The organism is uncultured Microbulbifer sp. (genome assembly GCF_947489355.1).
GTDB lineage: Bacteria > Pseudomonadota > Gammaproteobacteria > Pseudomonadales > Cellvibrionaceae > Microbulbifer.
The window spans coordinates 1-40,394 of the sequence record NZ_CANLDD010000043.1; the positions used below are offsets into that span (position 1 = coordinate 1).

The window sequence follows — 40,394 nt, forward strand, 5'->3', positions numbered from 1 at the left end:
TTGTGTTAGAACCTCAACAATGCGAGCTTGCTCTTACAAATCAATAGGCTACATCCAAACGGGAACAGCCCCTAGTAAGACCACAAAGATAGCCAATTATAGTGCCAGGAGGCCACCCCGACTTGTATTATTTTTGTTCCGCTATCGCGCCTCGATCAGCGAGGGCTCTGCAGTGTGCAACTCCTTGAGCTGGGTATGGACAAGGCTTGCCGCAACGAGGTCTTCGAATCCGTCGCCGATAGATTTGAAGCAGATTACGCCCTCCTGAGCAATGCGAGCTTGTGGTTGGCACAGGGAAAGCAGGCGCCCGGGTATTGAAGCTTCATTAATCACGCCACTTTTGATCGGTGGGCTGAGATCACCGGTTTCTGACAGTGCGTGTGAAATTACGTCAACAGACAAAGCAGCACGCTTTATCAGCAACCAATACAAGGTTGATAAAGAACCCGAAAACAATTTCTCGTTTTCTGCTGAATTGATTGGGCTGCGCAAAGCAAGAGTGATTGCGCATGCTGTTCGTGCACGATGAAGGGAGCCGCCACTGGGGTTTCCCGGAACCGGAGCGTAGTATAACGTTTCGACTATCATCCTTCTGGATGTGCTTACCGACCTGATCCGGTTTAGTGGGGGTAATTCCTCCTGTATGGAGCACATCAGTTGTTTGGGGGCCGTGTTATTGCACCAACGAGAATTTGATCAATTTATTTTTCTGCTTTCAGATGTTGTTATCGACCAGATCGTCGGCTAAACAACGGGGTTAAGTGATCGCAGTATGCACAGGCATCCATCAATTTTTTTAGAACGACAGATAGAGCAGCATCTCACAACAAGAGGGGTTGATCAAACTATCATGAGAGGCAAAGGGCAGGCTTCTCGGTCTGGCCAGCCGCCAGTCAACTCTCCTGAGACTGCCGTGGACATTAAGATCTGCTTGGCTATTTTCAATCTGTGCGCCCAAGTCATAAGTCGGATTGGGCGACTGACATATGAGAGAAAAAACGTTGACTGCAGTATCTTTTTAATCAGTCCCGCCTGCTGATGATAGTGCGCTTTTAGATTCAACGATCACTTTGTGAAGCTGTTCATTTTCAAGAAGTGCTTTGATCTGGTATCTTTTTCCTTGGATCAACTGCTTGTGTTGTCAGGTTTGCGGTTTTATTCCTGACTGCTGTTTCTAGGTGTGAGAGCTGAGAAATGTGCCGGCAGTTGGTTCACCTCTGAAATTTTAACCGAATGCAGTTTTGTATTAATTCAGCAATAGGTGGTAGACAAAAGAGAGTGGGGCAAGCGCTTCTGAGTGAGGTTTGCACCGCAAGCTGTAAGCAACTTTTTATACTCAAAGGGTTACATAACACCAGTCCCTTGCTGGTGTGATATTTTCTTTTGGGCATTATTAACCTTCAAGGTTCAAACATATGTTCAAGCATACATTTTTACAAATTGCCACTTCTGCAGCAGCAATTGCGATAGGCGCTATGGCACAGGCCAACAGTGCCGCCATGGTCAACCCAGCCAGCAGTGTTGTGGTGGGTTATTGGCACAACTGGTGTGATGGCGGAGGATACAAAGGCGGAAACGCACCTTGTGTCACACTGGATGAAATCGATCCGATGTACAATGTGGTGAATGTTTCTTTCATGAAGGTTTTCAATACCTCTGCTGGGCGTATTCCTACCTTTCAATTAGACCTGGGTATTGGTCTTTCAGAACAACAGTTTATTGATCAGATTGGTGCGTTGAACAGCCAGGGGCGTTCGGTCCTGATTGCTCTGGGCGGAGCGGATGCTCATATTGAGTTAAGCGCAGGTGACGAGCAGCCTTTCGCAGATGAAATCATCCGCCTGACCGATCGCTACGGTTTTGATGGTCTGGACATCGACCTGGAGCAGGCAGCTATCACCGCTGCGGATAATCAGACAGTGATTCCTGCCGCATTACGCCTTGTTAAAGACCACTACAGGGCGCAAGGTAAAAACTTTCTGATCACTATGGCCCCGGAATTTCCTTATCTGACCAACAGTGGCAGGTACGTTCCCTATATTGAACATCTTGAAGGTTACTACGACTGGATCAATCCCCAGTTTTACAACCAGGGTGGCGATGGTATCTGGGTTGAAGGTGTTGGCTGGATTGCCCAGAATAACGATGCTCTGAAAGAAGAATTCATTTACTACATTTCAGACGCTCTGGTAAACGGCACTCGAGGCTTCCACAAAATTCCTCACGACAAGCTGGTATTCGGCATCCCTTCCAATAATGATGCGGCAGCTACCGGTTTTGTTCAAGATCCCCAAAAACTGTACAACGCTTTTGAGCGCCTAGATTCACAAGGTCAGGGCCTTCGTGGTGTCATGACCTGGTCTATCAATTGGGACATGGGCACCGATGCATCGGGCAATCTCTATAACGAACAGTTTATCAAAGATTACGGTCCATTTATCCTCAGTAACTCACCAACTCCGCCACCACCAGTGGAAGGCAAACCTGTTTTTAAAGGAATTCAGGATGTCCGTACTTTGCAGGGGCGTTTATTTGATGCCCTGGCTGGCGTGAGCGTCAGGGATTCTGAAGACGGTGATCTCACTGGCGCTATTCGGGTTGATGGCTATGTGGATACCCATACCATTGGTACCTATGCACTCACATATCATGCAGCAGATAGTGACAAAAACACGACTTCTGTTGTTCGCTCTGTCGAAGTGTACAGTCTGAAACCTGTGCTTTCCGGTGTTGTCAGCACTATTATCCTGTTAAACACGTCGTTTGATGCAATGAGTGGTATTACTGCCAGTGATGCTGAAGACGGCAACCTGACAGCTGCTGTGCGAGTGTCTGGTTTTGTAAATACCGCAATCGCTGGTGTATACACACTCACCTATTCCGTTACCGACAGTGCGGGCCAAACCGTAACCGCTGAGCGGAAAGTGACTGTGTCCGACGGCTCTAGCTGTGCCAACCCCTGGGACTCCAATGCCACTTATTTACAAGGCGACGAAGTCTCTCACAACGGCATTCAGTGGATGGCTGGTTGGTGGACCAGGGGTGAGGAGCCTGGAACCACCGGAGAATGGGGTGTATGGCGTGAAGTGCCCGACAGCTCTTGCGGCAGCGGTAGTGAACCAACGCCTGATGCAAAGATAACCGTTTCCGCTGTTGCTGCTGAGTACACTGCGGACAATGGTGAGGTAAACCTGTCTCTGCATGTTGCTGTAAACGAAGCGATGGATCTTGTGGTCAGAATTACTGATCAGAATGGAACTGCTGTCAGCAATCACAACCTATCGGTTGCCAGCACCGCGAACCTACCACTGGTCATCAATAATGCAGAGGCCGGTCTCTATACACTGGAGGTGACAGGTACAACTGCAACTGGCGAAATGACAAACTACAATACCAGTTTTGTTGTTAAAGCTGGCGGCGATACCATTCCTCCGGGCGAGTATCCACTGTACGACAGCAATGCCAATTACAATGCGGGCGAAATCGTGATCGGCAGCGACAGTGCTTTGTATGAGTGCAAGCCATGGCCTTATTCTGGCTGGTGCTCAAACGCCTTGTATGCACCAGGCAGCAGTATGCACTGGCAGGATGCCTGGACCAAGCTTTAACGAAAACACCCAGAGGTGAAACTGCGGCGGCAGCACCTAAAGGGGACCATACCGCCAAAGTCGCCGCGAAGCGGCGACTTTGGTCGTACCAACGCAAATAGGGTGCTTTGAGAAGATGTATGCCGAAGAGCGCCGTACCGGTTAAAATTCCTCTGGCGATATGCTTTCGCGCCCTGCGAGCAGTTGCCGCACCGTAGTGAAATCCACAACGCCGCTATCCACGTAAGTGGACTTGCCCAATAGCGGCGGATATCCGTCACCGCCTGCTGCCAGGAAACTGTTGGTGGCCAGCCGGTAGACCCGGTCGGGATCAAGGGGTCGCTTGTCCTCGCCGAGGGTAAGATTGCCATCACCTGTCAGAGAGATACCGCTAAACTGAATTCCGCGTTCATTGCGGGGCAACAGCGCTATCGCCTCCAAATACTGGCGCAGCTCCCTGCCATTGAATTCCACATAGCCCACGGTATTGGCAAAGGGCATCACCTGCATCAGCGATTTGACGGTGACATCACCTTTATACAGGTTATCGCGAATGCCGCCACCATTGGTGATGGCGATATCCGCGCGGGTAAACTGCCTGAAAGCCTGGGTAATCAGCCTGCCCAGTGGGCTGACGTTAGGGAAATCGCGCTTGTCGCGACGGTCAAAGGTCTGCTCGGCGCGAGTAATGACCTCGCGCAGGGCAGCTCCTCCTTTGTCCTGGAATTCATGCAGGAAAGCCTGCAGATCCTCGTCGGGCTTGATCCTGGATTGTACGAACGCCTGTTTATCGCTTTGAGGTGTTTTCAGGTTGACCGGTATCAGGCGGTAGTCAACCAATTGAACGGTGTCCTTGCCGACAATAAAGTCTGCCCGGCCGACATATTTGCCCCATTCATGCGCCTGCATTATCCAGCTATTATTTTCAAAATCGGGTTTGCAGGGGGCGCCTGGTTGGTAATCTGCAACCAGTTCCCCCCGGGTGTCGGTGCATACCGGCTGCTGGGAATGGCCGCCCACGATAATGTCGATACCATCCACCGCCCTGGCGAGGGCGACGTCGGTACCGACTGAGTCTATATCGTGACCCATATGGGTAAGTGCAATGACCAGGTCGGCCTCTTCTTGCAGCCCTGGCATCAGCCGTCTCATCTCTTTCTCCGGCAGGACAAAACTGAAATCTTTCACATACTGCGGGTTGCCAATTTTTTCAGTGGACCGGGTGATCAGGCCAACAACGGCGACACGCATCCCACCCTTGTCAAAAATCTTGTAGGGCTTGAACAAGCGCTCACCAGCGCTATCATAGATGTTCGCCGAGAGGAAATCGAAGCTCGACCAGTTTTGCTGTTTTCTGATGACCTCAAGCGGGTTGTCAAATTCGTGATTGCCAACCGCCATGGCGTCGTAGCCCATGCGGCTCATGCCTTTGAAATCCGGTTCGGCATCCTGCATATCGGATTCCGGTACGCCGGTATTCACATCGCCGCCGGAGAGCAGCAATGTGTGACAGCCCTCGGCCGCGACCTCCGAGCGGATCCGCTCAACCAGCGTTTTGCGCGCGGCCATGCCGTACTCGCCGTGCTGGTTGTGCCAGAAGCGGCCGTGGTTGTCGTTGGTATGCAACAGGGTCAGGCAGACGGTTGGATTGTCCTGCGCTGAATGTACCTTGTGCGCAAAACCAAACCACAGCAACTGTGCCATTACAAATAGTGTTGCCAAGAGTGTTGTGCAAAAGTGCATACCTTGTCGATATTGTTTCTGGGTGGTCATAGCTGCTCCCGTCTAATTAGATGAATGCGCCTTCTGCAAAGCTGGAATTCCACTGTCCGCGATGCCTGTAGGTGAAAAAGCCGGCGTTAAGCACCGGCGCTGAATACTTCCGATACGCAATCAAAAGGTGTATTTCAGCCCCAGCTTCACACGCCAGGTGGATTGCTCAACCTGAAAGCGTTCGTAATTGTCGGTATTCAGACCGCCGAAGGGCTCATAGTAGATATACTGGCCGCTTTCATTCACGTCGTAATCGAACAGTATCTGCTGCGGGAATTCCAGGTCGTACACCTTACCCCAGTCGTCATTCAACAGGTTGGCGAAGTTATCTATGGTGAGGTAGATCACACTGCGGTGCTCCGACAGGAAGCCGGGCATTTCCTGGGTAATGGCCAGATCCATGGTGGTTACCCAAGGCATGGTGTCGGAATACTTGTCCACCTGCCCCCCGGCATAACCGGCCACGCCCGCCAGCCGTGCAATCTCCATAATCTCTGCATAACTCAGGCCGCTTTCGAAGTCCATTATGGAATCGCCTTCGCCGGAGGGAATATAGGGGAGGTAGATGTCAGAGTCATCGAAGCTCGGCTGGTCACCGAGGTCATCGTCCCTGAAAGCACCCAGTGTCCAGGAGAAGGGCCGACCGGAGCGGCGCTCCAGGAAAAGATTAAAGTTGGTGGCATAACCTGGCACAAACTCCTGGCGATAACCCAGGTTCAGTACGAAGCGGTGTTCAATCTCGTAATAGGCGGTACCTTCCAGCGGCAGGCCACGATTCTCCACCACTTCGTATTGAAAGTTGGACTCCGCAGTGGAGCTGGTGCCCGGATTGGCCTCGGTGATGTCCTGGTGGGTATAGGACAGATTCAAGGAGAGGCCGCTGTCAAACGTCTTGTTCAGGGCGTTGGTCCAGATGATGCTGCGACCACCGTTGTCCACATTGGTCAGCTCCAGGTCGTAGTTGTCCTCAAACTCGGTACCGGCGTAAATATTGTCCCAGATGATGCGATCGCCAACGCGCTTGTCATTGTCCACCCGTGACAGGTCGCGCCAGTAAACGGCATTTTCCCGCTCCACATAGGTCAACTCGGTGGTCCAGTTGAAGTCTTCGCCCAGGCCGGGAATATCAAAGGTGTAGTCGGCGGCCAACTGGTAGCGCCAGTCAGACGGTAGTTTGAAATCCGGATCTATGCTGTTGGTACTACCGGCGCCTGGCGCCAGTGCGTCCCTGGCTACCTGGGGTACTCCGGTAAAGTCCACAACGACCGGGTCCAGGCTGGTAAGGTAGACGGAATCCTTGGTGGTGCCGTCATTGGTATAGGCATTGGACACCCACACCAGGGGCATGCCGCCGCTGTAACGGCCGGCGCCACCGCGTAGGGTCAGGTCGTCACGCAATTCCCAGGTAAAGCCGATCCGCGGCAACCAGATATCATGGCCATCCAGGTTTTCCGTATTGGAGTAACCGTAGGTTGCCTCGAAATTGCTGTTGCGATTGGGCGCTCTGTCAATACTGAGAGTTTCGTAACGGAGGCCGGCAACCAGCTCGAAGCCGGCAAAGAGCTCCAGAGTGGCATCGCCGTAGAGTGCATAGGTGGTGCCGTTTACGTCGTAGGCGATGTCCTGGATATTGTTGGTATAGGCATTGCTGTATTCCAGGCTGGCCACACGGCGGTTTTCGAAGTCGTCGATACTGTCGAAACTCCAGGTACCGGCGGCGTCGCGGCCGTAGAGGTTATAGTTCCAGGTATCTTCAATTTCCGCACCAAAACGGTACTGGACGTCGCCGGCCATGTAGATGCCGTGCACACCGAAATTCCACACTTCATTGGCGAGTTCGTTGGCGTGACGGTTTTCATCCTGGCCGGCAACGATGGTGCCACTGGCTGTTCTGATATTGATCTCGCCCCAGTTGGAGTTGGTCAGGGAGGCCTGTTCAAACTCCTTGTAGGACAAGTTCACTTCTGTGCTGAAGGCATCGCTCCAGTCGGAGAAGAGGTGTGCAGTGTAGAAGGTATTGTCCTGGGCCTGGTTCCAGAGGTTGGACGACAGGTTAAGCGTATCATCGCTGTCGGTATAATTGCGAGCAGCGCGACTTTCCTGACTGCTATAGGTGAAGTCAGCCCGGTGATTGTCACTGATATTCCAGTCCAGTTTTACCAGCAGCTTTTTATCGCTGTCCGGGCTCGGCGCCGAGCCCGCTGAATCACTCGCGCCGTAGACATCCTGCATAATGTTCAGCACACGTGACAGCTCATCCAGATCCACATCGTGACCTTCCAATGTGTCCAGATGGTAGTTGAATACGACATCCTCTTCCCATTTTTCATAGGACGTGAAGAAGAACAACTTGTCCTGACTCAGTGCGCCATTAAAAGAAGCCCCATAGGTTTCCTCCTCGCTATCGATATCGTACTCGGTTACTGAGCCGTCATCAGACAACCTGTCGTCTTGTGCAGTTCCTGCCCAGGGGACGGACTCGAAGAAGGCGCTGCCATGGAATTCGTTGGTGCCGGATTTGGTCACGGCATTGATGTTGCCACCGCTGAATTTTCCTTTGCGAACATCAAAGGGCATATAGGAAATGGAAATCTGCCCCACCGCATCCAGGGAAATGGGTGGGCGGTTGGTCGGGTAGCCATTGGACTGAAGACCGAAAGTATCGTTAATACCCACACTGTCGATGGTGAGTGAGTTGTACTTGGGATTGGTGCCGGCAATGCTCAGTTCTACACCGTCCGGGCTGACAACCGCCAGTGGGTTGGAACGGAGCACATCCTTGAGGTCGCGGTTGAACGTGGCCGAATTCGTGATCTGGTCTTCGCCGAATACACTGCTGTAACCGCGGTTGGTGTAGACCTCGGCATCGGCGAATACTACCACCTCCTCGAGGTCGATTAGCGGAAGGTCTGCACTGCCCAGATTGATAGGCAGAGTGAGAGGAGCACCCAGAGTCAGGTAGAGGTCATTCAGGACTTGTTCGCCCTTATCGGATTCCACACGGATGCTGTAGGGACCACCCACACGCAGGCCGTTGAGGCTGAAGCGGCCGGATTCACTGGAAAGAATTTCACGACGGCTGTTGGACGGGGTATGAATAACAGTGATCCTGGCATTATCCACGGGTTGGCCATCGCCACCGGTCACGCTACCGCGGATGGCAGTGCTGGTTTCCTGGGCAAAGGTCACAGGTGCGGCGGCCATCGCCGAGATCACTGCGGCAGATAAAAGCCTGCAAGGAAAAGAGCACGGTTTCATCTAATTATCCTCATTGTGAAGCGGCCTGAGAAAACGACTCTGGGTGTGGTTTATCGCTTTCCGCTGCGTTTTTGTGGTGAAAGTGAAAGCGGCGCTATTCTCTGGGAGAAAAATGACAATTAAGTTAAAATTTTATGAATCTTGCGATGTAGTAATTTCGAGTGTTGAGCCGAACGGCTTTCTGTAATGTCAATTGTGAATTGAATCTGCGCAATTTGCTTTTCCTGTGTTTTGAGAAAACAGGCAGGGAAGGGGGGGTTGTGCATAATGGCACATTTGTTGCCCAGCCGAAGTGCTGAAAATTCTAGTGCGGATAATCAGTATTCAGCGCACAGTCAAGACAGGCTCTTCCTGCGCCGGAGAAAATTCCAACATAATTTAAAGACATACTACCGGGTCGGAAGGAAAGAATACTCCTCTCCCAGGATACGCTGTGAATACATTCTTGTGCGCTCGTAATCGGCATCCATGCCTCATACGATCCTGGCAGAGGGGTATTCTTCCCTCCTGCTTTACTAGTAAAAAGCGCCGCAGAGCAGCGCAATGGGCAGAAGGTTTCAATATTTCCAACGGGCCGTTTGTAATGGTCTTGAAGCGACTGTAATGACCCTGGAGCGAAGGGGCAGTGTCATTCGACAGGAACAAGAGAGCATTGAGGGCGCGTTTATGTCAACTTTTCATCAGTGGCGAGTCCGGCAATATTGATGTACCAAACTGACCATCGGCAAGGACGGTATAGAGCGGGTCATCCACTCTTCCACGCTGAGCAGGGAGAGCTGGCTCTTTGCCGGCAGCCCGTTCAATGCGATAAACGATCATGACGCTACTTTAATGATCATAACTGTTGATTGCCAGACATACCTGATTAGCTGAGCAAATTATCGCCATTGACGCTTTATTTTGACTGTTAACGCCAGATATGAACCATTCATCGCAAGCGACAGCAGCATCTCCAACCGCCCGTTAATCTTCGAATATCAGTTAGGAATAAGGAATAACGAGATGAAGACTACTCACTATTTAAGCCTGTGCCTACTTACAGGGGCACAAGCTATCGCTGTTCCCAGCGATGCCTTAATTGAACAGTACAATCAGGCTGCTCAGGGTGATAAAGACAAAGTAGACATCGTTTATAACCAGTTGCAAAATCAGATCGAGCATCAAGGTTCCGATGCGCTCACATTAGTTTATCTTGGCAGCACGCAAACCTTGATAGGGCGAGATGCATTTTTGCCATGGAACAAGATGAAACATGTCGAGCAAGGGCTAGGTACTATCGCCGAGGGTCTGGGCCTGTTGTCTGATAAAACCACACCTCTGCCATTGCAGGAGATCCGTCAGGGCTTGCCAGAGGCAGTGTTAGCCAAGGCGATTGCTGCGAACACATACACCTCACTACCGGATATGTTTAATCATTTCGAACGCGGTTATGACCTATATCTGGATCTCCTATCTGATGTGGATTTTATCGCTCAACCATTTGATGCGATTTCCTGGGTGTTTATCTATGCAATTCAGGCAGCGATACGCGCAGAAGATCCAAAACAGGCGCAGCTTTGGGCAAATCAAATGGCGGCGATCAACCCCAGTCATCCAATGACTTTGCAAGCGCTGGCTATGGCTAATAACGCAGCGTAAGGGGATGAGATGTTGCAGTTTCAACAGTTAAGAAAACAATACCATTTAGGCCAGCAGCCGGTAGTGGCACTTAGCGATGTGGAGGGAACAATCAGTGGCGGAGAGATGGTTGCCTTATGTGGCCCTTCAGGATCGGGCAAAAGTACGTTGCTTAACCTCCTTGGCTTGCTGGACATGGACTATCAGGGACAAGTTACTTTTGGAGGCGCACTCTATCCCAAAGGAGCACAACAGGCAGCGGAGCTGAGGCGTTCTAAGATGGGTTTTGTGTTTCAGAGATTCAATCTGGTGCCGGTTATGAGTGCCTGAGAAAACATTGCTTATCCACTCTTGCTCAATGGTTTTTCTGCGCAACAACAAAAGCAAAGAGCGATTGAGATACTCGACAAAGTGGAGTTGGCAAAGTTTGCTTATCATCGCCCAGGCCATCTTTCTGGTGGTCAACAGCAGCGTGTTGCCATTGCAAGGGCATTGGTCCATAAGCCGAAGCTTGTCATCGCAGATGAACCAACTGCCAGTCTCGACAGTAAAACCGCTCAACGAGTGATTGAAATAATGAAAGCGCTGGGCCATGAAATGGGAACTACGTTTGTGGTGGCGACACATGATCAGAAGATGGCGATGCAGTGTGATCGAATCATTTCAATGACCGACGGTAAGGTCAGCAAGGAGTGAAAAATGAGCCAGCTAGTTCCACAATCTGTGCGCTTTGCGTTCTTCAATCTGCTTCGCAACCGCCGTCGCAGCCTGCTTTCCGTTTTGATCATCACGATCGCTGTTTTTGCTCTGACGTCTGCTGGTGGGTTTGGGTTGTATACCTATGAATCACTGAAAGAGTCGATTGCGCGTGATACCGGCCATCTGACTATCAGCATGCCCGGCTTTTTTGAAAAGGACGAAGAGATGCCACTGGCAAATGGTTTAGAGGACAGCCAGTTGATGATTCAGCACCTGATATCGAATCCCGATATTCGTGGCATTCAACCAAGAATTGAGTTTACCGGATTAGTTTCCAACGGTAACAAATCCACTATTTTCGTTGGCACAGGGGTTAATGAGCGAGAGTTCGACATGAAGGGCCCATTTCTGAATGTACGTGAAGGTAAAACGCTGTCAAATGTCCGCTCATCACGCTATGACCCTGCAGAGCCAGAAGTCATGCTTGCCGTGGACTTAGCCCGCAACCTGAATGTGTCCGTCGATGATTGGGTCACGGTATTAGTAACGACCAGTGATGGGGCGTTAAATGCACTGGATTTCAAAGTGCAAGCTATCTATTCAACAGGTATCCCTGAATGGGATAAACGCCAGTTGTATCTCCATATCAGCTCTGTAAAAGAACTGCTGGTCAATGAAAAAGTTAGTATTTTGTCGGTGTTTCTTTATGAGACGCAAAAAACAATGGAGTTGAAAGCTTGGGTTGAAGATGCATTAACACCGCTCTCCCGTAATCAGGACCTGGAAGTATCGCCATGGCAGGAACATGCATTTTTCTATAGCAAGGTCAAAGGCTTGTACGACCGAATCTTCGGCATCATGGGGGGGGTGATGGCACTGGTAGTTTTCGTTGCGCTATTCAACACCATGACAATGTCAGTAACCGAGAGAACCAGAGAAATCGGCACCTTATCAGCGCTGGGAACTTATCCTGCGGAAATAGCGGCTGGCTTTATCCGAGAAGCCGCACTCTTAGCTGGAATAGGAGCGGTATTGGGTGGTGTACTGACGATTGTGACCAGTGGAGTCCTGATACTTGTCGATGTCCAGATGCCACCTCCGCCGGGGAGGACAGAGAGCTACCCGCTCAATATCTATTTTTCTACAACGCTTTTCATGTACAGCATTGCAGGCGTTATGGCGATTTGTGTTCTTGCCGCCTGGCTGTCTGCACGCAAAGGTGTTAACAAACCAATTACGGAGGCATTGGTTTATGCATAAGTTTATTTTATTAACGCTCTGCCTGTATGTTTTCAGTCTGCATTCGCTGGCCAATGATGTCAGTCAGATGATCAAAAATGCCGATGCTTACCGCCTGGATACGGACTTTTCCAAAGTGGTTGCCCTGGTCAAACTTTATCGGAATGAAGTGCTGGATAAAACACGTCAGTACAATGTCTATACCCGCCCTGAACGGGAATCGCTGGTGGTGTTCAAATCACCCGTTGAAGCCGGGCAGAAGATGTTGATGCTGGATAATAACTACTGGTTAGTGATGCCTAAGAGCCGCCGCCCAATCCGGATCACACCCATGCAAAAACTACTCGGAGAAGCTTCAGTTGGAGACATCTCTACGCTTACCTGGAGTGAGGACTATTCTGCGACACTGACGGGACATGAAGCCTTGACTATCAATGGTCAATCAGTGCAAACCAATCTTCTGTCACTCAAATCGGTAACCCAAGGTGCCAGCTATGGTCGTATTGAACTATGGTTGGCTGCAAAAACAGACTTCCCGCTTAAAGCCGAGTTGTACCTAAGGTCTGGGAAGTTAGCCAAGCAGGCACTATTTGAACAAGGTGAGCGAGAAGGGCGTCTCAGAGTGGTGAGTATGACATTGCTGGACAAAATACAGCCGACCAAAAAGACCGTGATTGAATATCAGCAGATTACGCCACATCAACTGGCAGACAAGTTCTATATTCCAGCGTTTCTGACTCGCAATGCGCTATCGGAGTTATGAAATGAAAGGTGGTGTGACAATATTTTTACTTTTTATGACTTCAACGATTTGTATTGCTGAGCCAAATCTTGACTGGGACTGGATGGTAACTGTCAGCAATACACAGCATCGTGATTCGGTCTGGTTTGAACCACATAGTGAGTCGCAAACGCAGCAGCTCGAAGGACTGATAAGTGTGCAGGCAAACTGGCAGGACTGGAGTGGTCTGCTGGCAGTTAAGGGAAACCAGATTGCACCGAGTGAACAAGTCCAGACCTTCGACGCTGACTTTATTGTGCAGGAATTATTCTGGCAAGGTGAATGGAATATGGGGGCATCTCCTGTTGATTTGACACTAGGTAAACTCCGGCTCGACTGGGGTGTTGGCTACGGCTATCGACCTTTGAATTTCTTTAATCCATACCGCCGCAATCCGGTGGGCATACAGGTCGAAGAAGGGGTAGGGGTTGCAATGGCTTCTTACTTTGATCGCTCTGGAGAATGGAGCCTGATATACAGCGACTCAAACTGGATGGTACTGGATTCTACTGAGCCGAAACAAGGCTCTGAGCAACAAGGAGTCGGCATTCGGCGATACAGCTTGCGGGGAGATACAGAGTGGCAGGGTATTGTGTATTACGATACTGTCCGTCATGGCTTAATTGCGGGCTCAATGGTGTCGGTGATTAATGCCTTCTGGGAGGTGCACGCTTCTTCACTTTATCAGCAAGATTATCGCGCTTATCAGCAGCAAGCGTTTTTTACACCCGTTGCGGTTGAGACGCAACGCGATGGTTTTCAGGGGCTCATTGGGCTGAATTGGGCCAATGAAGCAGGCAACCAGGTCATTGTTGAATACTGGTACGACAACCGGGCATGGAGCAAGGACGAATGGATTCAGGCTTTAGAGAGAGCGAATATATTGTCACAGCAAACTACAACTGTTAGCCTGGCACATTCCTATGCGCAGGGACTCAACCAGGTCAATCTGGTGCAGCATAATGTCATGCTGCACTGGAATCTAAATTCGACAAGCTGGCGCCACTGGCAGTGGAGCAAAGACATTTTGTGGGTAGGAAACCTCGAACCGAAATTTGATTTACTTTACTCGCCTGAAGATGGTGGCATTATTGCGACGCAGTGGCTCAACTACAGTACATACGATTCAGGAACGGTTTCGATGGACATTGAACTTGCCGTTCGCTTTATGACGGGTAGCCATGCGTCCGTATATGCAAATCTCGCAGATACGCGTATGATTTTTATAAATTTAAAAGGAAAGTTTTGAAGTTTTGATGACAAACTTTGCAACGCATCTTTCCGAGGGATTGAAGAGTCTCGCTTTCACATCCTTGTTTTGTCTTGTGATAGCCTTTGCGACGCACACGATTTGGCTCAGCCCGCTCTGGGAGCATATTTTGATCAGTTTTGGTTACGGGTACAGCGCTATCTTCATCGCTTATCTGTTGCAATGGTCGAGCAGGCAATGGACGAAGCGCCAGATCAGCGTGATATCAATTGGCAGCTCAATGGCTTTGGGTACAGCTAATGCGTACTACTGGCTAAGTAAATACGAAAAATTTTCTAATTTTAGCCAGATGAAGCCTGTTATCATTCTTGGATTTATTTTTCTAGCGGCATGCTTTCTGTATTTTTACACATATAAGCAAAAACTGTTGACTCAGAAAGAGTTAGAGCGAGCCAAACGCATTCAGGCTGAGCAGGAAAAAGCGCTATTGTTTAGTCAGTTGAAACAGCTTCAAAGCCAGATTGAGCCTCACTTCTTATTTAATACACTGGCCAACATCAATGCGCTGATCGACAGCGATGCGAAAAATGCCAAGCTGATGCTGGGAAAACTTACAGAACTTTTACGTGAGAGGTTGAAGCAGAGTCGTCAGCACAACTCCACTTTAGAGGGCGAATTGGAGTTGGTGGATGCGTATCTCGCCATACAGAAAATTCGATTAGGTGAGCGACTGAAATATGAAATCATTAATCATTGCTCAGAAAACTTTAATATTCCACCATTGTTGGTTCAGCCTCTGGTCGAAAATGCGGTACAGCATGGAATCGAACCCAGCTCCGCCGGTGGATGGATCAGGGTTGAAGCTTCTGAGGCTAAGGAACAGGTGAGCATTAAAGTATTGGATGACGGTATTGGTTTTGGACATGCTGATGCTCATCCCGGCCAGGGAATCGGGCTGGAGAATATTCGTCAACGGTTGAACACCTTGTTTGGCGGTAATGCTTTGATGAGCCTAAAGAAAAGCCTAACGGGCGGTGTGGTCGCACAGGTTACGATTTTACGCACGTCACTGGAAAGTCTTGAGGTCAAAATGGATGCAAACTAAGCCTCACACCGCCGTCATTGCGGATGACGAACCTCTGCTTCGTCATCACCTCAACAACGCTCTGGCCGAGGATTGGCCGGAGCTTGACGTTGTTGCATTAGCGAGCAATGGCCAGCAGGCGTTGGAGATGGTCGAACAGCATCAGCCTGATGTGGTGTTTCTCGATATAAAAATGCCTGAGTTGGATGGGATGTCTGTAGCGAAAAGGCTCACCAAAGAAGACCATAACCCTCACATTGTATTTGTCACCGCTTTCGATGAATATGCAGTTCAGGCATTTGAGGCTAGCGCCGTAGATTACCTGCTTAAGCCAGTCTCCGAGTCACGTCTGGCACAATGCGTAGAAAAGCTTAAAACGAAGCTTAGCAGCGCAGAACCTCCCGCCAATTTGGGGGCGCTCATTAATCAAATCCAGCAGCTAAATACGCCTCAATTGCCCAAATATCTGAGTTGGATAAGAGCAAGTAAAGGGGAGGAAATTCACCTGATTGCTCTTTCAGATGTTCTCTATTTCAAAGCAGAGGATAAGTACGTCTCTTTGTACAAACAGGAGCAGGGGAAAAAGGTCGAGTACATTCTTCGGACATCGCTAAAAAAGTTGCTGGCACAGTTAGAACCGGACACATTCTGGCAGGTGCATCGCTCCAGCGTCGTGAATGTCTCGGCGATAGACAAAGTTAAGAAAGACTTTACGGGTAAGATGGTTGCTGTCATTGGGGAAGATTCGATACCCGTGAGCCGGGCAATGCAAGGCAAGTTTACCAATATGTGGTGAGACAAGGAAGGTAACAGGGCGACCAGCCGGCAATTTTAATGCCATCTGGGGGCTTGCTCTAGCCAATGTGAATAAGAGGGTCTGGAATGCGAGCTACAGAAAAGTAGTCGGAATAAATCCTGACGATACTGAACATGGCTTTATGCATGTGGACAGCTCCGAGCCTCAAGGCGATATGTTTTAAGAAGAGGAGTGGCATTTGAAAAATACCATCCTTTATTTCCAATAGTGTTTACTATTGGAAATAAAGGATGGTATGATTTCTGCCACTAAATCACTATCCGATGCTCTTGCCCTATGTCCCAGTGTTTTAAAGCGGTTCCGCTATTTGACTCCCACCGCCCATTCTATGCTCTAAAGCGCAGTACTCTGTTTCCAGAAGACATTTCCACCGTTAAGACATTTGTTGATTTGATAGCCGATGGTCCTGTTCCGGAAGCTACTGACGATTACTGGCATGTAAAGGATTTTCTGTGGAGCAAATGTCGGCGATCTGAAGCAACCTACAATGCGTTTAGGAGTGAAGCTGAACGTTTTTTACTGTGGGCTTGGTGTATTCACGGTAAATCTATAGCCTTGATGAAAAAGCGGGACATCGAGGCGTACATTGATTTCGTTGTCAACCCGCCAAAAAGCTGGATTGCAACTCAAGTTTGCAGGAGATTTGAGTCTAAGGACGGCCAGAAAAAACCCAATAAGAACTGGCGACCCTTTGTTGTCAAATTAAGTAAGGCTGAACGTAAGGAATTACTTAGAGGCACCCCAGGCACAGATATCAAACCAGACTCTGGCAATTACGTGCTTGCGCAGAAATCTCTTCGGGAGGTGTTTTCAAACCTGAGTGTTTTATACAACCATCTGGTCGAGGAAGATTACGCTTTTGGGAACGTAATTGCAGCTGTCAAAAAGGCTTCCCCCCACTTAATCGTTGATGTGTCCAATGATTCGGTTAAGCGCCTGTCGGCACTACAGTGGGAGTACGTTTTAGAAAGCACCAGAACCAGGGCCGATGAAGACCCGGTTTGGGAGCGGCACCTTTTTATCATTGCAGGTATGAAGAGCCTTTATTTGCGTGTCAGTGAATTGTCATGTCGGTCAAACTGGAGCCCTAAAATGGGGGATTTTTACAGGGAGGAAGATGACTGGTGGTTTATCGTGTTTGGAAAAGGCAATAAAAAGAGAAAAGTGAGCGTACCAGTCGACTTTCTTGAGTATTTAAGACGGTATCGTCTAAGCCGTGGCTTGGACGGATTGCCTGCAGTTGGCGAGTCCTCTCCCCTACTCCACTCAATGCGAAAACAGAACCCAGGGCTGCGAGCGCGAACAATCGCGATGCTGGCCCAGGAGGCATTTGATTTGGCAAGTGAAAATATGGCTCAAGATGGCTTTGAAGATGATGCGAAGGTCCTCTTGGCCACTTCAACTCATTGGCTTCGTCACACCGGTGCTTCAATGGATGTAGAAAGTAGAGCGCTTAAAGATCTATCAGCAGACCTGGGGCATGGAAAACTAAGCACGACAGACAAAGAATATGTCCATGCAGACGACAGAGAGCGTGCAGCTTCTGGGAGAAAAAGGCGCGTTTGAAATTTTTCTCAATCGCTCAGGTGGATTCATATTCTCCATATCTGTCGTAGTTCAGACCTGATCTGACAGTTACCGGTTTATCAGTAGACTGACAAGGGCAGTTACACAGAACTATTTACACTCTCCCTTCCCAACACAGAAACCCAAGTTAAACACTGTGCGCACCAATAGCTTTAGAACATAGCAGTTACTACTACCTAGCGAAATGGACAGGCAGGTTTAACTCCGCTCCACACGGGTAGGCTCTGATCTTCTTTGTTGTCAGTAGGTGCTCCGCTCCGGCTTTTAAAAGAACCCTCTTCTATGGTTAATCGCATCAGCGCTGTGCCCTTGCGCTCCTGGGTATTGGGGGCGCGTACTTGCTCCCAGCGGTCGGGCTCAATATCGTTAATAATAGTTTTAAAAACCTCATCAAACTCCCAGGTATCCTGCACGCGTTCCCCGCGACAAAATAACACCGCCGAGCGGTAGTTGGCACTGTGGTGAAACGCAGATTTTGCCAACACCCATTCATCATATTGTGCAAATGAAATACAGATTGTTTCCCCTGCATCTACCAGCTTCTGCAAGCGGCTTTTATTCGCCACGTGGAAATACAGGCAGTCTCCCTTGCGCCATATGGTCAGTGGAATAATGATCACCTGCCCACTCTGAACAAACCCAACGTGACCGAGCTTCAGTTCATCAACCAGTTGATATACATCTCTACGTTGGTAGCTGGCTCGTTTTGCCGCCCTGCGCACCTTGCTTTTCGCAGTGGTGGATAATTCTTGAGTGCAATTAATGGCTGTATCCATAAAAACCTCCTGATAACGGCAGATAGCTGATCGATATCGCCAATATAGAAAGTTACTGGTATCCTGATAAGATCCAGTTTTAACCACTGCATGGTACCAGTTTTGAGCGCACCAGACCTAGCCGACCTGACCCTGGACCCAAATCAACCCTTGCAAACCCAGCTCTACCACAGACTCGTACAGAGCATTTGCAATGGTCGATTGACCGCCGGCAGCAAATTGCCATCTTCCCGCAGACTGTCGGAAACCCTTGGCGTCAGTCGCAATACCGTTATTCAGGTACTAGAGCAACTCAAAGCCGAAGGCTTTCTCGGCAGTAAACCAAGGCAAGGGGTATTTATTTCCACGTCACTACCCTCTCACGTAGCGGCCATAAAAGAACCGGACTGGCAGACGAGCCCTCGTACAAGCGCAGACGATCTGCCACGCCTATCCACCCAGGGTGAATCCCTGCGAAACCCCCGTCTTGCCAGGGAGAAGTCCCAACCTTTTACGCCTGGATTACCGGATTTGGAAGCATTTCCATTCCACATCTGGAACCGCCTCTACCGACGCCATCAAAGTAGATTGCCATTGATTGGCTATGGGCCCAGCCAGGGGTATCTGCCTCTGCGTCAGGCGCTTGCAGAATACCTGCGTAGTTCCCGAGGGGTTCGTTGCTGCCCGGATCAAATCATCATTACTAACGGAGCCCAGGAGTCCCTGAGCTTGTGCGCACAAGTGGTATTGAATCCAGGTGATACCGTAGTAATGGAAAACCCCGGCTACCGCCGAGCACATATTGCCTTCGAGGCCAACAGGGCATCCCTGAAAATGGTGGGTCTAAAGAATAATTACCTGGATGTGAATGCCCTGATAAAAAGCTCCATGCGGGGAAAGCTCCTCTTTACCACTCCAACTCACCAGTACCCTATGGGCGGAGTTATGCCTGCTGGTGACCGCCTGAAACTGCTCGACTGGGCCGCACAATCTGGTTGCTGGATATTAGAGGATGACTACGACAGTGAATTTTCGTTCAAACACAGACCCGTAGCCGCTCTTCAAGGTATGGCAGAGTACACTCCCGTTCTTTATATGGGCAGTTTTAGCAAGACCCTACAACCCGGTTTGCGCCTGGGCTACTTGGTTGTCCCTAAAGCACTTGTAGAGGTATTTGCCCAAGCAAAAGAAATGCTATCAGGCTATTCACCACTTCTATCCCAGGCTGTAGTTTCAGACTTTATTGCAGAGGGACATTTCGTACGGCATTTGCGCAGAATGTGTATCAACTATCGAGAAAAATGGAATAATTTTTGTCAATTGATACGCAAAGACTTGGAGCCTCAAGCAAAATTAATTGTCAATAGTGCCGGAATGCATGTTGTGATCGCCACATCAAATATGGACGATATCGATTTATCAAAAAAACTTTCATTACAAGGCTTTGGCAGCACACCATTATCATTTTTCTCCCCCACTAAAGTTTTAAAGTCCGGCTTGGTTCTAGGGTTTGCCAATACCTCTTCGGAGGATCGCAAGTCGTGCGTGAAAACTCTAAAGAATTTACTGATTCCAACACTTCGGACAGTTTTAACCTAGTAATTCCGGGGGCTGTAGCCCTATAAGGACGTTTATCGCAACTCGGGGCTGCCCCAAACTTACGATAAATACACGCTAGACGACAGATTATGAGCTATATGCTGCTGGAGCGGCTGCGCGCGCTGGTGCTGCAGGGAACAGCGGTATTCGTGCAGCCGCGCCGCAGATATTAATTAGGGACTATGCCTTACTGCCGTACCAGAATCAGACCATCAAGCGGGGGTATCACTATCTTGCCGCGTCGCTGGTCGTAAGTGTCTTTTTGGTGGTTCAGCACATTGATCCAGGTTGAGTCGCCGAGTATCTCCGCCGAAATAGTGTTTGCCTGAGAAGCGTTGTTCAGTATGACCAACACCTGGTTGTTGCGATACACCCGGTGATAGCCGTAAAGCCGGCGCTTATCGTCAATTAACACCGATTGGAAATCGCCCAGTTGCAATGCCGGATTCCGGTTGCGGATATGAATCAGGTTGCGATAGTGTCTTAACAGGTCGGTATTGACGCCAACCTGGTCGGGGGAACGCTTGCTGCCATCGGGCAGGTAGACTTCATCCTCATACTCAATGTCCGGCCAGATCATCGGCTTGCGTGTATCCGGATCGTTTGCGCCCCACATGCCCACTTCATCGCCATAGTAGATCATCGGGGCACCCACATAAGTCATCTGGAAGATGGCGAAAAGCATTTGCAGCTGAATTTCGTGCTCGTTGGGCTTCCTGACGACATAGTCGGCGTTGTTGGTAACCTGTGATCTATTGAAGTAGTTGCCCCAATCCCGGAAATTGCCGATACCGCGGTTCACGATATGTGAACCGATGCGGTTGGAGTCGTGGCTGCCAAACAGGTTTTGCACGACATAGGCGACGCCCTGTGGGTAGAGGTCCCTGAGATCGGCCAGCTTGCGGTCAAACGCGCTGACACTGATATTCATGTCCGGCGGGTTGAAAAAGAACTCAGCCGCGGTGAAGGCAAAGTTGTAGTTCATCTCGCCATCGAATTCGTCGCCCTGAAGATAAGGCTTTACCTTTTCCGGTACATCGACAATCTCGGCGGTCAGGTAGGCCTCGGGATTGATCGACTTTACATGGCTGCGCCACGCCTTCCAGAAGTTGTGATGGACCTCGAAGGCCACGTCCAACCGCCAGCCATCAATGCCGTGTTCTATGCCCTTGCCTTTTGGGTTCATCCAGCGCTCGGTAGCGGCAAACACATAGTCTCTTGGGCCTTTGACCAGCCCGTGTTCATCCTCCCGGAATTCCGGCAGTGACTCCACGCCGAACCAGCCGGAATACTTGAATTTGCTACCGGTTTTATCGTCCCGGAAAGATTCGACGATAAACCAGTCCTTGTAGGGGGACGCCTGCTGGTGCTTTCGCAGGTGTTGAAAGGCGAAACTGTTGATGCCCATATGGTTGAAGACGCCATCGAACAGGATTCGGATGTCCCGTTTGTGCGCCTCATCAATCAGGTTCAATGCCAGCTCATCGGCGCTGGTCCAGACCCAGGTCGATGGATCCAGAGGGTCTTCCGTGGCCATCAGTTTGCGATCACCTTCGGGGTCAGGGCCGAAAGTGGGATCGATATGGTGGTAGCTGGCCCCATCGTATTTGTGCAGGGACGGGGCATCGAATACCGGGTTGAGGTAGATGGCACTGATGCCGAGGGCTTTCAGATAATCGAGTTGATTGATAACTCCCTGTAGGTCGCCGCCATAGCGGCGCCGCAACAGATGTTTCCATAATTCCGGTTCGCCATTGGCTTTTTCGTAGGCCTGCAACTCGTACCAGTCACTGCCCCAGGGGTGGACCTGCCACTGTTTCGGCGCTTCCTGGGGGTCTGCGCCGAGTATGTCCTTCCTTCCTGGGTCGTTGGCGGTGTCACCATTGCGGAAGCGTTCCGGGAAAATCTGGTACCAAACGACCTCTTTGGCCCATTGCGGAACGAATTCTTCGCCCTGGCTGGCACTGGTTGCCATTGGAATGGCGAGCGTAGCCGAGATTAGTGTGCGTACGGCAAGCTGGAGAATGTTATTCATATTAAATGCTGCTTAATTCACTGACGTCAATGTACCAAATGGGGAGGGTGCAATCGATTACCAAAACGGGGCAAAAGGTGCCCCGCGACCGCTGTAAACGGCCTTGGGACACCCTCCGCCGCCCCCCGGCCGACTTTTATGGTCCGTCTGCAACCTTCCGGGACCGGGTATTCACTGCCAGGTGAATACACTCGTCTCCAAAGTTCCGGTCGGGGTGGAAGACGAGGTAATCGAACGGTTACTGCCCCCCTCCCAGGTTAAGTTACCGTTGTCGTCCTTTTTGATGAACTTAAACTGCACCGTGGTGTGCTTCGGCAGGGAGACCGGCAGAAACCACTCGGGATAGTTCGGGTTGTGAAAGGGGCCAACTGCCTTGGATGTATCCCAGTTGCCAAGTTCGGGTATGTCTCCGACGATATAGACATTCTCCCCCAAGCTGGTGCTGGTGTTGACTTTGAAGATAATCTGATTCTGGTCATCCGACAGCACTTCATAGCGAAACTGGTTGCTGACCTTGCTGCCTTTTGTGACCGTAATCTGCTTTACACCTGCACTCACGCTGGGCACGACGGCTTTAATCATGGTATTGCTGTTGGCGATGATGATCGCAGACGTGCTATCGAATTTGACCGTGACGGCACCACCGAGACCCGTGCCGTAAAGGTAAATGGTATTCCCGGCGCGCCCCATGGTGGACATCACATCGCCCAAACGGGGAATATCGGTGCCCAGGTCGGGGTTGTAAGACCAGACACTGACTTCGCCTCCCTCCAGTGTGAAGGGCGCTATCTGCCCGTTGCCAACCGTCACTGTGTCCCCGAACAGCAGGCCGCTCAGCACATCGCCGTAACTGCCTGCCGGCAGGGTCGTGTTGATCGCCGGGACTGAAAACGACTGGTCCGGTTGGCGGTTTACCGCGACTACCACCTGTTTGTTATAAAACTGTCGCTTGAATACCAGCACATCATTGGTGCTGTAAAGTATGGCGGTTTCACCGTAGGCGATGGCCTCATTCTGCTGGCGCAGGGTGGAGAGCGACTGGATCGTCTTGTAAGCCGTTGTCGCCTGATCGAAAGGGACTTCTCTTTCCATGAAAACCCGACCGGAAATATCGCTGGCGTCGGCGGCGGTCAGGTACTGCTCGGTCCCGTAGTAGATGTTCGGCGTACCGCGTGCGGTGAGTAGCGTGGCCAGGGCCGCGTGATAGGGTTTGTTGTTCGGCTGAATGTAGCGAAAGCGGGTGACGTCGTGGTTGTCGAGGAAGGTGACCGCCTGGCTCTCATACTCGTAATCGGCGCTGGTCGCAGTCATCATCTGGCCGAACGCACTCATCGTCTCGGAGAAGTTGCCGAAGGTGTTGGTGGATGCGCGGAAATACTCGAAGTCGAGATTGTTGATACCGGTCCGATCGGGAAAAGACTGGTACTCATCGTACTTGGGGTCTGGGCGGCCGATGAAGAACTCCCCAAAATGGGTCAGCGGCCCGCCATCGGCGGAGTCGATGGCGTCCTTGAACCCCTTGGCGAACGAAGGGCTCATGTGCAGCGTAGCGTCATGGCGGAAGCCGTCCACACCCTTGGATTTCCAGAACTTTGCTGCTTCCTCGAGATGCGCTACGACGGCCGCGTTCTCGGTGGAGAAGTCGGACAGTGAGCCAAGGTCCTTGAATCGAAATCCGAATTGGGTGTCGTCGGTACCGCGATCGCCGAGATTGTGGAACCAGCCGTTGATGTCATAGTTGGGATCGGCGAGAAGGTTTTCGAAGTTGCCGTCTGAGTTGTGGTCGACGGGATTGCCATTCGAGTCGAACACATAGTTGCCATTGCCGTCCTTGTCCGGCTCGTAGAGATTTCCGTCCTCCTGAGCGTTTCCACTTGTCGGGTTTCTGCCGCGGCTCGTATGGTTTGATACGAAGTCGATAATGAGTTTTATGCCGTTGGCGTGCAGCGCGTCCCTCATCGCCTCAAACTCCTGCATCAGGCCAAAGTGCTTGTTGGTGGCGAAATAGTTGCGCACATGGTAGCCATGGAAGCTTGTCCAGAGATCGTAGCCACCGCTCTCTTTATAGTCGTAAATTGGCGTATCGCGGTTCGCATAGGGGGCGGAAATCCACACCGCCGTAATACCCATGTCCTTCAGGTAGGAAATTTTATCGACAATACCCTGCCAGTCTCCGCCCTGGTACAGCTTCAGGTCGTCTCCATTGCCGAGCCCGTCCTGGTCCGGGTCGTCGAACAGACTGACACTTGACCCAGCGGGAATATTGTTGGAGGTATCGCCGTCCACAAAACGGTCGGTAATGATCTGGTAAACGACATCTTTTGGCGTGACCGGAGACAGTGCGCCCGAGGAGGTTGCCGCGTTCGATTCCAGCGCCGCAAGTGCATACAACCCGATGGCAGCGGCCAGCGTTGTAGATATGTCAAAATGACCCAGCGTGATTTTTTTATTCATTACTTCTGATCTCTTTTTGGTGAGTGAACAGAGTAGAGAAAGAAATCGCATTCCCTAGTCACCGAGCCCGCTGGTTCCCCTTTTATATACGGGAGATAAACGCTACCGGCAGCGGGGGTTGATACTACTGAGTTTCTGCGAGCTTGATGGATTTTATCAAAGCCACAGATGCGCCCCTCCCCCCCCGGGGGGCGTAGAACGAGGACTGACGGCGGCGGCAGCCGTTACCAGCCCGTCTGTGAAAATTTCGGTGGATAGAATACCGTGAAGTGTGGCCGCTTTACCGCCGGCGGTAGGTTGTGTGGCGAGACCTGCCCGCTCTTGCACCCGTACAGGCGCTGGTTCAGGTCCAAAACTTTCGCACGGCCATTCACGCCAGGGTAATCGGTACGAATGAACACGAATCCCACCACATCTTTGACTTGCTGATGAATAACAGCTCGGAAATCATTCCCGACGTGCTCTCTTGGGCGAACTTCTGGCTACTACTCTTCGTAGGGAACAGACTACCTTGCCCTCCCATCAGTCAAACCAGTGCTAGCCTTCGCCCGCGCTTTGCGCAAGTTGCTACATATCATCCCCATACCATCCAACACACGAAAAGTATGTCTCTGGATGATATCCGGGGGCACAAAATAGAGGTTGTCATTTTTCACTGCACTAAGTGTCGGATAGGCTTCCCAAGCATCCAGCCAATCTGGCCGGCTTTCGCCCATACCACTGGATATAATCACCTCAGGATTCCGGTTAAGAACAGATTCGATACTAATCTTTGGGGCCAGAACTATCGCATCAGCGAATGCATTGCGGCCACCACAGGACTCAATCACATCGCTGATCAAGTGTTCACCATTGAGTGTTTGCAGCGGATCATTCCATACCTGGTAGAAGACACTTATAGGCGTTAGCTTTTTGTTGTTGTGCTTTAGCTTGGCAAGCCGTTTAAGCCACTCGGTTGCGGCACGGTTTGAATTGTTACCAGTACCGGCAAGTTCACCAAATAACCTTACACTCAGCGCAATATCTTCGAGTGTGTGGGACTCGTTAACGAATACCGTAAACCCGAAATCCTCCAGTTTTTGTATCATTTCGTCGCCATTTCCCGATCCCCAGGCGACTATCAGATCCGGTTTAAGGGCCAACAAGGATTCATAACTCAGTGCTTTGTAGTTGCCAATCTTCGGCAATTTTCTCGCCTGCTCTGGGTAATCGCTGTAGCTAACCGCGGCAACCAGCTTATCTCCCGCTCCCGCACTGTAAAAATTCTCCACGATATGCGGGGCCAAAGCGACGATACGCTCTGCCGGTGCGGGTAGTTCAATCCAGTGGCCCCGGGCATCTTGCACACGTACGGGTTCACCAGCCCAGCAAAACCCTGCCCATAACAGGCTCAAAGTAGTAATGAAGGTTGCGATAGTACTCCGGGGCATCATTTAACTCTGCTATTTACTAATTTTTGACACTTGGATTTCAAATCGTGGTCAGGGCTACCCATAGGATCAATACTGCAAGCTCAATAATTTCAATCAGACCACCGAGGCAGTCACCGGTGTAGCCACCAATCGTTTTTTCCCATAAGTGACGCCAAAACAAAATTAAACTGGGTAAAACACAGGCCATCCCTAGTGCGATTGGCGCGGGCGTTACTATGAAGCCGGCAACTGACACGATAACAACCACTGGCAATAACTCCCACCTTCGCCCTGAACCTGAAGGCGGGACAAAGCCTTCCATGCGCGCGTATTCAGAAATACTCATGAGAGATAGCGCTGCCGCCCTGGCCAGCATGGGCGATAGCATCAGAGGCAGGTATATCCAGACACCTTTTGCTGCCGGCAGCATCTGCCCAAGCAGCGTTGCAATCGCTGCGAATTTAATCAATAGAAATACAACAAGGGCGACCACCGCGACTGAGCCGCAATGAGGGTCGTGCATCACAGTGAGAGTTCGGATACGTCGATCTTCAGAATCGGCACACTGATGCCCGACATAATAGGCATCGGCACAGTCAGCAAGGCCATCGAGGTGTAAGGCACCTGTCAATATGACCCAGAACCCCAACAATATCGCTGCCTGCAGATGGGTTCCCAGTGGATCCAGAAGATACGCAGCTGCAGATAACAGCAACCCGATTACAACTCCAATCAAAGGGTAAAAGTAAATCGACCGTTCCACCGTCTCCTTGTCTACACGGTGGAGCAGCCCCGCCACCGGCAACCGGGTAAGAAAGACCAGCGCATACAGAAACGCCTGGGTAAGACCGGAGAACTTACGGACGATAAACATAGGTACTCAGCTCTGGGTAGGGAATCGCAAAAGTTTTGCTAGTGCAATCGTATTCCATCGATGCGGCAAATCCATAGCCAACCTGCAGCGAGATCATCTGGCTGGGTGACCAACCATTGGCAATGGTCAGCATTAACTTAATCACACCACCATGGGTTATTAACAACAGGGACTTTCCCGTATAGCGGACGGATAAATCACTTATTGTGAGTAACACCCTGGAGCGAAAAGAGGTAAAGGGCTCGCCGCCTGGCGGCGAGTGTTTATCCGGATCACGGTTCCACGCATCACATAACGCTTGTTGTTCGGTCCAGATTTTATCGACCGGTTGTCCTTCCCACTCACCAAAACCAATTTCGCGGATACCTGCAGAAGAACTCACTGGCAATTTTTTATCGAGGCCGAGTTGGGTAGCAAAAGCCTGGCAGCGATGCAGTGGAGAGGTGACAATTCGATCCCATGGACCGGGTAGCACCTCAAGCCCACGGGACATCTGTTTCCAACCCTCATCAGTCAAGGGGACGTCAATCTGCCCACGAAAAATGCTGCCACCAGAACAGGCACCGTGACGCAACAGGTCAATCCGCAACCGGTACACCTGCTTCACTGAAGGTGAACATTTTGTTATGTAAGTTAATCGCCTGCTTGATAATACTCACGGCCAATACAGCGCCAGTGCCCTCCCCCAACCGCATATTCAAGCTAAGTATGGGCGTAACTTCCATACACTCCAGAGCCAATTTGTGCCCGGATTCCTCAGACAAATGGGCATAAAGTAACCAGGGTTTTACTGAGGGGTTGATAGCCCCAGCGATGGCGGCTGCAGCAGTTGCCATAAATCCATCGACCAATACCGGAGTGCACCGCTGTGCACTGGCAATAAAAGCTCCGGCCAATGCCGCAATTTCAAAGCCGCCGAGAATACGCAAAATGTCTATTGGAGAGTCGAACGCTGCATAGTGCTGCTCCAGCGCCGATTCAATCAGCTCAACCTTGCGGGCGAGTACCGCATCACCAACGCCGGTTCCACGACCCGTAATATCGGCCACTTTTAAATCGAACAGGGCTGCAAAGATAGCAGCCGCGGAGGTGGTGTTACCGATGCCCATATCACCGCCGATAAAACAATCACTATCGGTGGACTGTCGACGCCCAGCATTAAGTGCGCATGCCAGCTGTGTATAAGTCATGGCGGCAATACCTTGGGAAAAATCTGCCGTTGAAGGGGCTATGACTTCATCTACCAGGCCTGGGTGCCCGGCAGGCACCACACAGCCCAGGTTGATTGCGGCAAAATCGGCATTCTGCTCGCGGCTCAACACATTAATAGCCGCCCCACCCTCACAAAAAATATTGAGCATTACCGAGGTTACAGATTGGGAAAATCGCGAAGTCCCATGGGCAGCGATACCGTGATCGGCTCCGAAAACTCGCACAGACAAGCGTTCAAGCTGAGGCTGCTTTCTGCCCTGGAACCCAGCGAAGTCTATAGCGAGACTTTCCAGCCGGCCGAGCGCGCCTTCCGGCTTTATTAATTGTTTCTGTCGAGCTGTAGCAGCATTTCGAGCAGATTGGTCCGGTGTTGGAGCTGGCTCATAGAGCCAGTTCAATTCATCCGTCATAGCCTTAGGCCTCTCACGCACAATTTATTTGACGGTTAGCGGTAAACCGGCAATGGCCAGGGTTACGCTGTCTGCCCTTTCTGCCAACACCTGGTGCAACCACCCGGCAGCGTCTACAAACTCCCGAGATAGCTGCCCAAGAGGCACTACCCCCGATCCAACTTCATTACTAACAAAAAACCAGGGACTAACACTGTTTTTCAGATCATTACGCCTTAGGTCAATGCACTGTAGCAATGCGTCACGCTCGCGCTCCCATACCCCCTGATGGATGCAGTTACTGAGCCACAGGGTCAGGCAATCCACCAAAACGCAGTGGGAATGTGGAGCTGCGTCTAAAGCCTTTGCCAGTGCGATGGGCACTTCTATAGTCTGCCAGCGTTGATCCCGATCTCCCTGATGGCGAGTGATACGGGAAAACATTTCCTCATCCCCCGCAGTGGCAGTTGCCAAATAGGCAAGCCCCCCGGCGTTATTGTTTTGCAGCCAGTGTTCAGCGCGCTGCTGCGCCAATCGGCTTTTACCACTGCGGGCACCACCCAGTATCAAGTGCACCTCACTATTGCTATACATCTGCCACTACCAGAGATTTACCAGTCACCGGATGCGGTATCACCGTGACACTGTACCCATAAAGCTGCTGCATATTTTCTGTGGTCAGGACGCTTTCAGCGCTCCCGTAAGCCATGCTGCGCCCTTGCTTTAGGGCGAGAATCCGGTCGCTGTAACCACTGGCATGAGCGAGATCGTGAACCGTCATTACAACAGCCACGCCGCTCCGTGCAAAATCCCGCACAGCCCTCATCATTCCATACTGATGGGCGATATCGAGGCTGGTGGCCGGCTCATCTAACAAAAGCAAACGATCGCCTCCGTCTTCAGCACGCCAGATTTGGGCCATTACCCGTGCCAGCTGCAATCGCTGCTGTTCACCGCCCGATAGTGTGGGATAGAGACGCTCGGATAAGTGGCTAACGTCTAGAGCCGCCATAGCTTCCAAACAGATTGCCCTATCTCGCTCAGTTCCTGTGGCGTGCGGTGTTCGACTCAGGGCCACCAGTTCCAGCCCGGTAAAGGCAAATGAAAGCGGATTGTTTTGCGGCAGAACGGCCAATTGCCTGGCTCGATTGCGGGCAGGCAAACTGGGGAGAGACTCCCCTTTAAAATGAACCCACCCATTCTCCATCGCGGCTTCGCCACAAAGTGCGCGCAACAGCGTCGACTTCCCAGCGCCATTGGGACCAATCACACAAACCAGTTCGCCGACATCAACTTCAAAGTGTACCTCGGTGAGCAGCGGCCGATTGTCCACACTTACAGAGACTCCCTCCGCGTATAATAGAGCCACTAGAGGGACCTTTTGTTTTTGCGCAACAAAGAAATGAAAAACGGCACCCCGATCAGTGCGGTAATCAACCCTACCGGTATCTCAACTGGAGCAATAATCGTGCGCGCGAGGGTATCAGAGAGTAGTAATAGGATTGCCCCGGCCAGTGCTGATAGGGGCAGCAGCTGGCGGTGATCCGGTCCTACCCATAAACGCACCATATGCGGCACCACTAAACCGACAAAGGCGATACTGCCAGCCACTGCGACCGAGGCCCCCACCCCTGCAGCAACAAACACAATCAAGGTAGTTTTTACCCGCTCTACATCAACTCCGAGATGTCGTGCTTGGGACTCCCCCAGCAGAAGAACATTAAGCGAAGACCCGAATCGGGGCATGGTAACAAGCAAACCACACAGCACCGCCAAAATCAAAAAAGCGCGGGGATAGCTCGCCGCATCGAGCCCGCCCATCCGCCACAGGCTGATGCGGCGAAGCATTTCATTATCGGCAAAATACTCCATCAATCCGACCAAGCTCGCAGAAAAGGCAGTAACGGCAATACCCATCAGCAGCATGGTAGCCACGGAAGTCCCATTGATACCTTTTGCCACCTTATAAACCAATGCCACCGCAGTCAGGCCGCCGCAAAACGCAGCAATCGATACCATCGGCAAACTTCCAAAGGCACCCGCCACTTCCGCGCCAAGCAGAATAGCCAGGCAAGCACCGAAGGAGGCACCAGCGGTCACGCCAATTAATGATGGATCTGCGAGCGGGTTGCGAAACAACCCCTGCAACATAGCGCCACAGATTGCGAGCACCGCTCCAACCCCTGCGGCCAGTATCGCTCGAGGCAGCCGTATTGCCTGGACGATATCTCGAGCCAGTCCCCCTTCGCCCTGCCCACTCAGCGCAACGAATACCTGCGATGGCGAGAGGTACACTGCACCTACCGCCACTGCAGTGACGAAACTCGACGCAAATACTGCCGGTAGTAGCCACCAAGCAAGATTTAAAGCTCTGATGCGGGCAATAGTCACTGGCTTTCTTCTCGTAGCGCAGTTGTATTCTGAGCCCTTTCAAATTGCTTGAGCCAAGTGCCCTGCATATGTTCGGCAATTGAGTCCGCCAGCCTGTCCAACTGTTTCTGGCGGTGGGCATTCAGATCCAGCGATGAGCCACCTTTTAGGCCGCCCCAGGCAAGTAGTGCATTTTGGGCTTGCGGTGAATCAAAAAGTCCATGTATATAAGTAGCGAGCACCTGCCCATCGGCACTGATGGCACCATCTGGTCTGAGGTTTCCATCTTCTTCATCAAGGTATAACGCAGGAGTTTCCAAGGCTGGCCCCTCTGTAATTCCGCAGTGAATCTCGAAGCCTTGTATGGTGATATCCGTCTTTTCTTTTTCCTGATTTTTCAAAGATAGAAACCCAGAAACATTTTCCAGCGCCTTAACTGGCTGCAGCCTGGTTGTGTAATCCAGGTATCCAAGGCCCTGTTCGCTGCCAGGGGTATCTTCTATTCCCTCTGGGTCCTGCACCTCTTTTCCCAGCATCTGCAAGCCGCCGCAAATACCTATGAGTTTTCCACCGTAACGCAAGTGCCGATCCAGTTGTGTGGGCCAGTCATTTTCCTTTAGATAGGCAAGATCAGCCCGTACATTTTTACTTCCGGGTAGAATGATCCAATCACAAGAGGGGATTGAATCACGAACACTCAAAAATTGCAGATCAATATCTGGATGTAATCTCAGTGCATCAAAATCTGTATGGTTGCTAATGCGCGGTAATACAGGTACCACCACTTTCAATTTGGCATCAGCGCGGACCTGCTGGGTACTAATAGCATCTTCCGCATCCAGGTACAGGTCGTGGAGATAGGGCAATACACCGAGTACCGATTTGCCGGTGTACTCTTCCAGCCAGTCAAGCCCTGGCTGTAACAATTGCAGGTCGCCACGGAACCGGTTGATCACAAAGCCCACTACGCGCTCGCGCTCTGAAGGGGACAATAATTCGAGGGTACCCACCAAGTGGGCGAAAACCCCACCGCGATCAATATCGGCAATCAATACCACCGGGCAATCCACTGCTTCGGCAAAACCCATATTGGCAATATCGTTTTCCCTTAGGTTGATTTCCGCCGGGCTACCGGCACCCTCGACAAGCACCAGCTCATATTGATTTTTGAGTCGTTCAAAGGAATCCAGTACAGCATTGTGTGCGGTGGATTTGTAATGATGGTAATCCAGAGCCTGCATATTCTCCAGTACCCTGCCCTGGATAATAACCTGGGCATCGGTATCTGATGCAGGCTTGAGAAGCACAGGGTTCATATCACTGTGTGGTTCTATTCCGCACGCCTGCGCCTGTAGCGCCTGCGCCCGCCCTATTTCCCCGGCATCCGTAGTTACGGCACTGTTAAGTGCCATATTTTGCGGTTTGAACGGAGCAACACGAACACCGCGCCGGGCGAAATAGCGGGAAAGCGCCGCCACCAAAGTACTTTTGCCAGCATCGGAAGTGGTGCCCTGGACCATCAAAACGGACATAATGAGTACAACTTATATGTGTTAACAGACTTTAGTAATCAACCCCTTTCCTGGCTTTGATCCCCGCTTTAAATGCATGTTTGATATCTTTTACTTCAGACACAGTATCCATAAGCTTTTGCAGCGCACTACCACCACCGCGGCCGGTCACTACTACACTCTGCTCTGGCGGACGCTGAGCCAGCACCTCCAATACCTGTGATTCATCCAGGTATTTGTATGCGAGCATATATGTCAATTCGTCCAACACCACCAGCTCATAGCTGGCATCGGTGAGCATTTTCTCTGCTTCTGCCCAGGTTCTTTTCGCTGCGGCTATATCGCTGGTTCGATCCTGGGTATTCCAGGTAAAGCCGGTGCCCATTTGGTAGAGGGTTACTTGCGGACAGTGGTTTTTGAGAAAAAGCTCTTCCCCAGACTGCTGTGCGCCTTTAATAAATTGCACTACACCCACTTTCTGGCCGTAACCCAATGCCCGTATGACCATGCCGAAAGCCGAGCTGGACTTTCCCTTGCCATTGCCAGTGAGCAATACAGCAACACCACGCTGAATATCGGCCGCTGCGATATTTGCATCGACCCTTGCTTTGTGTTTTTGCATTGCCTGCTTGTGCTTGGCATTTTTTTTCTGCTGATCTTCCGACATGGTCACCTCAGTTCGAAAAACTATTTAAGAAGCCATATTAGAAACTGAATTCCACACCGGCATAACCGGCAGGCCCTGCTGTGTTATACCCCGGCACTTCCTCGTAGTCTTCATCGGTAAGATTTTCTCCACGAATGTATACAGTGGTAACGTTATTCAACTGGTAACGCACACCGGCATCCAACACTTGGTAATCATCCATGGAGGAACCGTCTGTATCTATTGCACCGGCACTGGAGCGCAGATTCATCACCAGACTGAGTGTGCTGGTCGGCTTGTAGGTAAAGCCAAGATTGGCCAGGTGTTCCGGGCGGCGCGGACGAGGGGAGTCATCCGCCTCTTCGGTATCGGTATAAGTGTAATTTGCAGAAAGTAACAGGGAGTCAGTCAACTGGGTTTCGGTTATCAACTCAACTCCACGGGATTTGCTTTTTCCATGGCTTTGCAGGTAACCATACACATCCCCGTCCCAGCCAATTTCATTTTCAATGACCTGGTTAAACAGCACAATCTCAAGATGTAGCGCATTTTCATCGAAGTACTCGACACCAATATCCAAGCCCCGGCTCTCTTCCGGCGATAGTGTTGGCAGTTCTAGTGGCTCAAAAGTCAACCAATCAGTTGCGGTAGCGTTGTGGTTAACCTCATACAGACTGGGAGCGCGGAAGCCGGTACCATAGCTGGCCTTAAGCTTAAATGTACCACCTGCCACCTGTCCAAACAGGTAAGCAGAGCTGGCCCGGAAACTGTTATGGCTACCGAAATCTGAGCTGTCATCATGGCGAAATCCCAAGGTGACAAATGCCTGATCGGCATAGTTTCCCTGATACTCAGAGTACAGGGCCCACTGATCCCGATCTGCCTCCCCCATAGTGTCCTTGCGCTGCTCCACTCCATAGAGCATTGAGTGATTGTTGGAAAAGTCATGGGAACCGATGAGATTTAGCTTTTTAGCATCTCCCTCAGTATGGGAGGGGCCCCATCCAGAAACGTAAGTACGACTCGTATCGGAGTGTGTATAAGACAACTCCTGTTGCCCAATCTCACCTTTATGGGCCAAGCTGACTCGCGCACTCTCTTGGCTATACTCAAATGTACAGTCATCCAATATTTCCGGCCCGCCACAGCGATCATACTCTCCCGTGGCATCAGTATCCCGCACTACCGCTTCCACTCGCCATTGCTCCGACAGATTCCACCCAGCACGACCGTGCAGAGTCTCATTATCGTAGCCATCATCATCTTTAAATTCGGTATCGTCACTGCTCGTATTAAAGCCGTCGGTCTCCGCCTTTGCTGAGGACACAAAGTAATCCAGTGTATCATTACCACCGCTGGCGCTGGCGTTGTAGCGCTGGGAGTCGTAGCTGCCGCTCTCAGCGGAAACCTCAAAACGCTGGCTCTCCTCCTCACGCCGTGTCGAGATATCGAGCACGCCGCCTGCATCCGCACCATAGAGCATACCTTGTGGGCCGCGCAGTAACTCAACACGCTGTAGGTTACTGCTCATAATATGTGCAATATGGGCACCACCCTGGGGGTTTGAAGGGTCAGAGATATCGATACCATCAATCTGCACCAGGGTTCTGAAGCCAGACTCACCCCTCACCTGCAAGTAGGTTGTCTTGCCCATACCGCCGTTATTGGAAACGGAAACCGACGGCACGCTGCGCAAGACATCAGCCAGGGAGGCCAATCCCCGTGCTTTTAGCTGTTGTTCATCCAGCACCGTCACCGAGGTGGCAACCCTGCGCAGTGGCTCACTTTGCCGAGAGCTCACAACGACCACGGTTTCCAGGGCAGGAATGGATGATTCGCTATCGGTGGAATTACCAAAAACTGGTGCGCTGGCGGCTGACAATACAGCCCAGCTCAATATAGATTTATTCAAGTTTCAACCCCTAAGGACAAAAGCACATGGGATCGAGGGAGGAATAGCAATGCGGCACGCATAAGCGTGGTAGGTCGTATTGCAAGATGGCAGCCCTCCGCTCCATCGTGGTTCGAATAGAGGCCGGTATCGGGCTTACCGCTTATAGTTCAAGCGGATCACCGTTGCGGGGGCAGCGCCGGAATTCCGGACTTCCCGTTTAACCTTCCCAGCCAACTTTAGGCAGAAGGCACCTCTGATCGTGGTCGCGAAACTAGTGGAAAAGCACTGAAAAGTCAACATAAGCCAAAAATAAGACGACTATAAAGAGAGAAATCAACTGATAGGAAGGTGAACAAAGCTTGATGAATAGTAGGGAGCATTGATAGATTAGCCCTCAAGGTAGTGAGACCAGTATTCGCCAGGGTGATCCTTTACAGCGCACTTGAGGTGAAAAAGGAAAAACATTGTCGTCAAAACCATCAAGAAAAGACAATTGATTGAGGTGATTCCAGCTCTATCGAGCAAAGGAGGCTTTTGATATCGCGTTTATGCAGGTAAATTTACGGTCTGGGATTTTGCACGACTTCAGATACAAAAACGGTAGTAAAGTCTTATCATAGCTGGTGTTTAAAACAATCCAATACACCCATTAAGGTCAAGAATCCCAGATCGCCCCATAGGCGGGGATTCCCTGTAATTCCATTTCGTAAACTACTTTCTGGGTGAGGGGCTGATTGGCAATACAGATAACCGCTTCTGCATTAGTTGCTCGAACAGCATTTTGTGCCAACTTAACAAGGTCAGATTTGCCACGGCTACTGGTATCCCATATTAAGGCATCAGGTACAGCACCCAGCACTTCATCAACAAGTTCGTCGCCATAGGTTTTACGAGGACTGCGGGTTGACCAGATTAAACTGGCGGGCACTTTTTTTGCCAACAGATGGGGTAAGCAGGGGCCAATCCCACTGCCGGTGGCTATATATACTACCTTTCTAAATAATACCTCAATATTGGCCACGCCTGCTGTTGGAATTCCTTTTGTCCAAACTTGCTTTGGCTTGTCATCGATAAATCTGCCTGTCCAATCTCCAGATCGGGAGATTGTCAGCCGAAATCCATCCTCACTTGGTGCAGGCACATTGGCAAATGAATGCCATTCCAGTAAAGGGTTTCGGCTGATGGCGGTGGAGGAGCCTGCAAAAGGTGTCACACCATGATCAAAACGGGTCAGAGCAACATGAGGAGAAGGAGAAACAATATTAATCTTCACCTTTTTTAGCCGTAGCCAAGGTAGGATCACACTGAACGTTATGATGCAAAGACCCCAGAAGGAGGTGCTCCGGATAAGATCAGAGAAACTACCGGCAAGCAGGTAAGTTTGAACCCAAAAAAGAATGAGTACAGACCAACCGCCAAATCGATGCACCCACTCAAACTGGTTATGGATACGACGCCGAACTGATGGCAACGCCATGGCAACAATAAGCACAAGTACTGCCATAAGTAAAAATGCCACCAACACAAGGTTTTTGGGTGTGTTTGACAGCGGATTGTTTTGCTGATAGATCAGCCCTGCCAAAAAAACAGCATACCAGAGTGTTCCAGCCACAGCGCTGCCGCTGTGCAACCCTCCAAAATGGTATACTTTGGCCAGACTCCATCGGATCCAGAGTGGCCAACTGACTGGGGCTCTGGTTGCAACCCAAAAGAAAAAGTTGATAATATATTGCTGACGCACCAATACAGCAACAACGAAATTGGCCAAAACCAAATCTAATAGCACAGATAAATCAGTGCCCTGTTTCGGCCACCAACCTGTCTGAGTTAATCCATGCCATAATATCCCAACATTAACAGTAAACACCAAAAAAAACAGGCGATTATAATGTTCAAGATAACGATGCCGCAGGATTCTCAGAAACAAACTTGGTTTTCCATCTAAAGTGAGCTTTTCTACCACTGCATCCATAATACTGTCTCTCCTGCTCCTTTCTTATGAAGAATAATGCACTGTTTTTTTATGAACCTGATCCATTAATGCCTGCTTGTCAATCTTGCCCCTGTCTGTCACTGGAAACTCAGAAAGAGCAATGATAGTTGAAGGTAAACAGTAATATGGCAGTCTTGCACCAATGGTATCCATACAGTTTTGAGTATCAACACTAAGGGGTGTAACAAATGTCACCAGTTTTTCATTACTTATTTTCAATGTTACTGCCTGCTGGCACCCTTTGACGGATTCAGTAACGGTAGAAATTGAGTCCAGCTCAACTCGAAAACCTTTTATCTTTACTTGGTCGTCTGTTCGTCCCCAATGCTCCAAATCACCATTTTCATTCCAACGCCCCAGATCACGAGTTCTGAACATCATTCCACCATTGGCAATGAAAGGATCTGGCTGATATCGCTCCCTGGTCAATTCTATATTATTAATATAACCAGCTGTAACGCCTTTCCCTCCCACCCAGATTTCTCCTATACTACCGATCGAACATGGCCGAAGGTGCTCATCAAGCAAATACACCGTGTTATTTGGCGTAGGTTTACCGATAGTAAGCGAATATGGATAAGAAAAATAAAGCTGTGCGGTATTAATAATAGTTGTTTCTGTTGGCCCATAACTATTGATGAATTGACACTTGGCCGCCCACTGCTCAGCAAGGGGTTTTGGACAGGGCTCTCCTGCTACTGCTACGGTTTTCGTTGAATGACAGAGTGTGGAATCAATTTTTGACAGAATACTTGGAGTGGCGATGATCACATCACACTGCCGGGCAACTTCTGTAAAATCGGTATCTCTGATCATCAGCGTGCCACCATGAGCCAGACAACCCAATATTTCCCATGCTGCCATATCGAAGGCAATGTTCAGTAATTGAGACACTTTGTATCCCGACTTAATTCCTAAATTTCCTGGCCTAGACAGCAAAATATTACACACATTGCCATGGGTAACCTGGACGCCATTAGGAGTACCTGTGGTGCCGGAAGTAAACAAAATAAAACAATTGTTGTTGGGATTGACCTTTGTTACGCACATTTTCGTTGAGATATTGCTTTTCCAACTGCCAGAACTTCTGTGCAAATCGTCAATGGCCAAAATCGTATGATTGACAGAGGATGGTATTTTCTCGATAAGGTGTGACAGAGTTAAATACACCCTGATTCCGGCTACACCCATAACCTTTAACAAAATTGACTTTGGAGTTATTCTAACGTCTTGTGGAACATAAGCAGCTCCAGTTTTTAATATCGCAAGAATACCAACTAACATATAAATTGATCGCTCCAAAAATAAACCTACATTATCACCAGGCCCCACACCTAACTTATTCAATTGCACTGCAAGATAACTAGCCTGCCGACTCAATTCTCCGTAGGTTATCTGCAGATTTCTGTGTTTTGCAGCAATAGCGCCTCCCTGCTTTATGGTTTGATATTCAATGGCCTGATGGATCATTTGATACGGAATTTTCACATCCGGACCTTTAGCATAAGCTTCGAACTTTTCCTGATCAGCTTGCGAGAGATTACTCAAGACAGTTTTATTAAAAATTTGATTTTTTTCGGCTTCCTTAATAGACTGATCTATATATGCTGAAATATGCTGGGATTTATGCTTTTTTATTCCCATTATTTATTCTCCAGGGCACATCTGAAAGTTGTAGTTTTTCGACTTAAGCACCTTATAAATACGAGAATGAAACATATTGAGGCACTCAGGAATAGTTTTTACAGCTATCCTCAAAATTAGTTTCATGGAGAACTATGATATATGGCGCCACCCACGAAGAATCCCTTTTCAGCGGTTTTTTTTCCGTGATCTGCTCCTCATTTATCCAGCCAAGAGCTAGTACTTTCTCACTAGATAATCAGCAAGCCTTATTGTTGTTAACGTTAACTGTAAAAATTTTGACTTTACCCAAAAGACTCCATACGAACAGTTCATAACCTGATTAGTAACTTATTTTAGAACTTTTTTGATTTTATTTTATTCAGCCAATTTTTTATGTACAGGAAAGAATAAAAATCTAAAGCGGAAAACGCCTCAAGGATGACGTCGATGTAGATTGCCACAAAGGGATTTTTTACGGCGATACGATATCTATGCGGAGTGGATGCCTTGACATTTTCGTGATGTTACGGTCGGCATACATGTAGCCACCAGATAGTCATGCTACATACTAGTAAAGCAGAAGAAAAGAATACCCCTCTCCCAGGACACGCTGTGAATACATCCTTGTATGCTCGTAATCGGCATCCATGCCTCATACGATCCTGGGAGAGGGGTATTCTTTTCTTCTGACCCGGCAGTAAGCGACTATACATAACACTATTGCGGCATTTGTAAATTTGCTGTATTTCCCTGCATCAGACACCGTCTTGGGGTGGAATCTAACAACAATTAAAGCAATATCCGTGTTGGGAAAGTACAGTATTACAATTCGATCTTATTGAGCTACTGACCATCAGAGAGGGGACATAACATCCCTCAATACACAGACAATCTTCGCTGGCCGGAACTGGGTGTAGTTGGTGGAAAATACCAGCGGCTTTACCAAGCTCGGCGTCAATTAAGAACTGGATTACGCCCTTATCGACAAGATCAATGTTCTCGCCCGCCTACGCTACAGCGCTGACGAGAACTCCTGTACCTGGCTGACATTGGGCATCAGTTTCCGCAATCTACGCATGGGAGTGGAGGAAATGATTATCTCCGCCGCCGACAACCACAACGTGAGAGAGAAACTGTGCGAAGCCAGCGACGAGTGCGTGTATCCACCAGCCGCCTGGTTGGGAAATATCATTTTAGCGAGCGGGCGATGGCGTTTTGCCCTACTCCAACAGTCATAAGTTCGGAAGTTTAGATCCACTCAACCTGATCAAAGTCGATACACCAGCCGAACCGGAAGGGGTGAAAAATATTGAACTGGGAATGATACGACCTGCTCGACAGCCTGCGCGTACGGCTCAGCTATTTCGATATGATTGTGGACAATCGCCAGCGCAGTGTCGAGAGCAAACCACCGGGCTCCGCCAACGCCCTGCCGTAGATGATCAACGACAACCAGTAATTTACCGGTTTCGAAGTCACCGTCGATTGGCTGCCACCAGACACTCTGCGCCTGCGCCTAGGCCTGGTGGCGATCCGTGACCAGGAATCCCTGTGGAACACTTCTACGCCACCGAGAGCAAACTGCAACAGAGCCTGGATAAGTCCAGGGCCAACACCGCCTATATCTTAACCATAGACTGGGCACCGGTCATAAACGGCCGCCTGTCGTGGCAGAGTGGCAACTGCTTGTTAGTATTGTCGGTTCGAAACCTGCTCGACAACGGGTGCGCAGCCATTCCCAGCGGTCGCACGCTGCATGTGTTTGGCACACCCTATACGAGGGTTTTTGAACTCAGCACCATAAGTGCGGAGGTGCGTGACAACTTCTGACCTTGACAAAGTGGGAGCCGTGCGGCTCCTCTGAGCCAATCTTCTATTCCTGCCTTCTTGCAGTTTGTAGTGGTCAACTTTTACCGGACAGTAAGTTAAGATTTTCTTCCGCCTTTGCAGGTGGTATACCATCGTTGTGCTG

Annotated in this window: 28 protein-coding genes, 2 pseudogenes and 1 riboswitch; of the genes and pseudogenes, 12 read left to right on the top strand and 18 right to left on the bottom strand. The window is 50.2% G+C overall.

The features are described from left to right. Positions 1–141: 141 nt before the first annotated feature. Positions 142–402, bottom strand: coding sequence for a hypothetical protein (locus Q1A48_RS15480; RefSeq protein ID WP_299946667.1), 261 nt, complete (start codon positions 400–402; stop codon positions 142–144). 1,013 nt (positions 403–1,415) lie between these two features. On the opposite strand from Q1A48_RS15480, the gene Q1A48_RS15485 reads away from it, so the two are divergent. Next, positions 1,416–3,608, top strand: a complete 2,193-nt coding sequence (locus Q1A48_RS15485; RefSeq protein ID WP_299946668.1) for an immunoglobulin-like domain-containing protein — start codon at positions 1,416–1,418, stop codon at positions 3,606–3,608. Between the two features lie 141 nt (positions 3,609–3,749). On the opposite strand, the gene ushA is transcribed toward Q1A48_RS15485, so the two are convergent. Together ushA and Q1A48_RS15495 are read right to left on the bottom strand one after the other, a co-directional pair. Further along, positions 3,750–5,360 carry a bifunctional UDP-sugar hydrolase/5'-nucleotidase UshA gene (gene ushA / locus Q1A48_RS15490; protein ID WP_299946669.1) on the bottom strand — a complete coding sequence of 537 codons (1,611 nt, stop codon included), beginning with the start codon at positions 5,358–5,360 and terminating at the stop codon, positions 3,750–3,752. 120 nt (positions 5,361–5,480) lie between these two features. Further along, on the bottom strand, positions 5,481–8,618 hold the full coding sequence (locus Q1A48_RS15495; RefSeq protein ID WP_299946670.1) for a TonB-dependent receptor: 3,138 nt from the start codon (positions 8,616–8,618) through the stop codon (positions 5,481–5,483). Positions 8,619–9,620: 1,002 nt separating this feature from the next. Here Q1A48_RS15495 and Q1A48_RS15500 point away from each other — a divergent pair. From Q1A48_RS15500 to Q1A48_RS15535, 8 genes and pseudogenes are all read left to right on the top strand, one after another. Continuing rightward, positions 9,621–10,256: a hypothetical protein gene (locus Q1A48_RS15500; protein WP_299946671.1), complete on the top strand. Its 636-nt coding sequence runs from the start codon at positions 9,621–9,623 to the stop codon at positions 10,254–10,256. Between the two features lie 9 nt (positions 10,257–10,265). Further along, a pseudogene (locus Q1A48_RS15505) lies at positions 10,266–10,931 on the top strand (ABC transporter ATP-binding protein). A gap of 3 nt (positions 10,932–10,934) precedes the next feature. Next, entirely contained in the window at positions 10,935–12,194 is a 1,260-nt protein-coding gene (locus tag Q1A48_RS15510; protein WP_299946673.1) for an FtsX-like permease family protein, read from the top strand. Then, positions 12,187–12,936 (top strand): outer membrane lipoprotein-sorting protein, encoded by a 750-nt coding sequence (locus tag Q1A48_RS15515; protein ID WP_299946675.1) that lies wholly within the window; start codon positions 12,187–12,189, stop codon positions 12,934–12,936. Before Q1A48_RS15510 ends, Q1A48_RS15515 begins: the two co-directional genes overlap by 8 nt. 1 nt (position 12,937) lies before the next feature. Then, positions 12,938–14,203: a hypothetical protein gene (locus tag Q1A48_RS15520; protein ID WP_299946677.1), complete on the top strand. Its 1,266-nt coding sequence runs from the start codon at positions 12,938–12,940 to the stop codon at positions 14,201–14,203. Between the two features lie 7 nt (positions 14,204–14,210). Continuing rightward, on the top strand, positions 14,211–15,269 hold the full coding sequence (locus Q1A48_RS15525; RefSeq protein WP_299946679.1) for a histidine kinase: 1,059 nt from the start codon (positions 14,211–14,213) through the stop codon (positions 15,267–15,269). Further along, entirely contained in the window at positions 15,259–16,044 is a 786-nt protein-coding gene (locus Q1A48_RS15530) for a LytTR family DNA-binding domain-containing protein (protein ID WP_299946681.1), read from the top strand. The genes Q1A48_RS15525 and Q1A48_RS15530 overlap by 11 nt, the downstream gene beginning before the upstream one ends. Before the next feature lie 297 nt (positions 16,045–16,341). Next, positions 16,342–17,631: a site-specific integrase gene (locus Q1A48_RS15535; RefSeq protein ID WP_299946683.1), complete on the top strand. Its 1,290-nt coding sequence runs from the start codon at positions 16,342–16,344 to the stop codon at positions 17,629–17,631. 197 nt (positions 17,632–17,828) lie between these two features. Here the strand turns inward: Q1A48_RS15535 and Q1A48_RS15540 are convergent, their stop codons facing one another. Then, positions 17,829–18,428, bottom strand: coding sequence for a pyridoxamine 5'-phosphate oxidase family protein (locus tag Q1A48_RS15540; RefSeq protein ID WP_299946685.1), 600 nt, complete (start codon positions 18,426–18,428; stop codon positions 17,829–17,831). A 102-nt stretch (positions 18,429–18,530) separates the two neighbouring features. Between Q1A48_RS15540 and Q1A48_RS15545 the strand changes: the two genes are divergently transcribed. Continuing rightward, a complete protein-coding gene (locus Q1A48_RS15545) occupies positions 18,531–20,006 on the top strand; it encodes a PLP-dependent aminotransferase family protein (protein WP_299946687.1) in 1,476 nt (491 codons plus the stop codon). Between the two features lie 187 nt (positions 20,007–20,193). Here the strand turns inward: Q1A48_RS15545 and Q1A48_RS15550 are convergent, their stop codons facing one another. Together Q1A48_RS15550 and Q1A48_RS15555 are read right to left on the bottom strand one after the other, a co-directional pair. Next, a complete protein-coding gene (locus tag Q1A48_RS15550) occupies positions 20,194–22,041 on the bottom strand; it encodes a glycoside hydrolase family 13 protein (RefSeq protein ID WP_299946688.1) in 1,848 nt (615 codons plus the stop codon). Positions 22,042–22,212: 171 nt separating this feature from the next. Then, positions 22,213–24,495, bottom strand: a complete 2,283-nt coding sequence (locus Q1A48_RS15555) for an alpha-amylase family glycosyl hydrolase (protein ID WP_299946690.1) — start codon at positions 24,493–24,495, stop codon at positions 22,213–22,215. A 365-nt stretch (positions 24,496–24,860) separates the two neighbouring features. Between Q1A48_RS15555 and Q1A48_RS21875 the strand changes: the two are divergent. Next, positions 24,861–24,962 (top strand): annotated as a pseudogene (locus Q1A48_RS21875) (Tn3 family transposase); the annotation flags it as partial. A gap of 39 nt (positions 24,963–25,001) precedes the next feature. Here the strand turns inward: Q1A48_RS21875 and Q1A48_RS15565 are convergent. From Q1A48_RS15565 to Q1A48_RS15620, 12 genes are all read right to left on the bottom strand, one after another. Continuing rightward, the gene (locus Q1A48_RS15565; RefSeq protein ID WP_299946691.1) at positions 25,002–25,841 is read right to left on the bottom strand and encodes a cobalamin-binding protein; all 840 of its coding nucleotides are present in this window, start codon (positions 25,839–25,841) and stop codon (positions 25,002–25,004) included. A 124-nt stretch (positions 25,842–25,965) separates the two neighbouring features. Beyond that, entirely contained in the window at positions 25,966–26,781 is an 816-nt protein-coding gene (locus Q1A48_RS15570) for an adenosylcobinamide-GDP ribazoletransferase (protein ID WP_299946693.1), read from the bottom strand. Then, on the bottom strand, positions 26,765–27,355 hold the full coding sequence (locus tag Q1A48_RS15575) for a histidine phosphatase family protein (RefSeq protein ID WP_299946695.1): 591 nt from the start codon (positions 27,353–27,355) through the stop codon (positions 26,765–26,767). The genes Q1A48_RS15570 and Q1A48_RS15575 overlap by 17 nt, the downstream gene beginning before the upstream one ends. Positions 27,356–27,359: 4 nt before the next feature. After that, positions 27,360–28,403, bottom strand: a complete 1,044-nt coding sequence (cobT, locus tag Q1A48_RS15580) for a nicotinate-nucleotide--dimethylbenzimidazole phosphoribosyltransferase (protein ID WP_299946697.1) — start codon at positions 28,401–28,403, stop codon at positions 27,360–27,362. Between the two features lie 24 nt (positions 28,404–28,427). After that, complete coding sequence (gene cobU / locus Q1A48_RS15585; RefSeq protein ID WP_299946699.1) at positions 28,428–28,976, bottom strand: bifunctional adenosylcobinamide kinase/adenosylcobinamide-phosphate guanylyltransferase; 549 nt, start codon at positions 28,974–28,976, stop codon at positions 28,428–28,430. Further along, the gene (locus Q1A48_RS15590) at positions 28,969–29,751 is read right to left on the bottom strand and encodes a heme ABC transporter ATP-binding protein (RefSeq protein WP_299946701.1); all 783 of its coding nucleotides are present in this window, start codon (positions 29,749–29,751) and stop codon (positions 28,969–28,971) included. The genes cobU and Q1A48_RS15590 overlap by 8 nt, the downstream gene beginning before the upstream one ends. After that, on the bottom strand, positions 29,751–30,773 hold the full coding sequence (locus Q1A48_RS15595; protein WP_299946703.1) for an iron ABC transporter permease: 1,023 nt from the start codon (positions 30,771–30,773) through the stop codon (positions 29,751–29,753). The genes Q1A48_RS15590 and Q1A48_RS15595 overlap by 1 nt, the downstream gene beginning before the upstream one ends. Continuing rightward, the gene (locus Q1A48_RS15600) at positions 30,770–32,284 is read right to left on the bottom strand and encodes a cobyric acid synthase (protein ID WP_299946704.1); all 1,515 of its coding nucleotides are present in this window, start codon (positions 32,282–32,284) and stop codon (positions 30,770–30,772) included. Before Q1A48_RS15600 ends, Q1A48_RS15595 begins: the two co-directional genes overlap by 4 nt. A 31-nt stretch (positions 32,285–32,315) precedes the next feature. Next, a complete protein-coding gene (gene cobO, locus Q1A48_RS15605) occupies positions 32,316–32,930 on the bottom strand; it encodes a cob(I)yrinic acid a,c-diamide adenosyltransferase (RefSeq protein WP_299946705.1) in 615 nt (204 codons plus the stop codon). A 37-nt stretch (positions 32,931–32,967) separates the two neighbouring features. Beyond that, positions 32,968–34,821, bottom strand: coding sequence for a TonB-dependent receptor (locus Q1A48_RS15610; protein WP_299946707.1), 1,854 nt, complete (start codon positions 34,819–34,821; stop codon positions 32,968–32,970). 103 nt (positions 34,822–34,924) lie between these two features. Next, positions 34,925–35,073: riboswitch (cobalamin riboswitch) on the bottom strand. Positions 35,074–35,458: 385 nt separating this feature from the next. Next, entirely contained in the window at positions 35,459–36,775 is a 1,317-nt protein-coding gene (locus tag Q1A48_RS15615) for a hypothetical protein (RefSeq protein WP_299946709.1), read from the bottom strand. 24 nt (positions 36,776–36,799) lie between these two features. Further along, the gene (locus tag Q1A48_RS15620) at positions 36,800–38,440 is read right to left on the bottom strand and encodes an AMP-binding protein (protein WP_299946711.1); all 1,641 of its coding nucleotides are present in this window, start codon (positions 38,438–38,440) and stop codon (positions 36,800–36,802) included. Positions 38,441–39,973: 1,533 nt separating this feature from the next. On the opposite strand from Q1A48_RS15620, the gene Q1A48_RS15625 reads away from it, so the two are divergent. Further along, a complete protein-coding gene (locus Q1A48_RS15625) occupies positions 39,974–40,252 on the top strand; it encodes a hypothetical protein (RefSeq protein ID WP_299946713.1) in 279 nt (92 codons plus the stop codon). Positions 40,253–40,394 lie beyond the last annotated feature (142 nt).

Excerpts from the sequence above, each read along its gene's own strand:
- cobO (WP_299946705.1), bottom strand. The coding sequence starts at position 32,930 with ATGTCGGAAGATCAGCAGAAAAAAAATGCCAAGCACAAGCAGGCAATG.
- Q1A48_RS15540 (WP_299946685.1), bottom strand. The coding sequence starts at position 18,428 with ATGGATACAGCCATTAATTGCACTCAAGAATTATCCACCACTGCGAAA.
- cobT (WP_299946697.1), bottom strand. The coding sequence starts at position 28,403 with ATGACGGATGAATTGAACTGGCTCTATGAGCCAGCTCCAACACCGGAC.
- Q1A48_RS15500 (WP_299946671.1), top strand. The coding sequence starts at position 9,621 with ATGAAGACTACTCACTATTTAAGCCTGTGCCTACTTACAGGGGCACAA.
- Q1A48_RS15515 (WP_299946675.1), top strand. The coding sequence starts at position 12,187 with ATGCATAAGTTTATTTTATTAACGCTCTGCCTGTATGTTTTCAGTCTG.
- Q1A48_RS15550 (WP_299946688.1), bottom strand. The coding sequence starts at position 22,041 with ATGAATAACATTCTCCAGCTTGCCGTACGCACACTAATCTCGGCTACG.
- Q1A48_RS15530 (WP_299946681.1), top strand. The coding sequence starts at position 15,259 with ATGCAAACTAAGCCTCACACCGCCGTCATTGCGGATGACGAACCTCTG.
- Q1A48_RS15600 (WP_299946704.1), bottom strand. The coding sequence starts at position 32,284 with ATGTCCGTTTTGATGGTCCAGGGCACCACTTCCGATGCTGGCAAAAGT.
- Q1A48_RS15535 (WP_299946683.1), top strand. The coding sequence starts at position 16,342 with ATGTCCCAGTGTTTTAAAGCGGTTCCGCTATTTGACTCCCACCGCCCA.
- Q1A48_RS15615 (WP_299946709.1), bottom strand. The coding sequence starts at position 36,775 with ATGGATGCAGTGGTAGAAAAGCTCACTTTAGATGGAAAACCAAGTTTG.
- Q1A48_RS15620 (WP_299946711.1), bottom strand. The coding sequence starts at position 38,440 with ATGGGAATAAAAAAGCATAAATCCCAGCATATTTCAGCATATATAGAT.
- Q1A48_RS15570 (WP_299946693.1), bottom strand. The coding sequence starts at position 26,781 with ATGTTTATCGTCCGTAAGTTCTCCGGTCTTACCCAGGCGTTTCTGTAT.
- Q1A48_RS15510 (WP_299946673.1), top strand. The coding sequence starts at position 10,935 with ATGAGCCAGCTAGTTCCACAATCTGTGCGCTTTGCGTTCTTCAATCTG.
- Q1A48_RS15495 (WP_299946670.1), bottom strand. The coding sequence starts at position 8,618 with ATGAAACCGTGCTCTTTTCCTTGCAGGCTTTTATCTGCCGCAGTGATC.
- ushA (WP_299946669.1), bottom strand. The coding sequence starts at position 5,360 with ATGACCACCCAGAAACAATATCGACAAGGTATGCACTTTTGCACAACA.
- cobU (WP_299946699.1), bottom strand. The coding sequence starts at position 28,976 with ATGTATAGCAATAGTGAGGTGCACTTGATACTGGGTGGTGCCCGCAGT.
- Q1A48_RS15555 (WP_299946690.1), bottom strand. The coding sequence starts at position 24,495 with ATGAATAAAAAAATCACGCTGGGTCATTTTGACATATCTACAACGCTG.
- Q1A48_RS15525 (WP_299946679.1), top strand. The coding sequence starts at position 14,211 with ATGACAAACTTTGCAACGCATCTTTCCGAGGGATTGAAGAGTCTCGCT.
- Q1A48_RS15485 (WP_299946668.1), top strand. The coding sequence starts at position 1,416 with ATGTTCAAGCATACATTTTTACAAATTGCCACTTCTGCAGCAGCAATT.
- Q1A48_RS15520 (WP_299946677.1), top strand. The coding sequence starts at position 12,938 with ATGAAAGGTGGTGTGACAATATTTTTACTTTTTATGACTTCAACGATT.